Origin of the sequence: Pseudomonas sp. EMN2 (assembly GCF_009650555.1) — a bacterium.
In the GTDB taxonomy this organism is placed as follows: domain Bacteria; phylum Pseudomonadota; class Gammaproteobacteria; order Pseudomonadales; family Pseudomonadaceae; genus Aquipseudomonas; species Aquipseudomonas sichuanensis.
In genome coordinates, this window is the sequence record NZ_VZZR01000068.1 from 1 (window position 1) to 46,849 (window position 46,849).

39 protein-coding genes, 2 pseudogenes and 1 riboswitch are annotated in these 46,849 nt (G+C 64.2%); of the genes and pseudogenes, 17 read left to right on the plus strand and 24 right to left on the minus strand.

Annotated elements, in window-relative coordinates:
- Positions 1–130 precede the first annotated feature (130 nt).
- From F6X61_RS19775 to F6X61_RS19800, 6 genes are all read right to left on the minus strand, one after another.
- Positions 131–1,468, minus strand: coding sequence for an OprD family porin (locus F6X61_RS19775; RefSeq protein ID WP_153788056.1), 1,338 nt, complete (start codon positions 1,466–1,468; stop codon positions 131–133).
- Positions 1,465–1,899 (minus strand): pseudoazurin, encoded by a 435-nt coding sequence (locus F6X61_RS19780; protein WP_153788057.1) that lies wholly within the window; start codon positions 1,897–1,899, stop codon positions 1,465–1,467. The genes F6X61_RS19775 and F6X61_RS19780 overlap by 4 nt, the downstream gene beginning before the upstream one ends.
- A 17-nt stretch (positions 1,900–1,916) precedes the next feature.
- Positions 1,917–2,705, minus strand: a complete 789-nt coding sequence (locus tag F6X61_RS19785; RefSeq protein WP_153788058.1) for an ABC transporter ATP-binding protein — start codon at positions 2,703–2,705, stop codon at positions 1,917–1,919.
- Positions 2,702–3,718, minus strand: coding sequence for an iron ABC transporter permease (locus F6X61_RS19790; RefSeq protein ID WP_153788059.1), 1,017 nt, complete (start codon positions 3,716–3,718; stop codon positions 2,702–2,704). Before F6X61_RS19790 ends, F6X61_RS19785 begins: the two co-directional genes overlap by 4 nt.
- On the minus strand, positions 3,715–4,728 hold the full coding sequence (locus F6X61_RS19795; protein ID WP_153788060.1) for an ABC transporter substrate-binding protein: 1,014 nt from the start codon (positions 4,726–4,728) through the stop codon (positions 3,715–3,717). Before F6X61_RS19795 ends, F6X61_RS19790 begins: the two co-directional genes overlap by 4 nt.
- Before the next feature lie 112 nt (positions 4,729–4,840).
- Positions 4,841–5,040, minus strand: a riboswitch (cobalamin riboswitch).
- A 26-nt stretch (positions 5,041–5,066) separates the two neighbouring features.
- Complete coding sequence (locus F6X61_RS19800) at positions 5,067–6,233, minus strand: DUF1624 domain-containing protein (RefSeq protein ID WP_153788089.1); 1,167 nt, start codon at positions 6,231–6,233, stop codon at positions 5,067–5,069.
- A gap of 200 nt (positions 6,234–6,433) precedes the next feature.
- Here F6X61_RS19800 and F6X61_RS19805 point away from each other — a divergent pair, with 200 nt between their 5' ends.
- The gene (locus F6X61_RS19805) at positions 6,434–6,886 is read left to right on the plus strand and encodes a hypothetical protein (protein ID WP_153788061.1); all 453 of its coding nucleotides are present in this window, start codon (positions 6,434–6,436) and stop codon (positions 6,884–6,886) included.
- 96 nt (positions 6,887–6,982) lie between these two features.
- Here F6X61_RS19805 and F6X61_RS19810 read toward each other — a convergent pair whose 3' ends face one another.
- The 6 genes from F6X61_RS19810 to F6X61_RS19835 all read right to left on the minus strand — a co-directional run bounded on the left by F6X61_RS19810 (position 6,983) and on the right by F6X61_RS19835 (position 11,547).
- Positions 6,983–7,759: a ParA family protein gene (locus F6X61_RS19810; RefSeq protein ID WP_153788062.1), complete on the minus strand. Its 777-nt coding sequence runs from the start codon at positions 7,757–7,759 to the stop codon at positions 6,983–6,985.
- Positions 7,760–7,873: 114 nt separating this feature from the next.
- Entirely contained in the window at positions 7,874–8,353 is a 480-nt protein-coding gene (locus F6X61_RS19815; RefSeq protein ID WP_153788063.1) for a hypothetical protein, read from the minus strand.
- An 84-nt stretch (positions 8,354–8,437) separates the two neighbouring features.
- A complete protein-coding gene (locus F6X61_RS19820; RefSeq protein WP_153788064.1) occupies positions 8,438–9,022 on the minus strand; it encodes a LysE family translocator in 585 nt (194 codons plus the stop codon).
- Between the two features lie 49 nt (positions 9,023–9,071).
- Complete coding sequence (locus F6X61_RS19825) at positions 9,072–9,902, minus strand: AraC family transcriptional regulator (RefSeq protein WP_153788065.1); 831 nt, start codon at positions 9,900–9,902, stop codon at positions 9,072–9,074.
- A 75-nt stretch (positions 9,903–9,977) separates the two neighbouring features.
- Positions 9,978–10,592 (minus strand): LysE family translocator, encoded by a 615-nt coding sequence (locus F6X61_RS19830; protein WP_110992839.1) that lies wholly within the window; start codon positions 10,590–10,592, stop codon positions 9,978–9,980.
- A gap of 34 nt (positions 10,593–10,626) precedes the next feature.
- Positions 10,627–11,547 carry a LysR family transcriptional regulator gene (locus F6X61_RS19835; protein WP_153788066.1) on the minus strand — a complete coding sequence of 307 codons (921 nt, stop codon included), beginning with the start codon at positions 11,545–11,547 and terminating at the stop codon, positions 10,627–10,629.
- 103 nt (positions 11,548–11,650) lie between these two features.
- On the opposite strand from F6X61_RS19835, the gene nfsB reads away from it, so the two are divergent.
- The 3 genes from nfsB to F6X61_RS19850 all read left to right on the plus strand — a co-directional run bounded on the left by nfsB (position 11,651) and on the right by F6X61_RS19850 (position 13,266).
- Positions 11,651–12,304, plus strand: coding sequence for an oxygen-insensitive NAD(P)H nitroreductase (nfsB, locus tag F6X61_RS19840; RefSeq protein ID WP_153788067.1), 654 nt, complete (start codon positions 11,651–11,653; stop codon positions 12,302–12,304).
- A 373-nt stretch (positions 12,305–12,677) separates the two neighbouring features.
- A complete protein-coding gene (locus F6X61_RS19845; RefSeq protein WP_153788090.1) occupies positions 12,678–13,022 on the plus strand; it encodes a DUF1801 domain-containing protein in 345 nt (114 codons plus the stop codon).
- A 46-nt stretch (positions 13,023–13,068) separates the two neighbouring features.
- Entirely contained in the window at positions 13,069–13,266 is a 198-nt protein-coding gene (locus tag F6X61_RS19850; RefSeq protein ID WP_153788068.1) for a hypothetical protein, read from the plus strand.
- On the opposite strand, the gene F6X61_RS19855 is transcribed toward F6X61_RS19850, so the two are convergent.
- From F6X61_RS19855 to F6X61_RS19870, 4 genes are all read right to left on the minus strand, one after another.
- On the minus strand, positions 13,267–14,421 hold the full coding sequence (locus F6X61_RS19855; RefSeq protein ID WP_153788069.1) for a cysteine desulfurase family protein: 1,155 nt from the start codon (positions 14,419–14,421) through the stop codon (positions 13,267–13,269).
- Between the two features lie 173 nt (positions 14,422–14,594).
- On the minus strand, positions 14,595–15,074 hold the full coding sequence (locus F6X61_RS19860) for a DUF2269 domain-containing protein (RefSeq protein ID WP_153788070.1): 480 nt from the start codon (positions 15,072–15,074) through the stop codon (positions 14,595–14,597).
- Between the two features lies 1 nt (position 15,075).
- A complete protein-coding gene (locus tag F6X61_RS19865; RefSeq protein ID WP_153788071.1) occupies positions 15,076–16,203 on the minus strand; it encodes a saccharopine dehydrogenase family protein in 1,128 nt (375 codons plus the stop codon).
- A 105-nt stretch (positions 16,204–16,308) separates the two neighbouring features.
- Complete coding sequence (locus F6X61_RS19870) at positions 16,309–17,235, minus strand: LysR family transcriptional regulator (protein WP_125464364.1); 927 nt, start codon at positions 17,233–17,235, stop codon at positions 16,309–16,311.
- A gap of 138 nt (positions 17,236–17,373) precedes the next feature.
- Between F6X61_RS19870 and F6X61_RS19875 the strand changes: the two genes are divergently transcribed.
- The 4 genes from F6X61_RS19875 to F6X61_RS19890 all read left to right on the plus strand — a co-directional run bounded on the left by F6X61_RS19875 (position 17,374) and on the right by F6X61_RS19890 (position 21,701).
- Positions 17,374–18,603, plus strand: coding sequence for an acyl-CoA dehydrogenase (locus F6X61_RS19875; RefSeq protein WP_153788072.1), 1,230 nt, complete (start codon positions 17,374–17,376; stop codon positions 18,601–18,603).
- Between the two features lie 123 nt (positions 18,604–18,726).
- A complete protein-coding gene (locus F6X61_RS19880) occupies positions 18,727–20,115 on the plus strand; it encodes a PAAR domain-containing protein (protein ID WP_153788073.1) in 1,389 nt (462 codons plus the stop codon).
- 503 nt (positions 20,116–20,618) lie between these two features.
- Positions 20,619–21,023 carry a hypothetical protein gene (locus F6X61_RS19885; RefSeq protein ID WP_153788074.1) on the plus strand — a complete coding sequence of 135 codons (405 nt, stop codon included), beginning with the start codon at positions 20,619–20,621 and terminating at the stop codon, positions 21,021–21,023.
- Positions 21,024–21,302: 279 nt separating this feature from the next.
- Positions 21,303–21,701, plus strand: coding sequence for a hypothetical protein (locus tag F6X61_RS19890; RefSeq protein ID WP_153788075.1), 399 nt, complete (start codon positions 21,303–21,305; stop codon positions 21,699–21,701).
- Between the two features lie 66 nt (positions 21,702–21,767).
- Here the strand turns inward: F6X61_RS19890 and F6X61_RS19895 are convergent, their stop codons facing one another.
- Both F6X61_RS19895 and F6X61_RS19900 read right to left on the minus strand, forming a co-directional pair.
- Positions 21,768–23,180, minus strand: coding sequence for a cytosine permease (locus F6X61_RS19895; RefSeq protein ID WP_153788076.1), 1,413 nt, complete (start codon positions 23,178–23,180; stop codon positions 21,768–21,770).
- 402 nt (positions 23,181–23,582) lie between these two features.
- A complete protein-coding gene (locus F6X61_RS19900; protein WP_110992853.1) occupies positions 23,583–24,035 on the minus strand; it encodes an Lrp/AsnC family transcriptional regulator in 453 nt (150 codons plus the stop codon).
- 113 nt (positions 24,036–24,148) lie between these two features.
- Between F6X61_RS19900 and F6X61_RS19905 the strand changes: the two genes are divergently transcribed.
- Positions 24,149–24,763 carry a LysE family translocator gene (locus F6X61_RS19905; RefSeq protein ID WP_153788077.1) on the plus strand — a complete coding sequence of 205 codons (615 nt, stop codon included), beginning with the start codon at positions 24,149–24,151 and terminating at the stop codon, positions 24,761–24,763.
- Positions 24,764–24,989: 226 nt separating this feature from the next.
- On the opposite strand, the gene alr is transcribed toward F6X61_RS19905, so the two are convergent.
- Together alr and ctlX are read right to left on the minus strand one after the other, a co-directional pair.
- Positions 24,990–26,228, minus strand: a complete 1,239-nt coding sequence (gene alr, locus F6X61_RS19910) for an alanine racemase (protein ID WP_153788078.1) — start codon at positions 26,226–26,228, stop codon at positions 24,990–24,992.
- Positions 26,229–26,394: 166 nt separating this feature from the next.
- A complete protein-coding gene (gene ctlX / locus F6X61_RS19915; RefSeq protein ID WP_178125860.1) occupies positions 26,395–27,333 on the minus strand; it encodes a citrulline utilization hydrolase CtlX in 939 nt (312 codons plus the stop codon).
- A 307-nt stretch (positions 27,334–27,640) separates the two neighbouring features.
- On the opposite strand from ctlX, the gene F6X61_RS19920 reads away from it, so the two are divergent.
- The 4 genes and pseudogenes from F6X61_RS19920 to F6X61_RS27665 all read left to right on the plus strand — a co-directional run.
- Complete coding sequence (locus tag F6X61_RS19920; RefSeq protein ID WP_110992856.1) at positions 27,641–28,063, plus strand: Lrp/AsnC family transcriptional regulator; 423 nt, start codon at positions 27,641–27,643, stop codon at positions 28,061–28,063.
- Positions 28,064–28,389: 326 nt separating this feature from the next.
- Entirely contained in the window at positions 28,390–29,802 is a 1,413-nt protein-coding gene (locus tag F6X61_RS19925; protein ID WP_153788079.1) for an amino acid permease, read from the plus strand.
- A 203-nt stretch (positions 29,803–30,005) separates the two neighbouring features.
- Positions 30,006–30,935, plus strand: a pseudogene (locus F6X61_RS27660) (sensor histidine kinase); the annotation flags it as partial.
- Between the two features lie 261 nt (positions 30,936–31,196).
- A pseudogene (locus tag F6X61_RS27665) lies at positions 31,197–31,793 on the plus strand (methyl-accepting chemotaxis protein); the annotation flags it as partial.
- 44 nt (positions 31,794–31,837) lie between these two features.
- Here the strand turns inward: F6X61_RS27665 and F6X61_RS19935 are convergent.
- The 4 genes from F6X61_RS19935 to F6X61_RS19950 form a co-directional block, all read right to left on the minus strand.
- Complete coding sequence (locus F6X61_RS19935) at positions 31,838–33,691, minus strand: ABC transporter ATP-binding protein (RefSeq protein WP_153788081.1); 1,854 nt, start codon at positions 33,689–33,691, stop codon at positions 31,838–31,840.
- A gap of 110 nt (positions 33,692–33,801) precedes the next feature.
- Positions 33,802–34,548, minus strand: coding sequence for an enoyl-CoA hydratase-related protein (locus F6X61_RS19940; RefSeq protein WP_153788082.1), 747 nt, complete (start codon positions 34,546–34,548; stop codon positions 33,802–33,804).
- A 33-nt stretch (positions 34,549–34,581) separates the two neighbouring features.
- Positions 34,582–35,187 carry a cupin domain-containing protein gene (locus tag F6X61_RS19945; RefSeq protein WP_153788083.1) on the minus strand — a complete coding sequence of 202 codons (606 nt, stop codon included), beginning with the start codon at positions 35,185–35,187 and terminating at the stop codon, positions 34,582–34,584.
- Between the two features lie 45 nt (positions 35,188–35,232).
- On the minus strand, positions 35,233–37,185 hold the full coding sequence (locus F6X61_RS19950; protein WP_153788084.1) for an FAD-dependent oxidoreductase: 1,953 nt from the start codon (positions 37,183–37,185) through the stop codon (positions 35,233–35,235).
- A gap of 154 nt (positions 37,186–37,339) precedes the next feature.
- Between F6X61_RS19950 and F6X61_RS19955 the strand changes: the two genes are divergently transcribed.
- The 4 genes from F6X61_RS19955 to F6X61_RS19970 form a co-directional block, all read left to right on the plus strand.
- Positions 37,340–38,386 (plus strand): ABC transporter substrate-binding protein, encoded by a 1,047-nt coding sequence (locus tag F6X61_RS19955; protein ID WP_153788085.1) that lies wholly within the window; start codon positions 37,340–37,342, stop codon positions 38,384–38,386.
- Between the two features lie 63 nt (positions 38,387–38,449).
- The gene (locus tag F6X61_RS19960) at positions 38,450–39,202 is read left to right on the plus strand and encodes a class II aldolase/adducin family protein (RefSeq protein WP_153788086.1); all 753 of its coding nucleotides are present in this window, start codon (positions 38,450–38,452) and stop codon (positions 39,200–39,202) included.
- Between the two features lie 297 nt (positions 39,203–39,499).
- Complete coding sequence (locus tag F6X61_RS19965; RefSeq protein WP_153788087.1) at positions 39,500–41,206, plus strand: ShlB/FhaC/HecB family hemolysin secretion/activation protein; 1,707 nt, start codon at positions 39,500–39,502, stop codon at positions 41,204–41,206.
- A 41-nt stretch (positions 41,207–41,247) separates the two neighbouring features.
- Positions 41,248–46,849: filamentous hemagglutinin N-terminal domain-containing protein (locus tag F6X61_RS19970; protein ID WP_153788088.1), on the plus strand; the 5,602-nt coding region annotated here is incomplete at its 3' end.

Genomic DNA, 46,849 nt, shown 5'->3' on the forward strand with positions numbered 1-46,849 from the left:
GTGACTGGCCCGAAACAGATGTGGGAGCTGGCTTGCCAGCGATGCGCCGCGCGGGCGGCGCTCGATCTCATAGGCGCTACAAACCTGTCGCCCTGCACCTGATGGCCCACATACTGTCGTCAAAGGACCATCAAAATCCCCCGCTGATCGGCCACTCCACCGCCACCCTGACCTGATCTCCATCCAGCTCCGCCTGCGCCGCATCCCCCCGGTGCACGTTATGCCTTACCGAAACCGCCAACCCCTTGGCCGCCCCACTCTGCACCACATACCGGGCCTCCAGGTCCCGCTCCCAGTGCTTGCCATCCTTGCCATACCCCAGATACGCATACCCCCCACGCGGATCGACATGGGTGCCATCGATATCGAACCCACGCACATACAGCGCCGTCAGGCTCAACCCCGGCACGCCATAGGCCCCCATGTTCAGGTCATACCTGGCCTGCCACGACTTCTCGTTCGGCGCATTGAAGTCGGACAGCTGCACGGCGTTACCCAGGTAGATCGCCCCGCGGGTGACGTAGTCGAACGGCGTGTTGCCGTCCACCTGCTGCCATCCCAGGCTGAACGCGTGCGGGCCCTGGGTGTAGCGCGAGACCAGGCTCCAGGTCGTGTTGTCGATGCGGCCGGAAAGGGCTTTGCCAGTGTCGGTGGTGCGGTACAGGTTGAGGTCCAGGCTCAGGCTGCGCCGGTCGTCGAATGCGTGGCTGAGGGTGCTGCCGAGGTAGTGCTGGTTCCAGGTGTCTGCGTAGCGCGAGCTGTACAGGCTGGCGCTGACGTTGGCGGTCGGGTTCCACACCGCGCCGGCCAGGTCGAAGCTGTTGCCCTGGCGGCCGTTGGAGTAGTTCACCACGAAGCCTTGATCGTGGCTGGAGGCATTGCGGTCGGTGCTTTCGTTGAAGTGCCCGGCCACCAGCTTGAGCCGGTCGATTTCGTTGCTGGTGAGGAACCAGCCGGTGAAGGTCTCGGGCAACAGGCGGCTGTCTGACGAGCTGAACACCGGGGTCTTGACCCGTTGCTCGCCGTAGGACAGCACGGTGTTGGAGGCGCGCAGCTTTAGCGCCGCGCCGCCTCGGCTGTATTCGCTTTTGGGGTGGCCGTCGTTGTCGATGGCCAGCAGGCGTGCCTTGCCGGCGCGGCCGCCGCCGCTGTCGAGCTGCACGCCGAGGTAGGCGTGGGCATCGACGCCCACGCCGATCAGGCCTTGGGTGAAGCCTGAACTGAACGTGCCCATCAAGCCGTATGCCCATTCCTCGGCCTTGCCGCTGCGTTCGGCACGGGGCTTGTAGGCATTGCGTGCGGCGCTGTTACGCCCACCGTGGCGGTAGTCGCGCTGGTCGTAGACGCTGCGGTTGAGCAGGCTCCAGCTGCTGTCTTCGACAAAGCCGTTAGCCTTGGACTGAGCGGACTCGGCCAGGGTCAGCGGGCTGAGGCCGAGCAGCGGCAGGGCGATGAGCAGCGGTTTCATTGGCCGGCCTCCAGCTTTTGCAGCTGCACGGCGAGGCGACTGGCCGCGCGGGCGGGCAGGGCGTCTGGCAACTGCATCGGCGTGGGCGCGCCCACCTGCACCAGCATCACCATGCCCATCGCCAGGTGCGGGATGCACTGGATGCCATAGAGCCCGGGCTGGCTGAAGGTGTATTCGAACGGCTGGTTAGGCTTGCTCTTGAACGCTTCGGCGCCTGCCGGCAGCAGGCCAGGAATGCTCGCGGCGTTGTGCCCGGCCTGGGTCGGCAGAAAGCGCACGGTGTCGCCCGGGGCAATGCGCAGGTGGTCCGGCTCGTAGACCATTGCCCCCTCGGCGCCGCGGTTGAGCATCTTCACTTCGAACACCTCGGCCTGGGCGGCGGCGGTGGTCAGCAAGGCGGCAAGCAGCAGGGCGGCGCAGCGGGGCGGCATGGGCAGAACTTCCTGGTTCAGGGGGCGCGAAAACGCAGGATGCGCGCGCCGTCGAAGGGGTCGGTGAGGTAGTGGGCGCGTACGCCGAAGGTGCTTAGCAGGCGCTCTGGGGTGAGCACGGCTTCGGGCTTGCCGAGGGCGACCAGGCGGCCCTGGTCGAGCACGGCCAGGCGGTCGCAGGTGAGGGCCTGGTTGAGGTCGTGCAGGGCCACCAGGGTGGTCACCGGCAGGGCCTGCACCTGTTGCAGCAGGCTCAGCTGGTGCTGGATATCCAGGTGGTTGGTCGGCTCGTCGAGCAGCAGCAGTTGCGGGCGTTGGGCCAGGGCGCGGGCGATGTGCACGCGCTGGCGTTCGCCACCGGACAGCTCGCGCCAGATGCGCTGGCTGAGGTGGCTGGCGTCGACGTCGGCCAGGGCCTGGTCGACGATGGCGCGGTCGGCCTTGCCGAACGGCGCCAGTGCCGACAGCCAGGGTGTGCGGCCCAGTGCCACGGCTTCGAAGACGCTGATGGCGTCCTGGGTGTCGGCTTGTTGCTCGACCAGTGCCAGCTGTTGGGCGATACGCCGGCGCGGCAGTTTCGCCAAGGGTTCCCCCAGCAAGTGCACGTTGCCGGTGGTGGGCGTGCGCAGGCCGGCGAGCAGTTTGAGCAGGGTGGATTTGCCCGAGCCGTTGGGCCCGACGATGCCGAGGGTTTCACCGGGGCGCACGGCCAGGTCGATAGCTTGCAGCACCTCGCGCTCACCCAGGCGCAGGCTCAAGCCTTGGCAGGCGAGCGGGGCGACTTGCAGCGAATTGAGCACGGTCATGGGCGCCCCCGGCGGCTGACCAGGATCAGCGCGAACACCGGTGCGCCGATCAGCGCGGTGACCACGCCCACCGGGATCACCTGGCCGGCGATCAGGGTGCGCGAAAGAATGTCGGCGACGATCAGGAACAGCGCGCCGCCGAGGGCGCTGGCCGGCAGCAGGCGGCTGTGGCCGGGGCCGAGCAGCAGGCGCAGGGCGTGGGGGATGACCAGGCCGACGAAACCGATGGCGCCGACGATCGACACCATCACCGCTGTCACCAGCGCAGTGCAACTGATCAGCAGCAACTGGGTGCGGCGCACCGGCACGCCCAGCGAGGCGGCGGAATCGGCGCCGAAGGTGAAGGCGTCCAGTGCGCGGCGGTGCCACAGGCACACCGCAAGGCCAAGCACGGCCACCGGCAGCGCCAGCCACACCGACGGCCAGCGCACGCCGCTGAGGTTGCCCAGCAGCCAGAACAGGATGCCGCGTGCCTGCTCGGCGGTGGCCGACTTGGTGATCAGGAAGGCGGTCAGGGCGTTGAACAGTTGCGACCCGGCAATGCCTGCAAGGATCACCTGGGCGTTGTTGTGGCTGCTGGCGCTGGCGCGCGACAGTAAAAGCACCAGGCCGAACGCCGCCAACGCGCCGATGAAGGCGCCGCCGGACAGCGACAGCGCTGCGCCGCCCAGGCCAAGCAGGCCGACCGCCACGGCGCCGGTCGAGGCACCGGCGGACAGGCCCAGCAAGTAGGGCTCGGCGAGCGGGTTGCGCAGCAGCGCCTGCAGCACCACGCCGCAGGTGGCCAGGCCCGCGCCGCAGGCGGCGGCGACCAGGGTACGCGGCAGGCGGTAGTTCCAGACGATGCCGGCGTCGATCGGGTCGAGGGTGTGGCCGGCCTGCCACAGCTGGTTGGCCAGCACCTGCCAGACCAGGTCGATGCCCAGGCGGGTTTCGCCGATGGCGATGCCGGCGAGCATGGCCAGCAGCAGGGCGGCCAGCGCGGCGATGGCGAGGGGCAGCAGGCGGCTCATGGTTGTGGCGCTTGGCCGCTGGCGAAGGCGGCGGACAACCGCTCAAGGCCGAGGAACAGACGAATGCCGGCCTGCATGGCGTCGGCATCGAGGACGATGATGCGGCCGTTCTTCACGGCGTCCATGTTGCGGGTGACCGGGTCGCTGCGCAGGAAGTCGAGCTTCTTCTGGTAGTCGTCGGCGGGGAAGCGGCGGCGGTCCATGCGGGCGATGATCAGCCAGGTGGGGTTGGCTTTGGCCAGGGTTTCCCAACCCACGGTGGGCCATTCTTCGCTGGACTCGACCACGTTGCGCACGCCCAGGGTCTGCAGCATGAAGTCGGCCACGCCCTGGCGGCCGGCGACGTAGGGGTCGATCTCAAGGTCGGCGCTGGAGAACCAGAACAGCGCGCTGGTGCCGGACAGGTCCTTGCCGGCCAGTTGCTGCCTGGCGTGCTCCAGCTGGCCCTTGAGTTGCGCGTTCAGCGCCGTGCCACGCTCCTGCACGTCGAAGATCTCGGCCAGCTGGCTGACGCTCTTGTAGATGGTCTCGACCTTGAACGGCTGCAGGCGGGTGCCGTCGGCGCCGACCAGGTTGTCCTTGCCTTCGCAGTCGGACGGCAGCAGGTAGGTGGGGATCTTCAGCTCGGCGAACTGCTCGCGGGTGCCGACCACGCCCTGGGCGCCGACCATCCACTCGAACTGCACGGCCACCAGTTGCGGGCGTTTGCCCACCACGGCTTCGAAGCTCGGGTCGTTGTCGGCCAGGCGTTCGACCTTGTCGTTCTGCGCCTTGAACTCGGGCAGCACATTGTTGAACCACAGCGAGGTGCCAGCCAGTTTGTCGCCCAGGCCCAACGCATAGAGCATCTCGGTGCCGGCCTGGCCGATGGTCACGGCGCGCTCGGGCGCCTGGGCGAAGGTTTGCGCCACGCCGCAGTTTTCGACGGTCAGCGGGTAGTGCGTGGCGGCGGCCTGGGCCAGGCCGGACAGCGACATGGCGGCGAGCAGGGTGGCGATACGGGGCAGCATGGTCGGGCGATCTCCTGTCGAACGGTGCACGGAATGAGCACGGACAGGCATCGCCGGGCTTCGGGCAGGGCGCCCGAGGCAACGAACGGATGGCCATCCCGGACACCCCGCCGGTTGGTGAACATGTGCCGGCAGGTCTCCTGACTGGTGCGTCCTGGCCCTGCGCCAGCCTTCCCGGATCGCTTGATCCAGTGGCATCGATGGCGCGGGCTCGGCACCTACAGTTGCGGGGGCAGTTCCCTTTGGCACGCGTGTGGCGGCCTGGGGATTCCCTATTAATTCCGAGTGGAAACCGGCGGGCGGCATGGTAGACCATCACCCGCCGGGTGAAAACGCCTTTACAGGTATTTGAGCCAGGCGATGTCGCGCCGGCGTGCCTTCAGCCGGGCGAACCCTCGCACCGGCAGGTACAGCGCCGCAGCCAGCAACACGGCACTCAGCCACACCGCGGCGATGCCGTCGAAGCCGAAATAGTCGCCATGGTTGAGGCCCAGCAGCGCCACGCTGGCCAGGTACAGCAGCTTGAGCACATACAGGTGCAGCAGGTAGAAGAACATCGGCGCGGCGCCGAACACCGCCAGCATGCTGATCCAGCGGGCGGACCCTGCGCGCTCGAAGCCGCGCAGCAGCAACAGGCCGGCGCCCAGGGTCAGGGCGAGGAACAGCAGTGACGGCGGGTATTTGGTGATGTTGAAGAAGCTCATCAGGGTTTGCGTGACACTCGGGTAGCTGCTCCACGGCGCTTCGCCGTAGCCGTTGAGCAGGCGCAGTACGACGAAACCGAGCAGTGCGGCGCTGCCGGCCAACAGCAAACGCTGCTGGCGCTTCGCGGCATCGCTGGCGCGGGTGAACCACGGGCCCAGGCCATAACCCAGGGCGATCACGCCGATCCACGGCAGCACTGGGTAGGAGGTGCGCAGGCGCAGGCTGTCGGTGGCTTGCAGCCAGCCACGGTCATGCAGGATCGCCCAGGGTACGTGCAGCGCCGACTCCGGGCCGAAGTGCAGGCCATCGAGCAGGTTGTGCCCGGCCACGATCAACGCACCCAGCGCCAACAGCGCCGGGCGCGGCAGCCACACCAGCAGCGACAGGGCGATCATGCTGATGCCAATGGCCCAGATCACCTGCAGGTAGATCACGCTCGGCGGCAGCTGGAAGGTCCAGGCGAAGTTGACCAGGGTGAACTCCAGCGCCACCAGGAACAGCCCGCGCTTGAACAGGAACGCCGAGACGTCGCTGCGGCCTTGGTACTTCTCGCCATACAGCCAGGCCGACAGCCCGGTCAGCAGCACGAACACCGGCGCGCACAGGTGGGCCAGGGTGCGGCTGGCGAACAGGCTGGGGTCGGTGGCGTCGATGCTCATCGGGTCGCTGACCTGGCGGTGCAGGAAGAAGGTTTCGCGCACGTGGTCGAGCAGCATGAACAGGATCACCAGGCCGCGCAGGGCATCGATGCTCTGCAGGCGCTGGGTGAGCAGGGTGGGGGAGGCGGTGGCGCTGGTCATCGGCAAGGGGTCGCAGGCAGGAATGAATGTCAAATGAAACGTTATCTTATAACTATTTGTCTTGTGCTGAACAGAGGCTTGGATGGGTAAATCTGTGTGTCTGCCAGGAGGAAGGGCTCAGGCTACTTGTGCTTTGGCGAGCATTGGCGGATACATGCAGGCCGCGTGACGATGAATGTAATTTGCCGACAAGGACTGCCATGAAACCAACCCATGTACTACTGGCCACATTGCTGCTGGCGTTGCCGTGCGCCCCGGCTCTGGCCGACAGTTGCCGCAAGAACATCCAGGGCGGCGAGGATTGCCGCTACAGCGATGGCACCACCTCCACCAGCCGCGCCAATATCATGGGTGGCTTCGATACCACTTACAGCGACGGGCGCCGCTCCAGCAGCCGATCGAATATCCAGGGTGGGTTGGATACGCGCTACAGCGACGGTAGTTCTTCCAGTAGCCGGTCGAATATTCAAGGCGGGCAGGATACGCGCTACAGCGATGGCCGCACTTCCAGCAGCCGATCGAATATTCAGGGTGGGCAGGATACGCGCTACAGCGATGGCAGCACTTCCAGTAGTCGGTCGAATATTCAGGGTGGGCAGGACACGCGTTACAGCGGTGGTGGCCGTGAGCGTGATCAGGGGCGGCGTTGGTAGGGGCTGCGGTGTGTTCGGCTGGACATCTTCAGCGCTCTGCACCTGTCTGCCCACACGCGACCTCAATTCGGCCACTACAACCCGCCCACAATCTCCTCACGCCGCCCGCTCCAGCACATCCAGCAACTCGACAAACTCCTGCGCCAGCCTATGGCGCGGCGCCATGTGCACCAATGGCACCGCCGCTTCATGGGACTCGCGCATCCTGATCGAACTGCTCAGGTACACCGGCAGCACCGGCAACCCTTCGCCGCGCAACTGGTCGACCAGGGTCTGGTGCAGGGCGGTGCGCCCGGCGAACTGGTTGACTACCACGCCTTCGACCTGCAACCCGGCATTGTGGTCCTGGCGCAGCTCGTCGACCTCGGCCATCACGTTGAGCAGCGCCTGGCGCGAGAAGCTGTCGCAGTCGTAGGGGATCAGCAGGCGCTCGGCGGCCACCAGGGCGCTGAAGGTGTAGAAGTTCAGCGCCGGTGGGGTGTCGATATAAATCCGCTCGTAGTCCGCCGACAGCTCCACCAGCAACTTGCGCAGCTTGTTGATCTTGAACTTGCTCTCCAGCTTGCCCTGCAGGTCGGCAAGGTCGGGGCTGGCGGTGATCAGGTGCAGGTTGGCGTAGCGGGTTTCGGTGATGGCCACGCGGTGCTTCTTGCCGGTGGCCGGCGCGGGGGCGAGGGTCTGGCGGAAGAAGTCGGCGATGCCCGCCGGGATCTCGTGGTTGACCAGGCCGGTCAGGTAATAGGTGGCGTTGGCCTGGGGGTCGAGGTCCACCAGCAGGGTGCGATAACCTTCGGCGGCACTGGCGGCGGCCAGGTTACAGGCAATGCTGGACTTGCCGACACCGCCTTTCTGGTTGAACACGACACGACGCATGGCTGAATCATCCTTGAGGGAAAATGGCAGAACGGGGTCAATCCTATGACCGAAGAATGACAGTATTAAGACAAAGCTTGTTACATGTCCTGCCTGCGTCGTGCACCGGTGCTTTTACGGAGCGGCTTGCTGCAACGCCTGGAGTTCGTCCTCGACCTCTTGCATGCGCGCTTCGACCAAAGCCTGCACTTTCGGGTCCCTGGCGCTCTCGCGCATCAGCGCGGTCAGTTTCTCGCTCAGCCGCTTGCCTTCATCGGTCTCGCCCAGCGCCTTGGCCTTGGCCGGGTCGCGGGTGGCGGCGACGATGGTGTCGAATTCGGCGTCGTCGAAGTTCTTTTCGCTGTAGAGCCGGTACAGGTCCTGGCGCTGGTCCTCGACGGTCAGGTGCTTGCGCAGCACCGTCTTGATCTGTTCTTCGGGCAGCTTGGGGTGGGTTACGGCCAACAGCTGCGCCATGCGCCCGATGTTGTGCTCGTAGGCTTCCTGCAGGGGCAGGCTGGAGCGGATCTTTTCTTCGCGGCTGGGTGCCTGGTCGCAGGCGGCGAGGGCGGTGAGCAGCAGCAGGGGCAACAACAGTCTTGGCAAGCGGGGCATGGGGCAGGGGCCTTGGGCACGGTGAGGCTGGCGAGTGTACTGCAAGCAGGCCCGCCGCCAGCAGGGGCCTGCATGAAATAGGCGTCAGACCAGCAGCGCCGACCAGGTCGACACCAGCAGCAACCCCGCCAGGCTCTGGTTGAACCAGCGCAATGCCCGAGGCGAATTCAGCCAGCGCGCGCTGCCGGCACCCAGCAGCGCCCAGGCGGTCATGCTCGGCAGGGCGATCAGCAGAAACACCAGGGTCAACCACCACAGCGGCAGGGCCGGGGTGGCAAACAGGCTGATCATCGCCAGCGCCATCAGCCAGACCTTGGGGTTGACCAGCTGCAGGGTGGCCGCCTGCAATGGGCCAAAGCCTGCATGGTCACCGGCCTGCAGCGGCGCACCGGCGCTGCGCAGCATGCGCCAGGCCAGCCAGCTCAGCCACAGCGCACCCGCCCAGCCGAGCAGCTGTTGCGCCAGCGGGTGATCAAGCAGCAGTTCGCCCAGGCCCAGGCCAACCAGCAGCACCACCGCAGCCGCCGCGCCACAGGCCGCCACGGTGGGCGCCAGGCTGGCGCGCACGCCGCGCTGGGCACCTTGGGCGAGGATCAGCAGGTTGGTCGGCCCCGGGCTGATGCTGGATGCCAGGGCGAAGAGGACGAAGGGCAAAAGGCTGTGGGACATGGTCGAGGCTCCGGTTGATCGTGGCCTCATGTTCGCAATCGCCCGGGTTTCAGTCTGGAAGGTTTGAGCAGCGCTTGCGGTAGTCCGCCGGTGTCAGCCGGTAGGCGCGGCGGAACCAGCGGCCCAGGTGGCTCTGGTCGGCGAAACCGAGGGCCGTGGCGACCTCGGCCGGGCCCAGGCCACGGGCCAGCAGCTGGCGCGCCCGGGCCAGGCGCAGCTGGATCAGGTAGGCATGCGGGGCCAGGCCGTAGGCGGCCTTGAAGGCGCGGGTCAGGCGGAAACGATCGACGCCGCAGACCCGCGCCAGGTCGTCCAGGCCGATGTCCTGGTCGAGGTGCGCATGCAGGTAGTCGCGGGCCACTTGCGCGGTCAGCGGCAGGCGCGGGTCAGGGTCGAGGCGCCGGCGCCACTGCAGGTGGCCGGTGAGGCAGGCCAGCAGGTCGTCGATGGCGGTCTGGCGGACGATGCGCAGGTCCTGCTGGTGCAAGGCGTTGAATGCGCGGCTGGTGGCGCCGGCCAGCCGCGTATCGCAGTGCAGGGTGGCGGCGAAGCTGGGGAGGGCGTCGCTGGGGGCCTGCTCGAACAGCGTGCGCAGTTGGCTTTCCAGCCAGTGGCTGTCCAGGTACAGGGTGGAGTAGGTGAAGCCTTCAGCGGTTGGCGCCAGGCCGTCATGCAGGTCGCCGGGCTCGAGCAGGAACACCTGGCCGGGTGTGCTTTGGTGGCGCACCCGGCGGCAGTTGAACTGCTGCACGCCCTGTTCGGTGACGCCGACCAGGAAGCTGTCGTGCCAGTGCGGGTCGTAGGCGTGGCCGGTGAAATGGGCGCGGACCGACTCGATGCCGGTATCGGCGTCCTGTTTGAGGTCGATCCAGTGGCTCATGGCGAGGGCCGGTTGCGGTGGGTACTCGACCATAACGCAGAACCGGCCCTGGAGTTTAGAACGATTGTGCAGCGCTCAACGCTGGGCGAATGCCAGGTTAATGCCCAGGCCTGCGAACGAGGCGGCAAAGCCCCGACGCAGCCAGGCCTGGACCTTGGGCGAGTCGATCACCGCACGGCGGAACAGGTGGGCGAGCAGGCCATAGAGCACGAACACGACGAAGGTCATCAGCATGAACACCGCGCTCAGGCCGAGCATCTGCACCACGGCGGAGCCGGCGTGGGGGTCGATGAACTGCGGCAGGAAGGCGAGGAAGAACAGGGTCAGCTTGGGGTTGAGGATGTTCAGCAGGCAGGCCTTGAGCACCAGCTGGGCGGCAGCGGCCGGCGGGGCTTTTTCATCCACGGCGAAGGCAGCGCGATCACGCCAGGTGGCATAGGCCAGGTACAAGAGATACGCGACCCCGGCGAACTTCAGCCCCTGGAAGGCCAGGGCGCTGGCGTGCAGCAGTGCCGACAGGCCGAGCACCGAGGCCAGCAGGTGGGGCACGATCCCCAGGGTGCAGCCCAGGGCGGTCCACAAACAGGCGCGACGCCCGGCCACCAGGGCGCTGGAGACGGTGAGAATCACCCCGCTGCCGGGGATCAGCACGATGATCAGGGCGGTGAGCAGAAATTCCAGGCTCGGCATGGGTGACAGCTCCTTGCAGTCGGGGGAAGCGCCACTATACGCCGGGGCCTACCGGCTGCAACACACCCTCCGGGCGCAGCGTGGCGAAGCGCTCGCGCAACCAGCCGTGCAGCTGCGCCACCGCAGGAGTGATCTGTTTGCGGTGCGGGCACACCAGGGTGACCGGGGTCGGCTCGCCGGGGTGTTCGGGCAGCAGGATCTCCAGGGCGCCGGCGGCGATGTCGGCGCTGACATCCAGCCACGACTTGTAGACGATGCCTTCGCCTTCCAGCGCCCAGCGCCGCACCACGTCGGCGTCGTCGCTGAACAGCGGCCCGCGTACCTGCACGGTGCGGTTGCCCAGCCGCCATTTGTCGTACACCCGGCTCTGTTGCGAGTACAAAAGGCAGTCGTGCTGTTGCAGCGCTTCGGGCGTTTGCGGCCGGCCGTGACGGGCCAGGTATTCAGGGGCGGCCACCACCACCCGGCGGTTCCACGGCGCCAGGGGCAGGGCGATGTAGTTGGCGTCTTCGTTGAGGCCGTAGCGGATGGCGACGTCCACCGGGTCGCGGTAGAAGTCGGCCATCTGGTCGGAGAGCAGAAAGCGCAGGCTCAGGCCCGGGTGCTCGCGGCGAAACGCACTCAGCCAGGGCCGCAGCAGGTTGCGCCCCAGGTCCGAGGGGGCGGCCACCTGCAGTACGCCACGCAGGCTGCTGTGGTTGCCGTGCAGGTCTTCGCGGCCTTGGCGCAGGGTGTCGAGCACGCGTTGGGCGGTGGGCAGGTACAACTCGCCCTCGGCGGTGAGGCGCAGGCTGCGGGTGGTGCGGGCGAACAGGCGCACATCGAGCTCGCGCTCCAGGCGCTTGATCGCCGCCGCCACCTGGCCGGGCAGCAGGTCGGCCTCGTGGGCGGCGGCGGTGAAGCTGCCCAGGGCGCTGGCTCGGGCGAACAGTTCGAGGTCGGTGATGCGCAGCATTTTCACTCCAGGGATGAAAGTGTTGCTGCATTGTGCTGGTTTTTCTTTGCAGCCGGGAAGATAAGATGCGCCTCAATCCCGATCATCCAAGGAGTCACCGTTGATGGACACCGTTGCCCTGGCCAAGCGCCGCTACACCACCAAAGCCTACGATGCCAGCCGTCGCATCCCCCAGGCCACCATCGATGCGCTGCTCGAACAACTGCGCCACAGCCCGTCCTCGGTCAACTCGCAGCCGTGGCACTTCATCGTTGCCGACACCGATGAAGGCAAGGCGCGCCTGGCCAAGAGCACCGAGGTGGGCTTTGCCTACAACACGCCGAAGATCCTCAATGCCTCCCATGTGATCGTGTTCGCCACGCGCACCGACATGACCGAGGCGCACCTGCAGGCGGTGCTGGAGCAGGAAGGCAAGGATGGGCGTTTCCGCAGCGACGAGGCCAAGGCCGGGCAGGACCAGAGCCGCCGCTTCTATGTCAACCTGCACCGCCACGACAACAAGGACCTCCAGCACTGGATGGAGAAGCAGACCTACCTGGCGCTGGGGACCGCGTTGCTGGGGGCGGCGGCCTACGGGCTGGATGCCACGCCGATCGAAGGGTTTGACTTCAAGGTGATGGACGCCGAGCTGGGGCTGCGTGAGCGCGGGTTTACCAGTGTGGTGGTGTTGAGCCTGGGGTATCACAGCGAAGAGGATTTCAATGCCGGGCTGGGCAAGTCGCGGTTGCCGGCGGCCGAGGTGTTCACTTTCCTCTGAAGTAGAGGCGCCGCCATGCGGCGTCTTCTCCGGCAAGCCCGCTCCCACGGGTTCAGTATCAGCCTTCAGGGCCGCGCGGTCGTTGTGGGAGCCGGCTTGCCGGCGAATGGGCGCACCGCGGCCCTAGTGACGCCTATTCGCTCGTCCTGTTCATTCCCCCTCCATTTCCAGCAGGCGCTTGGGATCATTCCTAGGCTGGCCGAGCTGAAGCAATTGGTTTCAAATTCGGAAATGTCTTACGGATGCGAGGCGTTCACTGGCAAGACGGTTCTGAAAAAGTGCGGCTGCGGGCCGAGAGAATTGCAGGGCATGGTAAATACTCACGCCTTCCGTGTTGGAGGATCTTTCCGTGTCCCATCCCACCGCCTCGCAGATGATCGATGCCCGTATCGCCGCCTTGACCGACTGGCGAGGCCCCCGCCTTGCGCAAGTGCGCGCCCTGATCCGTCGGGCCGACCCGATCGTGCGCGAGGAAGTGAAATGGCGCGGCACGCCCGTCTGGTTCCATGCCGGTGTCCTCTGCACTGGCGAATGCTACAAGGACAAGTTGAAGCTGACATTCCTCAAAGGTGCGGAACTTGCGGACCCGACCGGATTGTTCAATGCCAGCCTCGATGGCGGCACGCGACGCGCCATCGATCTGTTCGAAGGCGACCGCCTCAATGAGCGGGCGTTCATGGCGCTGATTCGGGAAGCGGTGATCTTCAATCTGGGCTGAGTGTTCACACGCTCTCAGCATGGCAAGGGTGTAGACGATCAGCGCCATGTTCAGGTACATCGCCGCGAACTGGCCGAAGATCGGCCGCCCGGCCCGAGGAACTGCGGCAGTACGGCGCCGCAGTATTGCGCGCCAGCAACTGACGCAGGCCAAGGTAGATCAGGTAAACGGTACCGAGCAGCTTAAGCACCAGGAAGGCTGCATGTGCCTGTTCGCCGGCTTGCCGGCGAACCGTGCTCACTGATTACCAGAGTGCCGCAGCGGCCGCGCCAATCACCCGCTCGAACACCGCGATTGCCTGGTTCACCTCGGCCTCGCTGGTGTAGCGGCCGATACTCAGGCGCACACTGTTGCGCGCCCGGCGTTCATCCAGGCCGAGGGCCAGCAGCACATGGGAGGCCGCATTGCTCGCCGAGTTGCACGCCGAGGTAGTGGACAGCGCAAGTTCGTTGGCCAGCAGGCGGCTGTTGAAGCCGCTGGCGTCGATACACAGGTTGAGGGTATGGGGAATGCGTTGTACGGCGCAGCCATTGAGCGACACGCCCGGCAGCGCCAGCAGGCCGTCGCGCAGGCGCCGGGCCAGTTGCTCAAGGCGCTGGTGTTCGCTGTCCCCTGGCTGGCCCGCCAGGGCGAAGGCGCTGCCCATGCCTACGATCTGGTGGGTGGCCAGGGTGCCGGAGCGCAGCCCGCGCTCGTGGCCACCGCCGTGCATCTGCGCACGCAGGCCGCTGCGGGCGCGGGGGCCGACATAAAGCGCGCCGATGCCCTTGGGGCCATACACCTTGTGCGCCGAGAACGACATCAGGTCGACCGCCTGGCTGGCCAGGTCGATCAGCACCTTGCCTACCGCCTGGGCCGCGTCCACATGCAGCAGGGCGCCGTGTTCGCGTACCCGCGCGCCGATGGCGGCGAAGTCGGTGAGGGTGCCCAGTTCGTTGTTCACCGCCATCAACGACACCAGCCGGGTGTCCGCCCGCAGAGCTGCCTGCACGGCGTCGGGCTGGATCAAGCCCTGGGCGTCTGGTGCCAGGCGGGTTATCGCCCAGCCCTGGCGCTCCAGTTCGGTCGCAGTATCGAGCACGGCCTTGTGTTCCAGCTGGCTGGTGATCAGGTGGCCGGGCTGTGGGTAGCTTTGGGCGACACCCTTGAGGGCGAGGTTGTTGGATTCGGTGGCGCCGGAGGTCCATACCAGGTCGTCGGGTTGCGCGCCGACCCGCTCGGCCACCTGGCGGCGGGCCTGCTCGACCGCTTCACGGGCGGCCTGGCCGAAGCTGTGGCCACTGGAGGCAGGGTTGCCGAAGTTGGCGGCACGGCCCAGGCAACCGAGCATGGCCTCGATGACTCGGTCATCGACAGGGGTGGTGGCGGCGTAATCGAAATAGAGGGGGGCGTTGTGCATAGCGAGGGCTTGTCCGTGCGGGACGCCGCCAGTCGGCATCCATGTACGGCATGTTACGAGGCCTGATGGACAAAGGTTTTTCCTATTGCTCGTCCACTAGGTTATTTCAGAATGATTCATTCTGTGCGGGATGCTCATGCGAGAAAAAAATTCTCCTCGCACTGCTTTTCAAGTTAAAGCCATTGCCAAGGCGCCTGCTTTTTCACCATTACCAGCACCATCAGGAACATCCCGGCGAACCCGACCACACCCATCCACAGCCAATAACGGTAGAGCCGGTGGTAACGCGGGCATAGCGGGGAGTGCGCCTCGGCGGCTTGGGCGGCGAGGGCCTGCAGACGGGTCTGCAACAACAGTACCGGCAACCACAACGCACCCACTCCGAAGAAGATCGCCAGCGCGGCGCGCAGCCAGTCCATCGTCCAGTCCATGCCTGCCATGCGCACCATGGCGTAGCCGGTCAGCAACTGCAGGACACCGGCCGGAGTGGTGATCCAGGCGTCGAAGCGCACCACCATCCTGGCCACGGCGGCGATCACCCGCGCATCGCCCGTGCGGTGGGCGGCGATCAGGTAAAGGTAGGAGCCCATGCCGAAGCCGAACAGGAACACGGCGCCGATCACATGCAGGTATTTGAGCAGCAGGTAATCCATGTCAACCGCGTCCCTGCTGGAAACTGACGCTGTAGCGGATCTTGTCCGGCGCGTCGATGGCCGCCAGGTATTGGGCGACGCTTATCTCGCCCACGCAGGGGCGCGCGCCTGCAGCTGGCTGGTAGCCTTCGGTCAACCTGGCCATCAGCGCCACCGCAGCGCAGCTCGGGATCTCGGGGCCTTTGTCATCGGTTGCGCTGACCTGGGCACGCATGCGTAGCGGCTGGCCATTTTCGTCCTGGCCGCGCACGTCCAGGTACATCGCGCTCTTGCCATCTCCCCAGCGCTCGAAGCGCAGGCCCAGGCGGTGCAGGCGCCGCGCCCAGGGCAAGGGGTCGCGTACCAGCCCGTATTTCACCAGCAGCGCCAGTGCCGCATTGGCCAGGCCACCGGCCATCAGCCCGGCACCGGCCTTGAACGCCAGGGTGCGCGCACCGTAGCGGCTGGCGAAGATGTCCATGTCCGGCACATCGACATTGCTCAGCAGGCGCCAGCCCAGGCCCGGCAGGTGGCGCAGCTGCAGGCCCAGCCAGCCGTCGACTGCGCAGGGCTGGCCATCTCGCCACTGGCGGATCGGCCGCCCGGCATAGGCGAGCACGCCTTCGATGGTGGACAAGCCGGGCATCTTGGCAGAGGAGGAAATGCCGTGCTCGATCGACTCGATGTGGCTGAAGCGCTGCCGATGTTCGTCGAGGATCGCCGACGACAGGCTGGGCACCGAGCTGCAGCCACTGAGCAGCGCCACGCCCGCCTGGCGGGCGCGGGCGTCGAGCTGGGCGATGCCGTTGACGAACAGGCGGCAGTCGGCCAGGTCGCAATAGCTGGCGCCGGCCTCGATGCAGGCCTCGGCGACGCGGTAGGGCTGGCCCTGGAACGGCCCGCCGGTGTGGATCACCCAGTCGATGCCCAGTTGGCGCAGGGTCCCGGCGAAACCGGGGGCCATGGCATCACCGCACCAGCTGCCGTGCAGCGATGCGCCGGGGCTGCCTAGCTGTGCGCCAAGCTGGGCGAGCTGGCGGGCGTTGCGCCCGGCGATGACCAGTTGCACGCCCGGCATCTGGTTCAAGTGGCGGCTGATGATGCGCCCGAAGTTGCCGTAGGCGCCGATCACCAGAGTCCTGATAGCCATGCTGCGTTCCTTGTGCCGTGAATCTGGAATGCCCGGGGCAGGGCGGCGCAAGGTTTACCCAAAGGTCGGGGCAATGCAAGCGCGAACAGGCCTTTGCTGCCGCGCTCAAGCGTTTTCCAGCGCCTTCTGCTCCTGGCTGGCGACCCGCTCGCACAGCTCGATGATCTGCTCGCGCATCCAGCGGTTGGCCGGGTCCTGGTCGGTGCTTTCGTGCCAGTACAGGTGGGTTTCCAGGGCCGGCACTTCCACCGGCAGCGGCTGGTGGCGCAACTGGTGACGGCGGGCGAAGCGCTCGGGCACGGTCATCACCATGTCGGTCTGCTGCAGCACCTGCGACGCCATCAGGTAGTGTTGCGAACGCAGTGCCACGCGGCGCTGCACGCCCATCTTGCCCAGGGCCAGGTCAACGTAGCCCAGGCCGTTGCGGCGGCTGGAAATATGGATGTGGGTCATGCCCAGGTAACTGTCGAGGGTCAGCGCGCTGTCGGCCAGCGGATGGCCGGGGCGCATGGCGCAGACGTAGCGGTCCTGCATCAGCTTGACGTGGCGCACCTGCGGGTCGGTGTTCAGTGGTGCGTCGACGGCGAAGTCCAGGCGCCCGGCGGCCAGCTCCTTGGTGGTTTCGCGGCGCTTGCACGGGAAGCTCTCGATCACCAGCGCCGGTGCCAGGCGGCGCAGGCGCTGGAACAGCGGCGGCAGGATCACCGCCTCGGTGAGGTCGGTCATGCTGATGCGGAAGGTCTTGCTGGCCTGCAGCGGGTTGAAAATGCGGCTCTCCTGCACCGAGGTGCGCAGCAGCGACAGGGCGTTGCGCACCGGGCCGATGATGTTCTGCGCCATGGGCGTGGGCACCATGCCCTGGGCGGTGCGCACGAATAGCGGGTCGTTGAAGGTTTCGCGCAGGCGCGACAGGGCGTTGGACACCGCCGGCTGGGTGATGCCGACAATCTGCCCGGCGCGGGTCAGGTTGGCTTCGGTGTAGATGGCGTCGAAGACGATGAACAGGTTGAGGTCGACCTTGCTGAGGTTCATGGCGCCGCTCTTCATTGGAATTATCAGCGGATCATATATCGGTTATGAATGTTAATACACAGTGAAAATAGACTAGGTGGATGAAGGGTGGCTGTTCTAGGCTGCGTCCATGTTCTTCATTGACTGAAGGTAGCCCCGATGGATTTCGCCTATTCGCCCAAGGTCCAGGCACTGCGCGAGCGTGTCAGCGCATTCATGGACGCCTATGTGTACCCGGCCGAGCCGGTGTTCGAGCGCCAGGTTGCCGAAGGCGACCGCTGGCAGCCCACCGCGATCATGGAGGAGCTCAAGGCCAAGGCCCGTGCCGAAGGCCTGTGGAACCTGTTCCTGCCCGAGTCGGAATACGGCGCGGGGCTGACCAACCTCGAATACGCGCCGCTGGCCGAGATCATGGGCCGCTCGCTGCTGGGGCCGGAGCCGTTCAACTGCTCGGCGCCGGACACCGGCAACATGGAAGTGCTGGTGCGCTACGCCAGCGAGGCGCAGAAGCGCCAGTGGCTGGAGCCGCTGCTGCGCGGCGAGATCCGCTCGGCATTTGCCATGACCGAGCCGGACGTGGCCTCGTCGGATGCCACCAACATGGCCGCCACTGCCGTGCGCGACGGTGACGAGTGGGTGATCAACGGCCGCAAGTGGTGGACTTCCGGCGCCTGCGACCCGCGCTGCAAGGTGATGATCTTCATGGGCCTGTCCAACCCCGACGGCCCGCGCCATCAGCAGCACTCGATGATCCTGGTGCCCACGGATGCGCCGGGGGTGAAGATCGTTCGCCCGCTGCCGGTGTTTGGCTACGACGACGCGCCCCACGGCCACGCCGAGGTGCTGTTCGAGAACGTGCGCGTGCCTTATGACAACGTGTTGCTCGGCGAGGGCCGTGGCTTCGAGATCGCCCAGGGCCGCCTTGGCCCAGGCCGTATCCACCACTGCATGCGCTCGATCGGCATGGCCGAGCGCGCCCTGGAGCTGATGTGCAAACGCTCGGTCGAGCGCACGGCCTTCGGCAAGCCGCTGGCGCGGCTGGGTGGCAACATCGACAAGATCGCCGACTCGCGGATGGAGATCGACATGGCCCGGCTGCTGACGCTCAAGGCCGCGTACATGATGGACACCGTGGGCAACAAGGTGGCGCGCAGCGAGATTGCGCAGATCAAGGTGGTGGCGCCGAACGTGGCGTTGAAGGTGATCGACCGGGCCATCCAGATCCACGGTGGCGCGGGGGTCAGTGGCGACTTCCCGTTGGCCTACATGTATGCGATGCAGCGCACCCTGCGCCTGGCCGATGGGCCGGATGAGGTGCACCGGGCGGCGATTGGCAAGTATGAGATTGGCAAGTATGTGCCCAAGGAGATGTTGCGTAGCGGGCAGTGAAAATATCAGCCGTGTAGTTCGTTTTCGCATTATGTGTAGGGCATTTCCCAAGCGCCGGACTGCCCCCGTGTTTTCGCCCTGAGTGCTGCTAGTTTCCGCTGCTTTGCATCTGCAGAGGGAAACATGAACAGGGTCAATATCGGTGGTAAAGGGCAGGCGCTGGACGGGGATGTCACGACCACTGGGGCGATATGCATTGCTGATGATCCGAACCATCGTTGTGACGGTATCCAGGTGCTGCGCAGGGGCGATGCCACCACCGAATGCCCGGTTTGCGGCCAGCGCGGCACGGTAGTCGAAGGTATTTCGTGGTTCATGTCTAACGGTCGGGAGGTGGCGGTCGACGGTTCGCTGGTGGCGTGCGGATGCCCCAGTGGCAGTAACCGAGTGGTGGCGCCTTTGGGTATGGCGACGCGTGCACGCTCGGCGCCGGCTGGCGCTGGTGCTGCCCCAAGAGCCGACTCGGTCGCAGCATCGCGCTTCCAGCCACAGATGGCCACGGCATCGGCTACGCCGCGTGCGCTGCTGGAGCCGGGGTTTTATGTCATACCCCGCAGCATGTCCGGGTCGCGGCTGTTGGCGCAGCTGCTGGAGCAGGATCGCACGCTGCCGATCGCTCGGGTTAAACGCCTGAATCCCACTTTCGATCAAGGTTTCAAGGCTGGCGAGATCTTCGTCCTCGGCGACCTCGATAACCACCATGCCTGCACCCGGCAAGAGGCCGAGCTGATGGCAGCGGCACAATTGACGCGCGACGCCCTGGCCGAACTCGACGAACAGGAAGCCAACTTCATGATGGAGCACATCGGCGAGATCGCCGGGGTGCTCAGTGGCGCGAGCCTGTCGATGGGCGTGGGCAAGGACATGCTGTCGCGCGGGCTGGGGCAGGTGAGCGATACGCTCAAGGGGATCGAACAGTTGCATCAGCGGGAGTTCGGTTTGCATGGGCACTTGAAGAGCCCGCAGTTCTTTGCCTCACGCCAGGCTTTGTATCAGCAGCTGAATGCGCAATTGCGCAGTGCGTTTCTGGGTAAGTACCTGAACCTGGGCGGGCATGAAAGTCTGCGCAAGGGCTTGGGGATTTCGACCAGGAGCCTCGTGCATCACTGGTCCAAGGCCGGGGCGCCGGGGGCGATACCGGGGTATGCGACGCATCTGGATGAGGTGGCGAAGATGGCGAAATATTTGAAGTCTGGGGGCTATGTTGGCATCGGGCTTGGGGCCGCTTCGTCATATTTGAAGGTGCAGGAGGTTTGCCGGACTGGTGAGACCGAGGCGTGCAAAAAAATAAGGTATACAGAAACGGGTAGTTTTGCGGGAGGTTTGGTAGGTGGTGCTTTTGCCGGTGCAGCAAGCGGTATCTCGGTGAAGGCTGTCTGCAATTTTGGCGTTTGGGGAAAAGCCATATGTGGATTAGTCGTTGTGGGAGCGGGCTCCTTCGGCGGAAGCCAGTTGGGCAGTGCAGGGGGAGAGTGGTCTGGCCAAGTCGTTTATGAGCAAATGTATGATTGATCTTAGTGGATGGCCCTCTGAAATAAGACTGGTGCTGCTTGTGGTTCCATTTATTTTGATAATTACAGGAGGCACGCTCAACGCCTACATTGCGGGCTCTCGGCACTTTTTCGTTATGTGCCACGCCTTTCGGCGCAGTAGTGGGCTTCATGATGAAGTTGTGGTGTGGGGCACCACTCGGCAGCACGCGCGGATGGTGATAGTTAGTGCGATGACCCTTGGTTTAATATGGCCGTCCTTTGGGTATCGGAAAGGATGGCTGAGTGTCGATGACAGTAATGAGTTTCCAGGTTACTTGGCGCGAATGATGAAGTTAAGTAGCGGCTGCTTACTCATGGGGTTTGCAATGCTGATCGTGTTGGTCTCATTTGTGAAAGTGACCCGTTAATGATTCAGAGCTGCTTTCTATTTTTCGGTTCTTGAGGTCGACGAGGCTTTGGATGCGCCTGTGGATACATCTATGGGTGAACACTTGGCACCGAATCTGCAAAGAGGGTATGTGGGTGCGTATGATCAATGTAAGTGAGTGGCCGGATGTGATGAAGCTGACTCTGCTTCTCGCACCTTTCGCTATCGGTTTGGTCGGGCTTGCGATCAAGTTGCATATCGCCGCAACGCAGCACTTCAACGTGATGTGCGAAGCGCTTCACAGAAGCAGCGGACTCCACGAAGAGCTGAGGAACGGGGGGGCCTTCACCCTGAAACTCAGATTGTCGACCGTGAGTGCGATGACGGCGGGCATCATCTGGCCAAGATTGGGTATCCGTCAGGGGTGGTTGGATGCAGAGGACAGTCGCTTGTTCCCTCCCTATCTGAAAAAACGCATGAAACTTAGTTTTTACTGCATATCGGTCAGTCTGGCATGCATGGCCTTCCTGTATCTGTTCGTCAATTTCGACCGCGCATGAACTGACGGATTTGCTGTGGGCCAGATGCAGCACGTGCGGGAGGGACCGAAGAGTGTAAACGTGTCCGGTTTACCGAAACGGGTAGTTTTACAGGGGGGATCGCGGGAGGTATGGCCGGTGGAGCTGTCGGAAAGCTTGCCATCAAAGCAGTCTGTGGATTTGGACCATGGGGGCGGGCCACCTGCGCAATAGCAGTAATCGGCGCATCTTCCCTCGGTATTGGGAAGCTCGGTGAGTTCTTTGGGGAAGAGGTAGGCGAGATATTGTACGAGACTGCTTATGATTGATTTGAGCTGGTGGCCTGTAGAGTTGAGGATAGTGTTGTTACTCGCTCCGTTCGCTGTGGGGCTGGCTGGGCTTGCGATTGAGTTGCATATCGCAGCCTCGAGCCATTTCAAGGTGATGTGCGACGCCTTGCAGCGAAGCGAAGGTCTTCGCGAGGAGCTGAGAAACGGTGGTGCGCTGACGCTAAAGTTTCGAATGTTGACAGTTAGTGCCATGACGGCTGGGATGTTTTGGCCTGCGTTGGGCATTCGTCAAGGTTGGCTGAACCCGGAGGACAGTCGTGATTTCCCGGTCTATCTGAAAAAACGCATGAAGCTAAGTATGTATTGCATCCTTATCGGTGTTTTCTGGATGGCTTTTGTTGTACTTCTAGTGCAGTTCAAGCGCGTCTGATGCCTTGGTGTTTGGCCGCAGGAGACCCGCAATAGCGGGTCTTTTTGTTACGTGTCACCGGGGCAATCAGACCCCCGCAGCCAGCTTGGCATTCACCTGACTCCGACGATAAGCGCTGTCGCGGCTGGCCAACCACCAGTACAGCGGCGTGGTCACCGCCAGGCCCACCAGCCAGGACAGGTCGGCACCGTTGATGTATTCGGACACCTGGCCAACATACAGCGGGGTGTTCATGAACGGGATCTGCACCACGATGCCAATGGCGTAGGCCAGCAGCGCTTGCGGGTTGTAGCGGCCGTAGATGCCGCCATCGACCTTGAAGATCGACTGGATGTCGTAGTCGCCTTTATGGATGACATAGAAGTCGATCAGGTTGATCGCGGTCCACGGCACCAGCACCACCAGCAGCACCAGCACCATGTCGACGAAGTGGCCGATGAAGTCCGCCGAGGCGAACACCGCCACCACGCAGCAGGCGGCCAGCACCAGCAGCGACAGCACGGCGCGGCTCTTGGCGGTGGGGATCCAGCGGTGGGCGAAGGTCTGCACCAGGGTGATGATCGACAGCACTGCGCCATACAGGTTCAGAGCGTTGTGGCTGATCACGCTGAGCAGGAACAGCACCAGCATCACCGGGCCAAGGGTGCCGGTGGCGAGCTTGACGGCGTCCATGGTGTCCATGCCCGCAGGGATGGCCAGCACGGCGACGGCGCCGAAGATGAACGACAGGCTCGAGCCCAGCGCCGAACCCAGGTAGGTGGTCCAGAAGGTCGACGACACTTTCACGTCGGCCGGCAGGTAGCGCGAGTAGTCCGACACATAGGGGGCGAAGGCGATCTGCCACAGCGCCGCCAGCGACACGGTGGCCAGCCAGCCGGCCAGGTTGAAGCCGCCGCGGGTGAGGAAGTCGTCGCTCTGCACATGGCTGAAGATGTAGCCGAAGCCGACCACGATGCCGATGCCCAGCACCCAGGTGCCGATGCGGTTGAGCACGTGGATGAAGCGGTAGCCGATGATGCCGATGATGCCCGAGCCCAGCGCGCCGACGACGATGCCCACCGGCACCGGCACGCTGTCGACCACGCCGTGCAGCGACTTGCCGGCCAGGACGATGTTGGAGGCGAAGAAGCCGATGTACATGACGCCTGCGATCACCACCACCAGCAGCGCGCCGAGCGAGCCGAACTGGGCACGGCTCTGGATCATCTGCGGGATGCCCATCTGCGGGCCCTGCGCCGAATGCAGCGCCATCAGCACGCCGCCGAGCAGATGGCCGACCAGGATGGCGACGATGCCCCATACCAGGTTGAGGTGGAACAGCTGCACGCCCAAGGCGCCGGTGACGATCGGCAGCGGGGCGATGTTGCCGCCGAACCACAGTGTGAAGAGATCCCTTACCTTTCCATGGCGGTCTTGCGGCGGCACGTAGCCGATCGTGTGTTTCTCGATGAGGGGTGCCGAATTGGCTGCACTGGTCATGAATGACTCCAAGGCAAGGAGGGCGCAACCGAAGTTGCCGGGCGCGTGCCGACAAGGGGCGACGCGTTCTTGTTGCAGCGATGATGGCGGCGGGGCAGGGAAGGGGAAATTAGTAAATTTGTGCTCATGAACCTTAAAAAAGCTAAGGCTGGCAGAAGGTTAAGCGGGGGACGGTAGCAAGGTGGGTGCCAGGTGGGGAGGCGCCGTGGCAGGCGGCGCACGGCGGGGCGAGTGGTTTTGTGGTGGGCGATGGTGGTGCGCAGTGCGCGTTGCCGGGGCTTGGGTGTTGCCTGTTCAGGCCCTATCGCGGGGCAAGCCCGCTCCCACGGTCCGGGTATGTTTTTGAGGGGCGGAACGTGGGAGCGGGCTTGCCCCGCGATAGGGCCGGTTTGCCGAGTGTTGTTACATCGGCAACAACCGATCCTGAATCACTTCTTTCATTACCAAGGTCGAGCTCAACCGCTTCACATTGGGAATGCTGGTCAGCTGCTCGTCATACAGCTTCTGGAACGCCGGCAGGTCCTTTGCCACCACATGCAGCAGGTAATCCGGGTCGCCAAACAGCCGCTGCGCCTCGACGATCTGCGGTATCTGCGAAACCGCCGCTTCGAAGTCCGCCACCGGCTGGCGGGTAACCTCGCGCAGGGTGACGAACACCAGCGCGGCGAAGTTCAGGCCCAGGGCGCTGGGGGCCAGGCGGGCGTGGTAGCCGAGGATGGCGCCGGATTCTTCCAGCGCCTTGAGCCGGCGGTGGCAGGGTGACAGGCTCAAGCCCACGCGTTCGGCCAGTTCGGTTACCGACAGGCGCCCGTCTTTTTGCAGTTCGGCAAGGATCTTTCGATCGGTTCGGTCCATGAGGGAAGAATCTTCCAGGTTGATGGCTGATGTGGGGAATATACGAAAGAAAATCCCCGGGCGATACCCGTAATCTTGCTTTCACCGAAACCTATGTGGAAGGAAGATTCAAAGTGGCCATGAGTGTATTGGCGGCGTTCTGGGCCGTGTCCTTGCTGTTCGTGATCACCCCGGGTGCCGACTGGGCCTACGCCATTTCCGCCGGGATGCGCGGGCGCTGGGTGATGCCCGCAGTGGCGGGGATGCTCTCGGGGCATTTTCTGGTGACGCTGATCGTGGCCGCCGGGGTCGGCAGCCTGATCGCCGGGCACCCGCTGGCGCTGACCCTGCTGACCCTGGCGGGCTGCGTTTACCTGCTGTGGCTGGGCGGCAACCTGCTGCTGCGCCCGGCGGTGCCCGAGGCCGGGGAGGGTGGCGTGACGGAATCCGGATCGCGCTGGGCGTTCAAGGGTTTTTGCGTGAGCGGCCTCAACCCCAAGGTGTTCCTGCTGTTCCTGGCGCTGTTGCCGCAGTTCACCGACCCGCAGGCGAGCTGGCCGGTGTGGTTGCAGATCCTGCTGCTGGGGCTGGTGCACCTGGCCAGTTCGCTGGTGGTGTACCTGATGGTGGGGTATGGCGCCAAGGCGGTACTGCGTACCCGGCCGGCGGCGGCGCAGGTGGTCGGGCGGGTGTCGGGGCTGGTGATGATCGTGATTGCGCTGGGGTTGATCGCAGGGCAGCTGCGCTGAGCATCGGCAGGCGGCTGGCTACCAGGCTCTGTACCCAAAGCTTTGTGGGAGCGGGCTTGCCCCGCGATCTGCCGCAACGTGGCAGCAAAGCCTGAACTTGCAGCATCTTTGGCGCTATTTGATATCGGGTAAAGGAGCGCTTCGCACTCCATCGCGGGGCAAGCCCGCTCCCACAAAACTTTTCGTACAGAGCCAAGTGCCTACAAGCAGGCGATGCCGCGCGCCATCACTTGGCTTTCAGCACCTTCGGGTTCGAGTTGCCCCAGACCGTGTAGAGGTCGGCCAGCAATGCCCCGTTGATGGTCTCAAGCTCTGCCTGGGTGATCTCGTCACCCCCTTGCTTGCCATACAGCACCACTTCATCGCCCGCCTTGACCCCCGGGATGTCGGTGACGTCGACCATCAGGGTATTCATGGTGACCTTGCCAATTACCGGCGCGCGCTTGCCATTGATCAGCACCGAGGCCTTGTTGGAGAAAGCGCGGCGATAGCCGTCCGAGTAGCCTGCGGGAATGTTGGCCACCCGCGAGTCACGGCTCAGGGTGTAGGTATGGTCGTAGCTGATGCCACTGCCGGCCGGGTAGCTGTTGACCGCTGCCACCTGCGACTTGAACTGCATGACTCGCTGGAACTCCTCGTGGCCGCCCACGGGGTAGCCATACAGTGCGGCGCCCGGGCGCACCATGTCCAACCAGCCTTCAGGCACCTCCAGGGTGGTGAAGGTGTTGGCGCAGTGCAGCAGCAGTTTGCTCCGATCCAGCTTGGCCTGCTGGATCAGCAGCGCCGATTGTTCCTTGAATCGGGCAAGGCCCTTGAGCACATCCTCACGTTCTTCCACCGGGAAGTGGGTCATGATGCCGACCACCTCCAGATGCCCGAGGGTAGCCATGGCGACCGCGTCCTTGAGCCCTTGGGGTGTGCTCATTTCCACGCCGTTGCGGCCCATGCCGGCGGAGTTGAGTGCCAGGTGCACCTTCAGCCGGTGGCCGCTGCGCTTGGCCAGTGCATCCAGTTGCTGCGCCACGTCCAGGTTGCCGACCAACTCGTCCATGGCATAGGGCAGCGCATCCTGCACCTCGCCCAGGCTGGCAATGCGCAGCCGCATGAGCCGCCCCTTGAAGCCCTTTTCGCGGACCACGCGTGCCTCTTCGTTGCTGGTAACGCCAATGCAGCCGATGCCCATGCGCATGGCCGATGGCACCAGCAACGCAATACCGTTGCCATAGGCGTCGGCTTTCATGACCGCGCAGACCTGGCTTTTGCCTGCGACCAGTTTCTGGATACGCGCAATGTTGTGCTCGAAGGCAAGCGGGTCGATTTCCAGCCATGCGTTGCTGTGTGCCAGGGTCGCTGCGGCGGGTGTTTCGCCGCGGACTGTGTCGAGTAAAGGGGCGGCGTGGGTGAAGCTTGCGCCGCTGGCGAGCAGCAGGGCGATGGCGATGCGGCTAAGGGCGTGTCGGGTCATGTCGGGTTTTCCGTTCTTGTTGATAGGGCGGGCTGGCGGCGCTGTCTGCACCGCAACCCGCCCTCGGAAGTGTCCCGGATAGGCGGTAATCAAACCTGTCGTGATGGGGCTGGATTGCGACGGATCGGGTCGTTGCAGGGGCAATCACGACAGCTCGCGCTGGGCCCTATCGGCGAGGCGAAAGATGGATGCCCGCGATCATGCAGCGCACCGAACCACCCGCCATTTCGATCGTCGGCACGTCCAGTGGTACCAGCCGCGCCGAGCGCTCGATGCGTTGGCGCTGCTCGGCAGTAAGGCTGTTGAATGCCCGGCGTGACAGCGCAAGAATTCGCCCACCGCGCCCGGACAGCTCGATGGCGTTGCCGGCGAATTCGTTGATCTGTTGGTTGGTCAGGTCAATCACATCGCGGCCGGATTCGATCAAGCGCATACGCACCTCTTCGGCCCGCGCCTTGTTGGTGAAGGTGTCGAACCCCACCAGGGCGAACTCGGTCGCCACGCACATCAAGACGTTGGTGTGGTAGATCGGCGAGCCTTTTTCATCCGCCGTATCGAACACCATGGGCTCGAAATTGAAGTGGGTGCTGAAGCGCTCGAGGGCGATCGGGTCGGCGCGGTTCGAGCGCGCGGTGTAGGCGACCCTGGACAAGTGGTCGAACACCATCGCCCCCGTGCCCTCGAGGAACAGCTCGTCCTGCTCCAGGCCCGAGTAGTCGATCACGTCCTGCACCCGGTACTCGTGCTTGAGCATCTCGATGACATCGGCCCGCCGCTCGCGGCGACGGTTCTTCGAGTACATCGAGTAGATGGCGACATGGCCACCCGGGTGGGTGGAGAACCAGTTGTTCGGGAACACCGAGTCAGGGGTGTCGTGTTCGCCCAGGTCATCGAACAGGTGTACCCGCACACCCTCGGCCATGAGCCGCTGCGCCGCCTGGCTGACTTCGTCGCGCGCGACTTCGGCGAGGGTGGCTGTGGCGATGTCCGGGTTGGCGCTCTGGAACGCGTTGTCTGCTGCGGTTTCCGGGTTGGGGGTAAAGGCATGCGGCCGGACCATGACCACTGCCGCAGGTGCCTGAATCGAACGTGTTGGAAATGCCATCTTGTAATTACCGGGGTTGAGTGCGTGCGGCCACGTCAGGCTGCGCGTCGTGTTTGTTTTAATGGAAATGCACCCAGGGCACGAATCAAGTCCGAGCGTGTCGGGGTGTCAATTAAACAGTGCACTTGGCAAGTGCGCTTTAACCGCAGACTGTGCAGGGTGAATACGCAAGGTTGTTGCAATAACAGTCGCCGGAAAATTGTGATGAAAGAGGGTGTCAATATGAAGCGTGCAGGTTGCCAGTTTTGAAAGACTTCTACACAATCTGCGACCCTCAAATGACAATCTGAACAGCCTGGTATTCAACATGGATAATATTGATCGGGCGCTGGTCGCGCTGCTGCGGGACAATGCGCGCACGCCAGTTCTGACCCTTGCGAAAAAACTGGGGGTTGCCAGGGCAACGGTGCAGAACAGGATCACCAAGCTGGAAGAGCAAGGTGTGATTCTGGGCTACACGATCCGCCTGAGGTCGGATGCTCCCGAGCAAGGGGTAAGGGCCATCACTAGCATCGCCATCAGTGGCCACCATGCAGCCGAGGTCAAGCGTGCGCTAAGGGGCCACCCGAATGTGGTGGCCATCCACACCACCAACGGCCGCTGGGACCTGATGGCGGAACTGCGTGCCGACACGCTGGAAGGCTTTGACCGGGTGTTGAACTCCATTCGCTCGATCCCCCATATCGAAAACACTGAAACCAGCATTTTGCTGTCCACGTTCAAAATGTGATCACCCGGTCTGCCGGTTTCGGCAGTGTCAATGAACAATCTGCCAGCCGTGGCTGGCACTGTGTATGAACCGGGCTGCCGTGTGTGCAGTTTGTTGTGTTCCGATTGGCCAGGTCGACTGGCAGAATAAGTCGCTTCACTCGTAATGAAGTTTATCAAGCCAGCCAGTCCGGTGAAGTTGTTCAGCGGATTTTTATTGTTGTCTGTGTGATTTTCCCGTCCCTGCCTTGCAACTTTAAAGTGCTCAAGAGAACTGCACGTGCGTGCCAGTTTTGCAGGGGCGTGGGTAAAGACCAGGTTTTACCGAAAAAGAATAAGAGGTTAATGATGCAACACACCTGTGACGCGCCAGACGCGACAGCAGAAGATGGCCGCGTGCTCAAGCGGCGGCTCGAAAACCGCCATATCCAACTCATCTCGATCAGTGGCGCCATAGGCACCGGCCTGTTCATGGGGTCAGGCAAGATCATCGCGCTGTCGGGCACCTCGATCATCCTGGTGTACGCGATCATCGGCTTTTTCGTTTTCTGCATCATGCGGGCGATGGGCGAGATGCTGCTCGCCAACCTCGAAATGGGCTCGTTCGCCGACCTCGTGCACCACTATCTGGGGCCACGCGCCGGGTACATCCTCAGTTGGTCCTACTGGCTCAGCTGGGTGGTGGCGGCCGTGGGCGATGTGGTCGTGGTGGCGGGCTTCATGCAGTACTGGTACCCCGATCTACCCACCTGGCTGCCGGCCTTTGCCACGATGTTCCTGCTGCTGGGCCTGAACATGCTGGCGGTCAAGGCATTCGGCGAGGTCGAGTTCTGGTTCGGGCTGATCAAGGTGGTGGCCATCGTGCTGTTGGTGATCACCGGGCTGGTGATGGTTGCCACAGCCTACACATCGCCAGCGGGGGTGACGGCGTCCTTCAGCCATCTGGTTGCCCCGGGCGTGATCATGCCCCACGGCATCCTGGGCTTCCTGGCGGGCTTCCAGATCGCCATTTTTTCGTTCGTCGGCACTGAGTTGGTCGGTACTGCCGCCGCCGAGGCGAAGAACCCGGAGAAAACCCTGCCCAAGGCCATCAACACCATCCCGGTTCGCATCCTGCTTTTCTACATCGCGGCGCTGGCGTGCATCATCAGTGTGGTGTCATGGGGCAACGTCCCCGCCAATCGCAGCCCGTTCGTCGAGCTGTTCCTGCTGGGCGGGCTTCCGGCCGCTGCCGGCATCATCAACTTCGTCGTGCTCACCTCGGCGGCGTCATCGGCCAACAGCGGCGTGTACTCGGGGTCGCGGATGCTCTACGGCCTGGCCCATCAGCGCCAGGCTCCCTTGGCCTTCGGGCGCCTGTCGGGCTCGGGAACGCCCGCCCGTGCGCTGATGTTCTCGGGTGTGTGCATGGCCCTGGCCTTGACGCTGCTGTTCGTGATCCCGGAAGTCATGACGGTGTTCACCCTGGTGTCGACCATTTCGGCCGTGATGATCATCGTCACCTGGTCGCTGATCCTGATGGCTTACTTTGCCTACCGCCGCCAGAACCCGCAGGCCCACCAGCAATCCACCTTCAAGCTCCCGGGCGGCAAGGCCTGTGCGGCCTTGTCTCAGGTGTTTTTGTTGTTCGTGCTCTGTTTGCTGGCCCTGGAGCCTGATACCCGCACTGCGCTGTACGTCATGCCGTTCTGGTACGCCGGCTTGCTGCTGGCTTACCGGCGTCGTGAAAAAACCAATGCTCGCCAGATGGCGACCAACTGACCACGGCTATTGGCCGGGTGATCGTTTCGCAGGTTCAAGGGGGATGAATGAACATTAAGCACAAGCTGATGTGGTCCTTTGCCGGGATCGCAGTGATACCGATAAGCCTGGTTGCCATCTTGGTCGTCCTCAATCTGCGCGATGAGGCGCGAGAGAATTTCTTCGACAACAGCACGCGGGAAATTCGCCAGGTAGGCAATGCGATGAGCCTGTTCTTCCAGGGCATCGAGCAGAACGTCAACTACCTGGCCGCGCAACCCTTGGTCACGGCCACGGGCAGCGAGGTCAACAAGTACCTGGGCGCCAGCACCGGCAATGAGCTTGGCGCCCGGGACCAGCAGATTTTCCAGTTCATGACCCGTCTGGCAGACGCCCACCCCAGCTATGCCTACGTTTCCTATGGGCTGGCAGACGGTGGTTACGTGGGCTGGCCCGCCACGAAAGACTTCGCCGACTACGATCCGCGCCAGCGCCCCTGGTATCAGCTGGCGATCGCCAACCCCGGCAAGACCTTGCGCACGGCGCCCTATTACTGGGCCGCCGATGACACCGTGCAAGTCAGCATCGTGCGTGCCGTCGCCAACCCGTTGGGCAACCCGGGCGGCGTGGTCAGCATCGACGTGTCGCTCAAAGGGCTGACCGAGATCCTCAAGCAGATCAAGCTGGGCGAAAGTGGCTATGTGATGCTGGTGGAGAACAACGGCAACGTGATGGTCGACCCCCGGGACGCCAGCCACAACTTCAAGCAACTTGCCAGTTTCGGCGCTGGCTACGCCGAGCTGGCCAAGGCCGGCAAAGGGCTGGTCGAGGTCGAGATCAATGGCGAGCGCTTCATGGCCAACCTCTACCCCGACGAGCAATTGGGCTGGACCTTCATCGGCCTGATCCGCCACGACGAAGTGATGCGCAGCACCTCGCGCCTGAGCTGGCTGATCGGCGCCATCGCACTGCTGCTGGCTGCAGTGTTCGCCGTTGTCGGTACCGCGTTCGCCAACCTGATCGTGCGCCCGATCAACAACGTCAGCCGCGGCCTGGAGGACATCGCCCAGGGCGAGGGCGACCTGACCCGCAACCTGGACATCCGTGGCCGTGACGAAACGGCGCAGTTGGCCAACTGGTTCAACCAGTTCCTCGGCGCCATCCGCAGCCTGATCCAGCACATCGGTGCGGCCGCCGGCAAGATCCTCAGCACCTCAAACAGCTCGACCCGTGTTTCCCAGGACATGGCCGAGGCTGCCGGGCGCCAGCGTGAAGCGGTGGACATGGTGTCCACTGCCTTCCATGAGATGGTCGCCACCGCCAACGAAGTGGCGCGCTCGTGCAGCCAGGCCGCGCAATCGGCCGACAGCGGCCAGCAGCAGGCCCGTGAAGGCCAGCAGCAGATCGACGCCGCGGTGCACAGCGTCGATCGGCTGAGCCAGGAGATTGCGCAGTCGGCCCAGTCGATCCAGCAACTGGAGCGCGACAGCAACGCCATCCAGTCGATCCTCGGCACCATCCGCTCGATTGCCGAACAGACCAACCTGCTGGCCCTCAATGCGGCGATCGAAGCGGCCCGTGCCGGCGAGCAGGGCAGGGGCTTCGCGGTGGTTGCCGACGAAGTGCGGGCGCTGGCCAAGCGCACTGCCGACTCCACCGCCGAGATCGACGGCTTGCTGGGCAACCTGGCCAGCCGCACCGCGCAGGTCGCCGAGCAGATGCACGCAAGCCTGGACGTCTCGCAGCAGTCGGTCAGCCGCATCGGCATGGCCCGCGACAGCTTCGGCCAGATCCGCGAGTCGGTGGACGTGATCCGCGACATGAACACGCAAATTGCCACGGCGGCCGAAGAGCAGCACCAGGTGGCCGAGGACATCAACCGGCACATCAGCCAGATTCACGGCGATGCGCAGTTGGTGGCCGAACTGGCCCAGGCGGCGCGGCAGGACTCGCAGAGCCTGGCGGGCTTGTCGAATGAGCTGGATACGCTGGTGCGAAGGTTCCGGACCTGATTGACCGGTGGAGGGGGGCGAGCCAATCGCGCCCCCCGCCAAGCTTACTCCACGCCCTCGACCACCCCTTGGTCCTCACCCAGGAATCCACCGCTCTGGTGCTGCCACAGCCGTGCATAGGTGCCGTTCCTGCCCAGCAGTTCGGCATGGGTGCCTTGCTCGACAATGCGCCCCTCGTCCATGACGATCAGCCGGTCCATGGCCGCGATGGTGGACAGCCGATGGGCGATGGCGATGACGGTCTTGCCTTGCATCATCTCGTCGAGGCTTTCCTGGATGGCCACTTCGACTTCCGAGTCCAGCGCGCTGGTGGCCTCGTCCAGCAGCAGGATCGGAGCGTTCTTGAGCATCACCCGGGCAATGGCCACGCGCTGGCGCTGGCCACCGGACAGTTTGATGCCGCGCTCGCCCACCAAGGTGTCGTAGCCGCTGTTGCCTTGCTTGTCGCTGAGCTGGCTGATGAAGGCATCGGCCTGGGCATTGGCGGCGGCGCTGCGGATCTGCGCGTCGGTCGCCTCGGGGCGGCCATAGGCGATGTTGTCGCGGATCGAGCGGTGCAGCAGCGAGGTGTCCTGGGTGACCATGCCGATGGCGCTGCGCAGGCTGTCCTGGGTGACCTCGGCGATGTCCTGCCCGTCGATGCGAATGGTGCCGCTGTTGACGTCGTAGAAGCGCAGCAGCAGGTTGATCAGCGTGGACTTGCCGGCCCCCGAACGGCCCACCAGCCCGACTTTTTCGCCGGGGCGAATGTGCAGGGTGAGGTCGTCGAGCACCTGGCGTTCGCCGCCATAGTTGAAGCTCACCTTGTCGAAGGTCACCGCGCCGCCGCGGGTCTCGAGCACGCCGGCGTTGGGCGCATCCTGCACCTTGGGGCCACGGGTGAGCGTAGCCATGCCGTCCTGCACGGTGCCGATGTTCTCGAACAGCGAGGTCATCTGCCACATGATCCAGTGCGACATGCCATTGATGCGCAGCGCCATGGCAGTGATCGCCGCCACCGCGCCGGCGCCGACCTGGCCCTGGTGCCACAGCCACAGGGCATAGCCGCCGGCACCAAGAATCAGGCCGACCACCAGCGCCTGGTTGACGATCTCGAACTGGCTGACCAGGCGCATCTGGCGCAAGCCGGTGAGCTTGAAGTCTTCCATGGCTGCGCGGGCGAAGTGCGCTTCGCGCTTGGAGTGCGAGAACAGCTTCACGGTGGTGATGTTGGTGTAGGCATCGGAGACGCGCCCGGTCATCGACGAGCGCGCATGGGCCTGCTCCTGGCCGACTTTGCCCAGGCGCGGCACGAAGTACAGCATCGCCAGCCCGAACAGCACCAGCCAGGCCACGAACGGCAGCATCAGTTGCAGGGCGAAACCGCCGGCCAGGGCGATGATCGCGATGAAGTACACGCCGATGCCGGGAATGATCTCGATGAAGGTGAACAGCACCTCACGCACCGCCAGCGCGGTCTGCATCACCTTGGTGGTGACCCGGCCGGAGAATTCATCGGAGAAGAACGACAGGCTCTGGCGCAGCATCAGGCGGTGGAAGTCCCAGCGCAGGCGCAGCGGCAGGTTGATCGCCAGCACCTGGTGCTGCATCAGGGTGCGCAGCGCCACCAGCCCGATACTCGCCAGCAGCACCAGGCCGATGCCCCACAGCACGCGGCTTTCCTCACCGCTGGCGGCGGTGCCCGCCTGCCAGGCCGGGAGCAGGTCGACCACCTGGCCGAGGAAGGAGAACAACCAGGCTTCGTAGATCGATACGCCGGCACTGAACAGCGCAAGGGCAAGGATGTAGCCGCGCGCGCCGCGGGTGCAGGCCCACAGGAAACGCAGCAGGCCCACCGGTGGCGGCGGGACTTCATCGGGTGGGAAGGGGTCTAGCCATCGCTCGAACACACGCAGCATTCAGGGCTCCGCAAAGGTAAGTCTGGTTTGTTTTTGACATGGGGCTGCCATGCATTGCTTGAGGTCAGCGCGGCTGCTCCTACAGAGGACGTGCATACTTCTTGGAGTGGTCATCCCTTGATCATCGCTTGCAACGCCGCCTTCGCCTCAGGCGTCTGCAGGCGGGCGACGAACGCCAAACCTTCACGCTCAACCGTAGCCGCCAGCTCCTGACGATGGGCATCCTTGAGCAATTGCTTGCTGATGCGCAGGGCATCGCTGGGTAGGCGTTGCAGGCGTCGGGCCAGTTTCACGGCGGCGGCCTGGCATTGTGCGCCATCCTCCAGCAGCTCGGTCGCCAGCCCCCACTGCACGGCCTGCTCGCCGCTGAGCAACTGGCTGCACAGCAACACCTGCGCGGCCCGTGCGTGCCCCAGCAGGCGTGGCAGCAACAGGCTGGCGCCGAACTCCGGGCACACGCCCAGCGGCACGAACGGCGTGCGCAGCTTGGTATCGCGGGTGACCAGCACCTGGTCGCAATGCAGCAGCAGGGTGGTGCCGATGCCGATCGCCGGGCCCGCAACCGCCGCGATCAGTGGCTTGTCCAGCGCCAGCACCGCCCACATCATGCGAAACACCGGGCTGTTCAGGTCGGTGGGCGGCTGGTCGAGGAAGTCCGGCAGGTCGTTGCCGGCGGTGAAGCACTCGGCGCTGCCGGTCAGCACGATCACCTCGACCTGCGGGTCGTGGTTGGCTGCCTCGAACAATTCGGCCAGCCGGGTGTACATGGCGTTGGTCAGCGCATTGAGCTTGTCCGGGCGGTTCAGGCGCAGGGTCAGCAGGCCTTCGTCGAGTTCGTGCAGGATCAGGTCGGTCATGGGGCGGCACCTTGTGTTGTTCTTGTACTGGGCTCAGAAGGTCGGCGGGGTGATCACCCAGATCACCACCGCATCGACGTCGCCAGGGTTGCCGTAACGGTGCGGCTCCTGGCTGGAAAAACTGAAGCTGTCGCCTTCGCTCAGCTGGAAGTGGCGCTCGCCTACCCAGAGCTCGAAGGTCCCGCACAGCAGGTAGCCGGCCTCTTCGCCGTCATGGCTGTAGCTTTGCTCGCTGTAGGTGCCCGGGGGGAAGCGCGAATGCAGCATCTCCAGCTCGCGGCTGGGCTGCGGGGTGAGCAACTGGTCGACGATGCCGTCCTCGTAATGCACGCTCAGGCGGCTGTTCCTGCGCACCACATAGCCCTCGTCTTCCGGGGCAGTGACCGCTTCGCTGGCAAAGAACCACTGGATGGTCACGCCCAGGGTGCGGGCGATGTTGAACAGCGCCGGGATCGACGGGTAGGACAGGTTGCGCTCCAGCTGGCTGATGTAGCCGGCAGTCAGCCCGCTTTGCTCGGCCAACTCGGCCAGGGTCATGCCGCGGCGCTTGCGCAGGCCGCGGATGCGGGTGCCGAGAAACTGCGGCGCGGTGCTGCCGTCCTCGGCAGGTGGCGGCGCTTTGGCAATGTGGCGATTCATGGCGGTTTCCAGTCGGCCCTGCAAAGTCCCGGAGTATAAACAGGCTCACAAGGCGGCGGCGACCTTCAAGCCCTCATGGATCGCTTCCTCTGCCGTGCGCGGGGCCAGGCAGTCACCGATGCGCTGCACCTGGGTGAGGTCCTTGATCTGCTCGGCCAGGGTGTCGACCGGCTGATGGCCCTGGCACAGCACCAGGGTGTCGATGCCTTCGAAGATCATCGCCTCGCCGCTGGCGGTGTGCTGCAGGTAGACGCTGTTGTCGTCGCAGCCATACAGGCGGGCATAGGGCGTGATCGGGATGCCCAGCTTGTGCAGCTCGCCGGCCAGTTGGTCGCGCACATACAGCGGCAGGCTCTCGCCGCAATGGGTACCGTTGACCGCCAGTTGCACCTGATGCCCTGCGCGCATCAGGCGCTCGGCGATGCCGGGGCCGATCCAGTCGCAGCGCCAGTCCACCACCAGTACCGAGCGGCCGAGCTTCACCTCGTCGCGCAGCACTTGCCAGGCATCGACCACCTGCAGCTCGCCGCCACGCTCGAACGCCGGCCAGTACGGCTCGGCACCGGTGGCGACGATCACCGCGTCCGGGCGTTCGCGCTCGACCAGGGCGCGGTCGACGCGGGTATTGCGCACTACCTCGACCCCGGCCAGCTGCATTTCCCGTTGCAGGTTGGTGCTGGCGCCGCCGAACTCGCTGCGGCGGGGCAGCAACTGCGCCAGCAGCACCTGGCCGCCCAGTTGCGCGCTGGCTTCATACAGCGTCACCTGGTGCCCGCGTGCCGCCGCCACGGCGGCGGCCTTCATGCCGGCGGGGCCGCCTCCCACCACCATGACGCGCTTGCGCACGCTGGCCGGGGGCAGGTTGGCGTACTGCTGTTCGCGCCCGGTTTCCGGGTGCTGGATGCAGGAGATCGGCAGCCCGCGATGGAAGTGGCCGATGCAGGCCTGGTTGCAGGCGATGCAGGCGCGCACGTCCTCGGCGCGGCCGCTGTCGGTCTTGTTCGGCATCTGCGGGTCGCAGATCAGCGCACGGGTCATGCCGCACACGTCGGCTTGGCCACGGGCGAGGATCAGTTCGGCTTCCTGGGGCTGATTGATGCGGCCGGTGACGAACAGCGGGATCTGCAGGCGCGACTTGAAGGTGCCGGCTTCGCGGGCCAGGTACGCCGCCTCGATGGCCATCGGCGGAACGATATGGATGGCGCCGCCCAGCGAGGCGGAGGTGCCAGCGACGATATGCACGTAGTCCAGGCTCGCTTGCAGGGCCTGCACCGCCTCCAGCGATTCGCCTTCGGTGAGGCCCTCGGCATCGCGCTCGTCGGCGCTGATGCGCAGGCCGACGATGAACTGCTCGTCGGTGGCGGCGCGTACGGCTGCGAGGATTTCGCGCAAGAAGCGCAGACGCTGTTCCAGGTCGCCGTTGTAACCGTCGCTGCGGCGGTTGACCCGCGGGTTGATGAACTGCGCGGGCAGGTAGCCGTGGCTGGCGACCACTTCGACACCGTCGATGCCCGCCTGGTGCAGGCGCCGCGCCGCAGCTGCGTAGCCGGCGACGATCTCGTCGATCATCGATTGGTCGAGTTCGCGCGGCATCACCCGGAAGCGCTCGTTGGGCACGGCGGAGGCGCTGTAGGCCACCGCCAGCAGGCCATCGGCGGACTCCATGATTTCGCGGCCCGGGTGGAAGATCTGCGACAGCACCACGGTGCCCTGGGCGTGGCACACCTCGGCCAGGCGCCGGTAGCCGTCGATGCAGGCATCGTCGGTGGCCATCAGCACATGGGAGGTGTAGCGGGCGCTGTCATGCACCCCGGCCACCTGCAGCACGATCAGCCCGACACCACCCTCGGCACGGGCCTTGTGATAGGCGATCAGCCGCTCGTTGACCAGGTTGTCGGTGGGCATGGAGGTGTCGTGTCCGCTGGACATGATGCGGTTTTTCAGGCGCTTGCCACGGAGCTGCAGCGGTTCGAACAGGTGCGTGAAGGCGGTCGACATACGGGCAGGCTCCAGCGGGGAGTTGTTGTTTTTTTCTTATAAAAGTGTACCCATAGTAAAAAATCAACTTGTTTTTTTACTGGTCGTTGACTAGTTTCGACAGCACCCCCGCCTCAGGGGCGAACCTCACAAAAACAACAAAGAGGGTCCATCGATGAGCGCTTTTGCACGAAAACCCGGGCTGTACGCGGTGCTGTTGTGGCTTGGCCTGGGCAGCGCCCAGGCGGCGTCGGACATGGTCGTGGTGGGCTATGGCGGTGCCGGGCAGAAGGCCCAGGACGTGGCGTTGTTCCAGCCGTTCAGCGCCCAGGACAAGAGCAAGCTGATCCAGACCGAGTACAACGGCGAGATGGCGCGGATCAAGGTCATGGTCGACACCGGCAGCGTGGACTGGGACGTGGTGCAGATCGAAGGCCCCGACCTGCTGCGCGGTTGCGATGAAGGCATGTACGAGCGGCTGGACTGGAACAAACTGGGCCACAAGGACCAACTGATTGCCGATGCCGCGCAGGATTGCGGTTCGGCGGCGCTGGTGTGGAGCGTGGCGATTGCCTACGACCGCGACAAGCTGGCCCAGGCGCCGACCTCCTGGGCCGACTTCTGGGACGTGAACAAGTACCCGGGCAAGCGTGGCCTGCGCAAGCGCGCGGTGTACAACCTGGAGTTCGCTCTGCTGGCCGACGGGGTCAAGGTCGAGGACGTGTACAAGGTGCTGGCCACCTCGGCAGGCGTTGACCGCGCCTTCGCCAAGCTGAGCCAGCTCAAGCCCAGCATCCAGTGGTGGGAGGCCGGCGCCCAGCCGCCGCAATGGCTGACCGCCGGTGACGTGGTGATGACCTCGACCTACAGCGGCCGCATCGCCGCCGCCGCGCAGAACGGCAGCCCGCTGGCGCTGGTGTGGCCCGGTAGCCTGTACGGCATGGACTATTGGGCGATCATCAAGGGCTCGAAACATGTGCAGCAGGCCGAGCGGCTGATCGCCTACACCAACCAGCCCGAGGCGCAGGTGCGTTACGTCGAACAGATTCCCTACGGCCCGACCAACACCCAGGCGGCTGCCGCGCTGGCGCCGGAGCTTGCCAAGTGGGTGCCGACTTCCAAGGAGAACCTCGAAGGCGCCCTGGCCATGAACGTCGAGTTCTGGGTCGACCATGGCGAGGAACTGGAGGAACGCTTCAACGCCTGGGCAGCCAGCAAGTAACCCGTCGCGGCTGGACAGTCTTCTACGCTCCAGCCGCCCCTCACCAACCTGGAACCCGTGACCATGCCTACCGAACAACACCTGCGCGAAGAACTGGCGGCCTGCTACCGGCTGATCGCGCACTTTCGCATGACCGACCTGATCTTCACCCATATCTCGGTGCGCCTGCCGGGGCCCGAGCATCATTTCCTGATCAACCCCTACGGCTTGATGTTCGATGAAATCACCGCCTCCAACCTGGTGAAGATCGACCTGCACGGCCATGCCGTCGAGCCTTCGCCTTACCCGGTCAACCCGGCGGGTTTCGTGATCCACAGCGCCATCCATGGCGCCCGCGAAGACGCGCAGTGCGTGCTGCACACCCATACCCGCGCCGGTTGCGCGGTGGCGGCGCTGGAATGCGGGTTGCTGCCGGTGAACCAGATCTCGATGGAGTTCTACGGCAAGGTCGCCTACCACGACTATGAAGGCGTGGCGCTGGACCTGAGCGAACAGCAGCGGCTGGTGGCCGACCTGGGGCAGCAGCCGGTGATGATCCTGCGCAACCATGGCCTGCTGACCGTAGGGCGCAGCGTGAGCGAGGCGTTCATGCGCATGTACTACCTGGAGAAAGCCTGCGAGATCCAGCTGGCCGCCCAGGCCAGCGGCAAGCTGGTGTTGCCGCCCCATGCGGTGTGCGCGCATACCGAACGGCAGTTCAATGACCCTGGACGGCCGTTGGAGGAGGGGCAGTTGGCTGATCCGGATGCGATGCAGTTGGCCTGGGCGGCGTTGTTGCGGTTGCTGGACAAGGTGGCGCCAGGGTATCGCGATTGATTTGCTGAGCTTGCGCGACCCCTGTAGGAGCGGCCTTGTGCCGCGAAAGGGTCGCGAAGCGGCCCCAGGATCTATGGTTCCCACAAGATTGCCGGGGTTGCTGCGCAGCCCTTTCGCGACACAAGGCCGCTCCTACACGGACAAGGTGGTGCCAGGGGATCGCGATTGAAGGGATGGCGGGCGGACGTCGTTGTCAGGGCAATTCTGGCGAATGCAAAAATTTGACGTCAACAAATCGACTGGTAGAATCGCGCGCCCAATGATGTCGTAGTGACATCATGCGCACGTGACCATTCAATGTTTTCCAGGACGAACCACTTCTTACGAGTCACAGGGATCCTTTGCGCTTTATTGTGCTCAAGCACCGTATCGGCGGCGACCCCTGGCGATACGGATCTTATCCGCGAGCGCCAGGACCGCTTGCTCGAGGAGCAGGGCCGCCGCCTCGAGGATCTCAAGAACCTGCCGGGGCAATCCCACAACCCGCAAACCCCTTCAGCGCCCAACGATGAGCGTTGCTTTCCGATCAGGTCCATCGACCTGGAAGGGGCTGACAGTCTGTCGAGTGCCGAGCGCCAACACCTGATCGCGCCCTTCGCTGGCCAGTGCCTGGGCGTCGCGCAGCTCAATCAGTTGCTCAAGACGATCACCGATCACTACCTTGGCAAGGGGCTGGTCACCAGCCGTGCCTATCTGCCGCAACAGGACCTGTCCAGCGGTGCTTTGAAGGTGCTTGTCGTCGAGGGGCGCCTTGAGCGTCTTCGCAGCGCCGAAGACAGCGGCTTGTCCGAACGCGAACTGGCCATGAGCTTTCCCGGTAAACCCGGTGACCTGCTGAACCTGCGTGAGATCGAGCAGATGGTCGACCAGCTCAATCGCCTGCCGTCGAACAACGCGAAGATGGAACTGGCGCCCGGCGAGCGTATTGGCGGCAGTGAGGTGCTGGTCAGGAACACCCGACAGAAGCCATGGCGGGTGGGTTTGTCGCGGCATAACGATGGGCAGGCAAGTACCGGTGAGCAGCAGTGGGGGGCCTCATTCGATTGGGACAGCCCTCTGGGTTTGTCCGATCAGCTGCTGTTGCGCGGCGGGCATGACGCGGTCAGCGACCGCCAGAAAACCTCGAACAACGCGATGCTTCGCTACAGTGTGCCGTTTGGTTGGTGGAACCTCAGTTACACCTACAGCCAAAGCGAATACCGCTCGCAGATTCAGGCCCTGGGTTTCGACTTCAAGCAGAGCGGTGAAAGCCAGAATCATCAGCTGTACCTGGAGCGGGTGATTTTTCGCGATGCTGTCAGCAAGACCTCGGTGAGCACAGGGCTTGCGCATCTGCGCACCAGCAATTTCATCGAAGACAGCAAGCTCAGGAACAGCAGCAATCGCATCAGTGAGGCACAGTTCGGCGTCAACCATGGCCGACGGGTCGGCAATGCCTATGTCAACCTTGACCTGGGCATGCAGAACGGTATCGGCGCCCTCGACGCCCAGGGCAATCACGCCCCGCGCCCTGGGCAGCAAGATGCCCGCTATCGCAAGTACACCGCGACCTTGAGCTACCTGCAGCCCTTCCAGTTGTGGGGAGAGGCCTTCAGCCTGAGCAGCCTGGTGACCGGCCAGCGTAGCGAAGATGTGCTGTTCAGCCCGCAGCGTATGAGCTTGGGTGGTCAGTCTTCGATTCGTGGTTACAAGGACCAGAGCCTGTCAGGTGACAGTGGCAGCTACTGGCGCAGCGACTTGCGCTGGAGTCGCCCGGTCAGCATCGACTGGCTGCGGCCGGTGCTGGCCGAGTACGGCGTCGGCCTTGGCTACGACCAGGGTGTCATCCGCCATGACCGCTACAACGCCGAAATGCACGGGCGTATGTCGAGTCACTCGCTGGAGTTGTTCGCCCGAGGGCAGAACATGGCCGCTAGCGTGACGTTCGCGCATTCACTGGAGCGGCCCGGGCCGATCGAAGCGCGGGAAACCCCCACCTACTTCCGCCTCGACTTCTTCCTCTAGCCGTTGCGCTTTCTGTTTAGACCGATACGAGATTCTCGACCATGGACGTTCGCCAGCTCGCCTTCCTTGCACGCCAGCCTTCAGCTTCCCTGACACGCCGTGAGTACTTCCTCGGCCTGCCCAAGCGCGGGCTGGCGTTCATTCTGGCGAATGCCATGTTCTGGCAGCCGTTGCTGGTACAGGCCGAGGGACTGGTAGTCAGCGCTCCAGGCACGACGCTTGGACAGGCGGGTAATGGCGTACCCGTTGTCAACATTGCAGCGCCCAATGGCAGCGGGCTGTCACACAACCAGTTCCAGGACTACAACGTCGGCAGCCAGGGGTTGATCCTCAACAATGCCCCTAACCGAACCCAGCCCACCGAGTTGGGCGGGATCATCCTGGGCAACCCCAACCTGAAGGGCGGGGCTGCATCGGTCATTCTCAACGAAGTCACCGGTAACAGCCCCAGCCAACTGCGTGGCTATACCGAAGTGGCGGGGCAGTCGGCGCATGTGATCGTCGCCAACCCCTATGGCATCACGTGCAACGGCTGCGGTTTCATCAACACTCCGCGGGTGACGCTCACGACGGGCAAGCCTGTGATCGACAATGGCCGTGTCGAGCGGTTCCAGGTCGACGGTGGCAGCGTCAATTTCGAGGGCAATGGGTTCCGAGCGGGCAAGGTCGAGCAGTTCGACGTGATTACCCGCAGCGCTCGGATCAACGCCGAGATCTACGCCAAGAAGCTGAACGTCATCACCGGGCGCAATGACGTCAAGGCCGATGACCTCACTGCCGTCGCCCGAGCCGCTGACGGCAGCCAGGCGCCGGAGCTGGCCATCGATAGCTCCGCATTGGGCGGGATGTATGCCGGCACCATTCGCCTGGTGGGGACGGAAAAGGGTGTCGGCGTGCGCCTGGCCGGCAACATGGCCACCAGCGCCGGGGACATCCAGATCGATGCCAACGGCAAGCTCACCATGGCTCAGGCGGTTTCCAGCGGCGCGGTCAAGGTCAACGCCGACAGCGTTCAGCTCGATGGCCCGGTCTATGCGGGCCGCGACCTGACGATCAAGGCCCAGGGGGATCTCGACAGCCGACAGAGCCTGGCGGCCCATGACAGCATTCGCCTCGAAAGCGCTGGCCGCTTGAGCAACGGCGGTAGCATCGATGCTGGCGTCAACCTCGATGGCAGCCGCAATGCCGCCGGGGATGTAACGCTAACCGCTGATCAGGTGACCAACCGCGGCAGCGTGATCGCCAGCCGCAAGATTGGCGTTGGTGCCACACAAACCCTGGATAACCAGGGTGCCAGCCTGGTGGCCGGCGAAATCGACGTTTCGGCCGTGCGCATCGACAACCGCAAGGGGGCGATCACTGCCAGCGGCGGTACTGCGACCGTGCATGCGCAGGAGCAGCTGGATAACCGTGAAGGCAAGATACTTGCCGGTAGCTCACTGTGGCTGACTGGCGGTGAAGTACTCAACCAGGGCGGTGCACTCATTGCCGACAACCTGACCGCGCACCTGACCAGCCTGGACAACAGCCTGCAGGGTCGAGTCAGTGCCGAAAATGGCAAGCTCGAAATAATCGCCAGCGATGACCTGAACAACCAGGGGGGACGTCTGCAGTCCACCACTGGCGCCATCGCGATCGAGGCAGCCAACATCGACAACCGCGGCGGCGTGGTTGTGGGCAAGCAGGTGCAGCTGGCCGCCGAACAGGGGCAAATCGACAATCGTGGCGGCCAGGTACTGGGTACCCAGGTGAAACTGCAGGCAGCCGCTGTCGACAACCGCGAGCAGGGCAAGGTGCTGGCCGGTAGCGGGGGGCTCGAACTGGTTGCAGCAGCCGTGCAGAACCAGCAGGGCGCCTTGCTTGCCGAAGACGGTGCGCTGGTACTGCGCATGGGGGATGAGGGCGAGCTGCACAACCAGGGCGGCAGCATCAAAGGCGCCAGTGTAGAGGTAACCGCTGCATCGTTGGACAACAGTGCCCTGGAGGGCACGCTCGGGCTGATTGCCAGCCTCAAGGGCAACCTTCAACTGATCGTGAAGCGGATCGACAACCGCGCAGGCCTGGTGGAGTCCGCCACTGGCCTGGTGGTCGAAGGCGAGCGCTTGGACAACAGTGCCGGGGGACAACTACGAGCGCTAGGCGGTGACTCCAGCCGTATTGTCCTGAGCGATGAGCTGGACAACCGCAGCGGCAAGGTGGCGATCGGCAGCCACGGCTTCACACTCGATACCGCGAGCCTGCTCAACAACGATGGCCATATCGAGCATGCCGGCCAAGGCGTGTTCTCCCTCGATCTGGCGGCATTGCAGGGTAGTCGTGGGCAGTTGCTGGGGCATGGCATGGGCGACTGGCGTGTTGGCCAGGTAGAGGGTGTGGGCAGTTGGCAGCTCAATGGTGGCCTGGCCTACACCAGCCATCAGGGCCTGACGCTGGCCGTGGGCGAGCGTATCGCCAGTGCGGGCAGCTTGACCTTCGACATGGTCAGCCTGGAGAACGCTGGCGAGCTGGTAGCCGACGGTGGCTTGACCCTCAAGCTTGCTGGCGACCTGACCAACAGCGGTACCCTCTCGTCGCTGAAGCTCATCGACATTGGCGCCATCAATCTCACCCAGGACAACGGGCGCCTGGCCAGTGGCGGCGATATCCGGCTGACCCTGCAGGGCACGTTGGATAACCTTGGCCGCCTAGTCGCCGACCAGGCTTTGACCATCGAAGCTGCACGCATCAACAACCGCGGCAGCCTCGGCGCATTGAAGGCGGCCCACCTGACCGCCGCCGATGGCGTCTACAACGACCAGGACAGCGTGTTGTTCAGTGGCACCGGGCTCAGTGTGCGCGGCGATACCCTGAGCAACTACTACGGCGATATCTACAGTGGCGGCGACCTCAGCTTCGCCGGCCTGGATGGCGGCAAGGGCAGCCTGTTCAGCAACCTTTCCGGCAGTGTCGAAAGCGCAGGCAATATCGATATCAAGGCCATCGAGCTGACCAACGCCAAAGCCGAGTTCAAGCTGGGCAAGGGGCTGGTCTCCGGCAGCCTGTCCTGGGTGTGTGGGCAGCACTGCGGAGGCGGGGACTCGTTCAAGCGCGGCACCATCACCATCACCAAGGTGCTCGACGAGACACCGACCAAGAACTCGCCGTCGGCGCGGCTGGTGGCAGGTAAAGGCCTGACGGTAGACGCCCAGCACATCGAAAACCGCTACAGCCTGATGGCGGCCAACGGCGACATGACCCTGGTCGCCGACAGCCTGCTCAACCAGGGGGCCGTTTCCCGTTCAGGCATCCAGATCATCCAGCGCGGCACACCGGGAAGGATCGCTACCGGGTACTGGGACCAGATGGAGTTCGTCGACGTCCCTGCGTTCAACGCCGCAGTAGCGGGCGGTCATTTCGACGAGGCGGGTTTCAACGAGCTGATCAGTCGCTCTGCCGATGACCGCTTCAGCAGCATGAGCGACGTCACCACCTGGAGCCCGAACGGCAATACCGTTTACGCCGCGACCATCCAGGCCGGTGGCCAGGTCAACCTGACTGTTGGCAAGAACATTCAGAACGGCAGCCTGGTCGATAACACCCTGGCGCAATTGACGGGGAGCCTGGGCGATGACCAGACCACCGCCTCCAGAGTCGGCGGTATCGAGATCGCGATCAACCCGAGTAGCCCAGCCCCACAACCCCCGAAGGATGTGACGAGGGTCGAGCAGATCGGTGCCGATGGCAGTGTGGAGATCAGCTTCGTGCCGGCTGATTTCAGCGGCTCGCCGTTCGTTGCGGTGGACCCGACGGCACTGCCGACGTTCCGCCTGCCGCAGGGCGACTACGGCATGTTCACCCAGGCGCGTAACCCGCAGGGCCGTTACCTGGTCGAGACCAACCCGCAGTTGACCAACCTGAAGAACTTCTTCAGTTCGGACTACCTGCTGGATCAATTGGGCGGCTTTGATACGCAGCAGGCCTGGCGGCGCCTGGGCGATGGCGGTTACGAGACGCGCCTGGTGAGCGATGCCGTTCTGGCGCAGACCGGGCAGCGCTTTCTGGCCAATGGCCTGACCAGCGAGTACGAACAGTTCCGCTACCTGATGGACAACGCCATAGCCTCGAAGGAGCAGCTTGGGCTGACCATGGGGGTGAAGCTGAGTGCTGCGCAGGTGGCGGCGCTGACCCATGACATCGTCTGGATGGAGGAACGCGAGGTCGAGGGCGAGAAGGTCCTGGCGCCGGTGCTCTACCTGGCCAAGGTCGACTCGCGTGACATTCGTGGTGGCAGCCTGGTGCAAGGCCGCGATGTGAGTGTGCTGAGCGGCAACAACCTGGTCAGCGTCGGCGTACTGCGGGCCAGCAACGAGCTGAGCGTGGTGGCGGGTAGCAGCATCTATCAAGGCGGCCTGGTCGAGGCCGGCAGAAACCTCTCGATGCTGGCCCAGGACAGCATTCGCAACGCAATGGCCGGTGATATTCGTGGCCAGAACGTCAGCCTGACCGCGCTGAGCGGCGATATCGTCAACGATCGTACGGCGATTCTGGTCGGTGAAGGCTCCGGCCATCGAACCGTGCTCGACGATGGCGCCGGCATCAGCGCGACTGGCACGTTGAGCCTGAACGCTGGCCGGGACCTGACCAACAAGAGCCAGATCAGCAGTGTTGGCGATGCCACGCTCAAGGCAGGGCGTGACATCAACCTGCTGTCGGTGGCCGACAGCAGCGAGATCCATGTCAGCCGCAACGGTGGTCACAAGTACAGCGTGACCACCCAGGTCAACAACCTTGGCTCCAGCGTGACCAGTGGGGCCGGCCTGACGATCGAGTCGGGGCGTGACATCAACGTTGTCGCCAGCACGGCAAGGGCAGGCGAGGACCTGACCGTCAGCGCCGGCCGTGACCTGTATCTGGGCTCGGCCACCGATGAAGACAGCGTCGAGACCCGCACCAAGCAGGGCAAGAAACGCATCAACGAGGAAGACAGCCATACCCGTCAGGCAGCCAGCGAGTTCAGTGCCGGCGGCAAACTTACCGTCGACGCCAAGCGCGATGTGACAGTGGTCTCCAGCAACCTCACCGCTGGCGACGACCTGGCGCTGAAGGCGGGCAAGAACCTGCAGTTTCTGGCGCAGCAGAACACCGACCACACCCTTTACGACATGCAGGAGAAGGGTGGCTTCGGTGCCTTGAAGCTCAAGCGCGACGAAGTCACCCAGGTGACCCATGTCGGCAGCCAGGTCAAGGCGGGGGGCGATGTCTCGCTGACCAGTGGCGGTGACCAGCGTTATCAGGTGGCGCAGCTCAAGAGCGGCGGCGACTTGACCTTGGACAGCGGTGGCGAAATTGTCTTTGAAGGTGTGAAAGACCTGCATGACGAAAGCCACACCAAGACCAACAACAACGCGTTCTGGAGTTCAGCCAGCGGCAAAGGCCGTACGGACGAAACCTTGCGCCAGACGCAGATGCAGGCGGCCGGCAGCATCACCATCAAGGCGGTCGAAGGGCTGCGCATCGACCTCAGGCAGGTTGACCAGCAGACGGTCAGCCAGACCATCGATGCAATGGTCGCGGCCGATCCGCAGTTGGCCTGGATCAAGGCTGCAGAACAGCGTGGGGATGTGGATTGGCGGCAGGTGAAGGAAGTTCACGACTCCTTCAAGT

What these genes read in the sequence shown, in the direction of transcription:
- F6X61_RS19870 (WP_125464364.1), bottom strand. Translation starts at nt 17,235, where the DNA reads ATGAACCTCAGCAAGGTCGACCTCAACCTGTTCATCGTCTTCGACGCC.
- F6X61_RS19940 (WP_153788082.1), bottom strand. Translation starts at nt 34,548, where the DNA reads ATGACCGACCTGATCCTGCACGAACTCGACGAAGGCCTGCTGACCCTG.
- ctlX (WP_178125860.1), bottom strand. Translation starts at nt 27,333, where the DNA reads ATGGCATTTCCAACACGTTCGATTCAGGCACCTGCGGCAGTGGTCATG.
- F6X61_RS19810 (WP_153788062.1), bottom strand. Translation starts at nt 7,759, where the DNA reads ATGCGTCGTGTCGTGTTCAACCAGAAAGGCGGTGTCGGCAAGTCCAGC.
- alr (WP_153788078.1), bottom strand. Translation starts at nt 26,228, where the DNA reads ATGACCCGACACGCCCTTAGCCGCATCGCCATCGCCCTGCTGCTCGCC.
- F6X61_RS19855 (WP_153788069.1), bottom strand. Translation starts at nt 14,421, where the DNA reads ATGCACAACGCCCCCCTCTATTTCGATTACGCCGCCACCACCCCTGTC.
- F6X61_RS19820 (WP_153788064.1), bottom strand. Translation starts at nt 9,022, where the DNA reads ATGTCCCACAGCCTTTTGCCCTTCGTCCTCTTCGCCCTGGCATCCAGC.
- F6X61_RS19830 (WP_110992839.1), bottom strand. Translation starts at nt 10,592, where the DNA reads ATGCCGAGCCTGGAATTTCTGCTCACCGCCCTGATCATCGTGCTGATC.
- F6X61_RS19960 (WP_153788086.1), top strand. Translation starts at nt 38,450, where the DNA reads ATGCCTACCGAACAACACCTGCGCGAAGAACTGGCGGCCTGCTACCGG.
- F6X61_RS19955 (WP_153788085.1), top strand. Translation starts at nt 37,340, where the DNA reads ATGAGCGCTTTTGCACGAAAACCCGGGCTGTACGCGGTGCTGTTGTGG.
- F6X61_RS19890 (WP_153788075.1), top strand. Translation starts at nt 21,303, where the DNA reads ATGATTGATTTGAGCTGGTGGCCTGTAGAGTTGAGGATAGTGTTGTTA.
- F6X61_RS19785 (WP_153788058.1), bottom strand. Translation starts at nt 2,705, where the DNA reads ATGACCGTGCTCAATTCGCTGCAAGTCGCCCCGCTCGCCTGCCAAGGC.
- F6X61_RS19875 (WP_153788072.1), top strand. Translation starts at nt 17,374, where the DNA reads ATGGATTTCGCCTATTCGCCCAAGGTCCAGGCACTGCGCGAGCGTGTC.
- F6X61_RS19900 (WP_110992853.1), bottom strand. Translation starts at nt 24,035, where the DNA reads ATGGACCGAACCGATCGAAAGATCCTTGCCGAACTGCAAAAAGACGGG.
- F6X61_RS19865 (WP_153788071.1), bottom strand. Translation starts at nt 16,203, where the DNA reads ATGGCTATCAGGACTCTGGTGATCGGCGCCTACGGCAACTTCGGGCGC.
- F6X61_RS19845 (WP_153788090.1), top strand. Translation starts at nt 12,678, where the DNA reads ATGATCGATGCCCGTATCGCCGCCTTGACCGACTGGCGAGGCCCCCGC.
- F6X61_RS19860 (WP_153788070.1), bottom strand. Translation starts at nt 15,074, where the DNA reads ATGGATTACCTGCTGCTCAAATACCTGCATGTGATCGGCGCCGTGTTC.
- F6X61_RS19895 (WP_153788076.1), bottom strand. Translation starts at nt 23,180, where the DNA reads ATGACCAGTGCAGCCAATTCGGCACCCCTCATCGAGAAACACACGATC.
- F6X61_RS19775 (WP_153788056.1), bottom strand. Translation starts at nt 1,468, where the DNA reads ATGAAACCGCTGCTCATCGCCCTGCCGCTGCTCGGCCTCAGCCCGCTG.
- F6X61_RS19800 (WP_153788089.1), bottom strand. Translation starts at nt 6,233, where the DNA reads ATGACCAGCGCCACCGCCTCCCCCACCCTGCTCACCCAGCGCCTGCAG.
- nfsB (WP_153788067.1), top strand. Translation starts at nt 11,651, where the DNA reads ATGGACACCGTTGCCCTGGCCAAGCGCCGCTACACCACCAAAGCCTAC.
- F6X61_RS19835 (WP_153788066.1), bottom strand. Translation starts at nt 11,547, where the DNA reads ATGCTGCGCATCACCGACCTCGAACTGTTCGCCCGAGCCAGCGCCCTG.
- F6X61_RS19815 (WP_153788063.1), bottom strand. Translation starts at nt 8,353, where the DNA reads ATGCCCCGCTTGCCAAGACTGTTGTTGCCCCTGCTGCTGCTCACCGCC.
- F6X61_RS19925 (WP_153788079.1), top strand. Translation starts at nt 28,390, where the DNA reads ATGCAACACACCTGTGACGCGCCAGACGCGACAGCAGAAGATGGCCGC.
- F6X61_RS19825 (WP_153788065.1), bottom strand. Translation starts at nt 9,902, where the DNA reads ATGAGCCACTGGATCGACCTCAAACAGGACGCCGATACCGGCATCGAG.
- F6X61_RS19780 (WP_153788057.1), bottom strand. Translation starts at nt 1,899, where the DNA reads ATGCCGCCCCGCTGCGCCGCCCTGCTGCTTGCCGCCTTGCTGACCACC.
- F6X61_RS19795 (WP_153788060.1), bottom strand. Translation starts at nt 4,728, where the DNA reads ATGCTGCCCCGTATCGCCACCCTGCTCGCCGCCATGTCGCTGTCCGGC.
- F6X61_RS19935 (WP_153788081.1), bottom strand. Translation starts at nt 33,691, where the DNA reads ATGCTGCGTGTGTTCGAGCGATGGCTAGACCCCTTCCCACCCGATGAA.
- F6X61_RS19850 (WP_153788068.1), top strand. Translation starts at nt 13,069, where the DNA reads ATGTTCAGGTACATCGCCGCGAACTGGCCGAAGATCGGCCGCCCGGCC.
- F6X61_RS19920 (WP_110992856.1), top strand. Translation starts at nt 27,641, where the DNA reads ATGGATAATATTGATCGGGCGCTGGTCGCGCTGCTGCGGGACAATGCG.
- F6X61_RS19805 (WP_153788061.1), top strand. Translation starts at nt 6,434, where the DNA reads ATGAAACCAACCCATGTACTACTGGCCACATTGCTGCTGGCGTTGCCG.
- F6X61_RS19790 (WP_153788059.1), bottom strand. Translation starts at nt 3,718, where the DNA reads ATGAGCCGCCTGCTGCCCCTCGCCATCGCCGCGCTGGCCGCCCTGCTG.
- F6X61_RS19950 (WP_153788084.1), bottom strand. Translation starts at nt 37,185, where the DNA reads ATGTCGACCGCCTTCACGCACCTGTTCGAACCGCTGCAGCTCCGTGGC.
- F6X61_RS19945 (WP_153788083.1), bottom strand. Translation starts at nt 35,187, where the DNA reads ATGAATCGCCACATTGCCAAAGCGCCGCCACCTGCCGAGGACGGCAGC.
- F6X61_RS19880 (WP_153788073.1), top strand. Translation starts at nt 18,727, where the DNA reads ATGAACAGGGTCAATATCGGTGGTAAAGGGCAGGCGCTGGACGGGGAT.
- F6X61_RS19965 (WP_153788087.1), top strand. Translation starts at nt 39,500, where the DNA reads ATGTTTTCCAGGACGAACCACTTCTTACGAGTCACAGGGATCCTTTGC.